This window comes from Sphingomonas sp. AP28 (assembly GCF_056680455.1).
The window spans coordinates 3,527,044-3,581,149 of sequence record NZ_CM155283.1 but is presented as its reverse complement, the minus strand read 5'-3'; the positions used below and the strand labels follow the sequence as shown (position 1 = coordinate 3,581,149).

Here is a 54,106-nt window from a genome sequence, read left to right as displayed (position 1 = left end):
AGTCGCTCGGTCTCGCGGCGTATCGCAGCATCTACCTGACGCCGGCGGTCCTGTTCGCGACCTTCGCCTTCACTGGCGACCGGGTTGCCGCGCACCGGTTTTTCGCGGTCTTCTGGCTGACCGCGGTCGGTACGCTGATCCTCTACACGTTCATGCCGGCGATCGGCCCGTTCTCGTACCTGTGGCACGGCGCCATCGCTTACATGCCCGAGAGCGAGCAATGGCAGCAGGGGCTGATCCCGGCGCTGCGCGATCACAGCGTGCGGATCGTCGACCTGGGGCATCTGCGCGGCATCGTTTCGGCACCAAGCTTCCATGCCGCCGCGGCCACGCTCTACATCAACGCAGCCTGGCGCCTGCCTCGGCTGCGCTGGCCGGTGATCGCAGTCAATGCGGCGATGCTGCTGTCGACGCCCGTCGAGGGAACGCACTACCTGATCGACATCCTGCTCGGCACGATCGTCGCGCTGGCGGCGATCGCGACGCTCAATCGCCTCATGCCGCGCAGTATCGTGCGCCGGACGAGCGCCAACCACGTTGCCGCGGCTCGCCTGCCTCGCTAGTCCACGGACCATGAAACTGATCATCGGCAACAAGGCCTATTCGTCCTGGTCGCTTCGCGGCTGGCTCGCCTGCAAACAATCGGGCCTTCCCTTCGAGGAGGTGGTCGTGCCGATGTACGATGCCGATTGGGAAAAGCGCCGCTCGGGCGACGAGTTCGCGCCGTCGTCGGGCAAGGTGCCGATCCTGTGGGACGGCGACGCGGTCGTGTGGGACAGCCTGGCGATCGTCGACTATCTCGCCGACAAGGTCGGTCGCGAGCGCTTCTGGCCGGAGGACAACGCCGCGCGCGCGATGGCACGATCGATGGCGGCCGAGATGCATTCGAGCTTTGCCGCGCTGCGTCGCAAGCACAGCATGAACGTCCGCCAGGTCTTCCCCGCCCGTACGCCAGACGACGACGTGCTCGCGGAATTGCAGCGGGTCATGGAGATCTGGGCGCAGGCTAGAGCGCGTTTCGGTGGCGGCGGCGACTTCCTGTTCGGGCAGTTCGGGGCGGCGGACATTATGTTTGCGCCGCTTGTGACGAGGATCGTCACGTACCAGCTGCCGATCGCGCGGTTTGCGGCGGGGTATATGCAGGCGATGTTCGAGCATCCGTTCATGCAGGACTGGATTGCGGCGGCGCAGGAAGAGGAATGGGTCCTGGAGCAGTTCGAGCAGCCGGTCCCCGCGACCGCATGATCGATCCCGTCGCGCTTACGCAGGCGCTGCTTCGCGCCGACAGCGTCACGCCCGCACGGGGTGCGGTGTTCGACGTTATGGAAGCGGCACTCGTCCCGCTCGGCTTCGCGGTCGACCGGTTCACGCTCGGCGAAGCGCCGGACGGCCCGGTCGAGAACCTGCTGGCCGTGCGCGGCGATGGGCCGAGGCATCTCGCCTTCGCAGGGCATGTCGACGTCGTACCCGCGGGGGAAGGCTGGACCGGGTCGCCCTGGTCCGGCGAGGTTCGCGGTGCCCTATTGTACGGACGCGGGGCGGTCGACATGAAGGGCGCGGTCGCCGCGTTCGTCGCGGCCGCGAGCCGGAGCGATGCCGGGCGCGACGGGGGGACGCTGTCGCTCCTCATCACCGGCGACGAGGAAGGACCCGCTACCTTCGGCACCGTCGCGTTGATGGAGCGGATGGCGGCACGGGGCATCGTGCCCGACCTGTGCCTGGTCGGCGAGCCGACCTCTACCGCGCGGCTCGGCGACATGGTCAAGATCGGGCGGCGCGGGTCGGTCAACATCTGGATCGAGGTGCCGGGGCGTCAGGGGCACGTCGCCTACCCGCATCTGGCCGACAATCCGATCCCGCGGCTGATCGCCATCCTTGCGGAGATCGAAGGCGTGGTGTTGGACGAGGGCACCGACTGGTTCCAGCCGTCGAACATCGAGGTCACCGACATTGCCGTCGGCAATCCTGCGCACAACGTCATTCCCGCCAAGGCGTCAGCGCGGCTCAGCATCCGGTTCAACGATCGGCACCGCGGGGCGGACCTGATCGAGCGTATCCGCGCAATCGCCGAGCGCCATGCGCCGGGCGTGGTGGTGACGGGCAAGGTCTCGGGCGAGGCGTTTCTCACCGAGCCGGGTGCGTTCTCGACGCTCGTGTCGGATGCTATCGCCGACGCGACCGGCATCACCCCGGAGCTTTCCACTACCGGCGGCACGTCCGATGCGCGTTTCCTGTCGAGGCTGTGCCCGGTGGTCGAGTTCGGGTTGATCAATGCGACGATGCACAAGGTCGACGAGGCGGTGGCGGTCGAGGATCTGCTGACGCTGACGGATATCTATGCCGACGTGATCAAGCGGGCGCTCGACTAGCCCCCCTCCCTGCAAGGGAGGGGTTCGGGGTGGGTGGGCCCGCTTGAGCCGCACCGTACGCAATCGCGGAAGCCGGCCCACCCCCTGCTCCTCCCTTCCAGAGAGGGGGGAAATAGATGTGCCGAAACATACTCGAACCCACAGACTGCCGGTCACCATAGCATATTAGACTGAGGTATTGATCGTCGGCGGCGGACCCCGCAATTTCGGCTTCAGAGCTGATCCCGGCCCCGCCTCAGGACGATGTAAAGCGCACCCTGCCCGCCGTGTCGCGGATGCGCGCCGCGGACTGCGGCGATCGAGTCGGCATGACGCGAGCCCGCCAGCCAGTCCGCGACCGCCGACCGGATCGCGCCCCGTGCGTGCGGGCGTTCGCTTTCGGGGCGGGGCGGTTTGCCAGTTACCAACAGCAAGACGCGGTCGCCGCGTGCGATCGCCCGGCCCAGGCCGACGTCGAGCAGGGCGTGGGCAGACGCCAGCGTGTGGCCATGCAGGTCGATCGAGCTGTCCGGACTCACCACGCCTCGCGTGAGCCTCTTGTCCCAGCCGCCATCGAGCGTGTTGGCGGTGATGGGCTTGGCCGCGGGACGAGCCACCACCGCCGGCTTCGCGCCTGGACGGCTCGCGAACGGCGTCACGACCGTACGGATCAGCGGCTTCACCTTGCCCCTCGGCGCAGGCGGTGCAGGTATAACCTTGCCGTTCGGACCGATCATCGGCTGGGGCGGAGGCGGCAGCGGCGGTGCGCGCTCCGGGATGCGAACCGCGACCGTACGCATCGGCCGGACGCTCGCCATCACGCGCGCCCAGAGTTGCGCCTCCTCGGGGGTGAGGGCGTCAGGGTTGAGGGGTCGGCCCGCCATCTTGCGCCCCATTCGCTAGACCGTTGAACCGCTGGCCGGTGAGGCGCTGGACCGTGCCGATCGGGAGCAGCAGGAACGCGGTACCGCGCCCCGCCATGCCGCCGGCCGTCGACTCGGCCGCGGGACCCGCGCCCCAGAACGTGTCGAACCGGTTGCTGCCCTTGATCGCGCCGCCGGTATCCTGCGCGATCCACAGGCCGCTGGCGTCCTGCCGGTCGAGCGACAGGAACACCGGCGCGCCGAGCGGCACGAACTTGACGTCCGCCGCTGCGCTGACCTGGCCGGTGACCGGCAGGCCCAGTGCGCCCAGCGGTGCCCCCTCGAGTTCGCGGAAGAACACGAAGCTCTTGTTCTCGCGCATGATCGCCTGCCCTTCGGCAGGATGCGCGTGGAGCCATGCGACGATCCCCTGCATCGAGGTCTGGCCCGGTTGGAGCAGCCCGCGCGACTTCATCAAGGCACCGATGCCGGTATAGTCACGACCGTTCTGCGTCGCGTAACCGATCCGCAGGATCTCGCCGTCGGGCAGCCGCAACCGCCCCGAACCCTGGATCTGGAGGAAGAACAATTCGACCGGATCGCGCGCCCAGGCGAGGATCGGCGCCCGGCCCGAGATCGCGCCCTGTTCGATCGCGGTGCGGTCGTAATAGGGCACGAGGTTGCTGCGATCGACGCGACCGCGAACCTTCTTACCCTTGAGACTGGTCGAGAACGCGCCGAGATCGACGTCGATCAGGTCGTTCGGACGGCCATAGATCGGCGCATAGCCGTCGCGACGGTCCAGCGATCCGGCAATCTCCGGCTCGTAATAGCCGGTCGCGAACGCCTTGCCGTCGCCGACCTGCACCGCCTCGAACCACTGGGCGAAGAAACTACGCGCATCGCCGCGACGAACCGAAGCCGCCGCCGCACAGGCCGGCTGCCAATCGGATCCACGGGTAAGGCCCGACGCATCGGTACGCCGGATGAGCGACGGGCAACTGGTAACGAACGCTGCCAGCGCCGACTGCGCCTGGCTCTCGTCGATCGGCAGGCTCGACACCGGTGGGCCAGCGGTAACGCCAGCCATCGCCGCGCTGGTGGGGGCCATCGGCGCGATGACCGGAACCGGCAGCAGCGGCACGGCGCCGACGATGCGGGCCGGCGTCTGGATCCCGCGAATGTTGGGCGACGCCCCGGTGTCGCGCGAAGGGTGCACGCGCACCGGTTCGTTCGAAGGCTCGCGGTCGGCGCTTTCGGCACGGTCGATCGGCACCGGTCCCGTGCGCGGCGGCTCGACACCGCCAACGCACGCGCTCAGCAACAGCGAAAGACCAAGTCCGCCGAGCCCCGCCCCCCGGAAACGCACCATCACGCCTCGTCGGTGTCGGCGAGCTTCCAGTTCGGATCGCTGCTCTTCAGCGTCCGTGCGAACGTCCAGACATCATGCGTCTCGACCGCGTCGGTGAGCGATCCGGCGAGGACATGGCCGTCACCGTCGCGTGTCACCGCGGCGATATCCGCATCGATCCGCACCGTGATACGGGATTCGCGACCCGAGACGGTGGCATCGGTGATGACGGCCCGCTCGATCGACACCAGCCGGTTGTCGAGCACTTCGCCTGCCGCGATCCGTGCTGCAATCGCCTCGGCGAAGGCGGCGCGGACGTCGTCCTCGGCGAGATAGCCAAGCTGTTCCTCGTCGCCCTTCCAGAACGCTTCGAGAACCATGCGATAGGCGGCCTGCGCCCCTTCCAGGAACTGGTTGACGTCGAACCCGGGCTCGGCGGCAACGATCGAACGCAAGCCGGCTTCCGCACGCGGTTCGATGTTGCGGTTCGCAACCTCGCGCGACTCCGGCGACGCATCGACCGTTCGCGGAACGGCGGCGAGCGCAGGACGGTCCTCGGCCGCGCGCGGCAAGGGCTGTTCATGCCCCGTCCGCTTGCCGAGCACGCTGTAGAGTCGCATCGCCAGAAAGCCTGCAACCATCGCGAGAAGAACTACGTAAAACAACCGTGCCTCCGATCTTCGGGCTAACATAGGCCAAAGCTGTGCTGATTCAAACCCGCGCCCGTTGAAACGCTGGGTCGGCGCTGCTACTCGCTGCGCCCTGACCGATAGGAACGCGCAGGCGTGCCACTTCGGTCCCGATTTCACGCTACTTCGCAAGGACACCACGAATGGACGATCAGGACAACGGCGTCACCGCGCCCGACCAGGCTTTCGCGAACGGCGAGGACACGATTCCCGCGGCCGGCCTGATCTCGCAATATGTGAAGGACCTGTCGTTCGAGAACCCGAACGCGCCCGCCGTCTACCAGAACCAGACCCCGCCGGCGATCGACGTGCAGTTCAACATCGGTGCGGCGCAGGTCGGCGACGAAGTGCACGAGGTCGTGCTGAAGATCGACGTCCGCGCCGAGAGCGAGGGGCAGGTCGCGTTCATCGTAGACCTTTCCTATGCGGGGCTGTTCGGGCTGCGCAACATTCCGGCCGAGCATGTTCAGCCGTTCCTGCTGGGCGAGGCCCCGCGCCTCCTGTTCCCGTTCGCCCGCCGCGTGCTGTCGGATGCGGTGCGTGACGGTGGCTTCCCGCCGCTGCTGCTCGAGCCGATCGACTTCTCGCAGCTGTACCTCCAGCAGTCCGAGCAGCAGGGTATCCAGCCCAACGTCGGCGATTTCGGCCAGGCCTGATCGAACCGGGGGCGGAGCGCGCTTAGATGAACCTCACCAAGGCGCTGGGATCGGTCGGCGGGCTGACGCTTGCCAGCCGGGTCCTGGGGCTGGTGCGCGACTCGCTGTTCGCGCGGTTCGTCGGCGCCGGGTTCGCATCGGACGCGTTCCTGATCGCGTTTCGCCTCCCCAACATGTTCCGCGCGCTTTTCGCGGAGGGCGCTTTCTCCGCTGCGTTCATCCCGATGTTCAACCGGAAGGTCGGCGACAAGGATGGCCGCGGGCTGCCCGACGGGATCGCGTTCGCCGAGGATGCGCTGTCGGTATTGCTGCCGACGCTGATCGTGATGACGGTGCTGTTCGAGATCGCCGCGTGGCCGATGACGTGGCTGCTGACCTTCGGGTTCAACGGCGCGAGCGCGGAGCGGTTCGACTATGTCGTCCACCTCTCGCGGATCATGCTGCCGTATCTGCCGCTGATCAGCCTCGTGTCGCTGCTCGGCGGCATCCTCAATTCGCTGCACAAATTCTGGATCAACGCGGCCGCGCCGATCCTGCTCAACGCGACGCTGATCGCGGCGTTGTTGCTGTTCCACGAGCACGACCCGCTGCTGACGTCGCGCAATCAGGGCATCGCCGTCACCGTATCGGGTGCGTTGCAGCTTCTCTGGCTGATCTACGCGTGCCGGGCATCGGGCGTGAAGCTTCGGCTGAAGCGCCCGCAACTCAATCCCGACGTGAAGAAGCTCATGGCGTTGATCTGGCCTGCCGCAGCCGGAGCCGGCGCGGTGCAGATCAACCTCGTCGTCTCGACCGCGCTTGCCGCGGCGCTGCTGCCGGCGGGCTCGGTCTCGTATATCTATTTTGCCGACCGGCTGAACCAGCTCCCCTTGGGCCTGATCGGGATCGGTCTCGGTACCGTCCTGCTGCCGACGATCTCGCGCCAGCTCGGGCGCGGCGAGGACGGCGAGGCGATGGCGACGCAGAACCGCGGGATGGAGCTCGCGCTGTTCCTGACGCTGCCCGCGACGGTCGCGCTGATCGTGTGCGGGGTGCCGATCGTCGGGGCGTTGTTCCAGCACGGCAAGTTCACGCTGGAGGATAGCGTGCTGACGGCGCAGGCGCTGGCGGCGTTCTCGATCGGGTTGCCGTCGTACATCCTCGTGAAAGTCCTCACGCCCGGCTATTACGCTCGCTCCGACACACGCACGCCGGTGCGGTATGCGACGATGTCGATGGTCGTGAACCTCGTCCTCAACCTCGCCTTCATCAAGCCGCTGGGGCATATGGGCCCGCCGCTCGCTACCGCGATCGCGAGCACGGTGAACGTCGCGATGCTGTACCGGACCCTCGTGCGGCGTGGGCATTTCACGCCGGACGCGCGGTTGCGGCGGCGGACGTGGCGGTTGCTGGCCGCCGCGCTGATCATGGGCGTGGTGATGTATTTTCTCAACGACCTGTTCCAGCCGTTCGTGACCGGGACCAGCGTCCAGCGCTGGGGGGCGATGCTGGTGCTGGTGACGACCGGCGGCGTGGTCTATGCGATCGCGACGTTGCTCACCGGTGCGTTCCGGCTGGGCGACATCTCCACGCTTCTGCGTCGTTCCAAATAAGGTAGTTCCTGTGCGCGTTGTCTCTGGCATCAAGCCGACCGGTAATCTCCACCTCGGCAATTACCTGGGGGCGGTGAAGCAGTGGGTGGCGCTGCAGGACGACGTCGCGGCGCAGGGCGGCGAGTCGATGTTCTTCATCGCCGATCTTCACGCGCCGACCGAATGGATCGCGCCGGCTGAGCTTTCATCGCACACGATCGAGGTCGCCGCGACGATGATCGCCGCGGGGATCGATCCGGCGAAGTCGATCCTGTTCAACCAGGCGCGCGTGCCCGCGCACAGCGAGATGGCGTGGCTGCTCAACACCGTCGCGCGCGTCGGCTGGCTCAATCGCATGACGCAGTTCAAGGACAAGGCGGGCAAGAACCGCGAGGGCGCGAGCGTCGGGTTGTACGACTATCCGGTCCTGATGGCGGCCGACGTGCTGCTCTACAACGCGACGCACGTGCCGGTGGGCGAGGACCAGAAGCAACATCTCGAATTGGCGCGCGACATCGCGACCAAGTTCAACGGCGACTACGGGGTGGACCTGTTCACGCTGCCCGCGCCGCTGATCAGCAAGGCGGCGCCGCGGATCATGAGCTTGCGCGATGCGTCGGCGAAGATGTCGAAGTCCAACCCGTCCGAGCAGTCGGTGGTCAAGCTGATCGACAGCGACGACACCATCGCCGACAAGTTCCGCAAGGCGAAGACCGATCCCGACGTGTTGCCCGCGACGGTCGAGGAACTGGGCGACCGCGCCGAGGCGCGCAACCTGCTGACGATCTACGCGGCGTTGGCGGATAGCGACGTGGCGACGGTACTCAGCGAGTTCGGCGGGAAAGGCTTCGGCGCGTTCAAGCCTGCGCTCGCGGACCTGGCCGTGGCTAAGCTAGGGCCGATCCGCGACGAGATGGTGCGATTGCTGGACGATCGCAGCGCGGTGACAGCGGTGTTGCAGGCGGGTGCGGAGAAGGCGCGTGTGTTGGCGGCACCGGTGTTGAAGCAGACACAGGACGCGATGGGGTTGCAGGTCTAAGGACCGCTTCCCCCCTCCCTGGAAGGGAGGGGTTGGGGGTGGGTCGGCTTCCGCAGTGTGGAACCGGTGTGGCTCAAACCGACCAACCCACCCCCTGCCCTCCCTTCCAGGGAGGGGGGCAGAACTCAGTATGGACATCAGCTTGTTCCCCCGCGAAGGCGGGGGTTCAGACTGGGCTCCCGGCTTCGCGGGAGACCATGAAAGCGTAGGCTGGCTTAGCCTTCCAGCTCGCGCATCAGCACGCGGACCGCGGCGTCGATATCCCGGTCCGAATCGCGCAGTTCCTCGATCTTGCGTACCGCATGGATCACCGTCGAGTGATCGCGGCCACCGAATTTGCGCCCGATCTCCGGCAGCGAGCGGGTCGTCAGCCGCTTCGCCAGATACATCGCGATCTGGCGCGGTCGTGCCACCGCCCGGGCGCGCCGCGCGGAAATCAGGTCGAGCGGCTTCAGTTCGAAATGCGCGGACACGAGCTTCTGGATCTCGTCGATCGTTACGCGCTTCTGCGCGCCGCGCAGCACCTCACCCAACGTCGCGACCGCGAAATCGAGGTCGATCGTGTCGCCCGTCAACTGCGCATACGCAACGACCCGGTTGAGCGCGCCTTCCAGCTCGCGAATGTTCGCGTGAATACGCGCCGCGAGCAGGTCGAGCACGTCGGTGGGCACGCGCATGTCGGGCAGGTCGACCAGCTTCCGGTCGAGGATCGTCCGGCGCAGCGTCAGGTCGGGTGCCTTGATGTCCGCGACGAGGCCGACCGACATGCGGCTGACGATCCGCGCCTCGACGCCTTCGAGCGCCTGCGGGCAGCGGTCGGCGGAGATCACCAGCCGCTTGCCCGCCGCCATGATCTCGTTGACCGTGTGGAAGAATTCTTCCTGCGTCGCGTCCTTGCCGGCGATGAACTGCAGATCGTCGATCAGCAGCAAATCGGCACCACGCAGCCGCTGCTTGAAGGCATGCGTATCGCGCGCGCGCATCGACGCGACGAAATCGTACATGAACCGCTCGGCGGACATGCACAGCACGACCGCGTGCGGGTTATGTTCGAGGAACGCGTGGCCGATCGCGTGCATGAGGTGGGTCTTGCCCTGCCCCGTGCCGCTGTGGAGGAACAGCGGGCTGAACCGGACCGGCCCCGGCTCGGCAAGCACCTTGGCTGCGTTGAACGCGACCTTGTTCGACGGATCGACGACGAAACGCGCGAAGGTGTAGCGTGGATCGAGTGGTGGCCGCTCGGCGGGCACGCCGACCGGCGCCATGGTCACGACGGGCGCCGGTGCCGGCTTCAGCGACGGATCGACACCGAACTTCATCGAAACCTGCGCGGGCTCGGCCGCCGGCTTGGCAGCGGGCCTGGGAGCAGGCTGGGCCTCGACCGGCAGCGGATCGGCCACGGGCCGGGGCGCAACGACGTTCGCCACCGGCTCGATCGCGAGCACGACGGGCGCGCGGCCCGGCGCCCTGGTCTCGATCTGGACGGTACGGACGTTGGGCAGGATCTGCTTGAATTCGAGCACCAGCCGGTCCGCATAATGATTGCGGACCCAGTTGGTCATGAACGCCGACGGCAATGCGAGCCTGATCGTGTCACGGTCCTCGCCGGGGATCAGCTCGATCGGCTTCAGCCACTGCTCGAACAACCGCGCGCCGGCCGACTCGCGCAAGGATGCACGAACGCGAGCCCAGGCCTTTTCGGCCTCGCTCGCATGCGTCACAGATCCTTGCCACTTCGTCACGCGCACACTTCTCCGACCCCGCGAGATTGCTCGCGCGGGTGATATAGTCCCGACAGAAAATGGTCCCCCTGACGACCCCAAGGGTCATCCGGCATCTTCGCCCTGTTTGTTGATGCAGCGGTGGAAACCACCGTCGCTGTGAGCCCCGTTATGAAGCGATCGACGATCCTAGCAAGGCCCCGACGCGTCACATTTTCGAAATAAAGCGGGTTGACTTGACCAAGCCGCGGAAATGCGTCGATATTTTTATAAGTCGCTGTCTTTACGCATTTTTTGCAATTTCCGCGATTGCGTGACGTGATTCTCGACCATACGAATCGTGGCGAATCCTAGGGTTATGCGGACTCCCCGCCGGTTCCCTTCGCAGACGCAAAAAACCCGCCGGGAAGGTCCCGACGGGTGATCAGCTTCGACAATGATCGGTCGCTTAGGCGAGCCCGGTCACGGCCTTGGTCAGACGCGCGAACTTGCGGCTCGCGGTGTTCTTGTGCAGCACGCCCTTGGCGACGCCACGCTGAAGCTCAGGCTGTGCGGCCGCGAGTGCGGTGGTCGCTGCGCCCTTGTCGCCCGAAGCCAGTGCGGCCTCGACCTTCTTGATGAAGGTACGGATACGGCCGACGCGGTTGCCGTTCACTTCCGCGCGACGGTCGTTGCGACGGATACGCTTTTTCGCCTGCGGCGTGTTCGCCATGAAGCCCTCTGGATGTTCGAATGAATAAAAAGGGGCGCCGGATTGCTCCTACGCCCTCTCGAAGCCGCGGCCCTACTCACTTTGCTCCCGTGCGTCAACCGAAACGGTCAACCGCGTTGGCACTTCGCGCACCAGAAGGTCGAGCGCCCGCCCTCGGTGCGGCGCTTGACGATAGCGCCGCATTCGCATGCCTCGCCCTCGCGACCATAGACGCGCCATTGCTTGGAGAAATAGCCGAGTTCGCCGTCCGGCCGCACGTAATCGCGGAGCGACGATCCGCCCGCCAGGATCGCGGCGGTCAGCACCGTCCGAATCGCCTCGACGAGTCGCTCGAGTCGAAACAGCGAGATCCGCCCCGCCGCGCGTGACGGCGCGATCTTCGCCATGTGCAGCGCCTCGCACACATAGATGTTGCCGAGCCCCGCGACGATTCGCTGGTCGAGCAGCATTGCCTTGATCGACGCCCCCCGCCCCTCGAGCGCTTCCAGCAGATACGGCGCGGTCAGGTCGGGCCCGAGCGGCTCCGGCCCCATGCTGAGGAAAGGCGGATAATGGGCGATATCGTCCGTCGCCCATAGATCGAGAAAGCCGAACCGCCGCGGATCGTTGAGCGCGACGGTCCGCCCCGCCGCCGTGCCGATCAGCAAATGATCGTGCGCGAGCAGTTCGCTCGGATCGACTCGCCAGCGTCCCGACATGCCGAGGTGGAACACCAAAGTATCGCCGCGATCGGTATCGATCAGCCCGTATTTGGCACGACGCCCCAGATGCGTGACGGTCGCGCCGGTCATTCGCTGGCGAAGGTCGACCGGGATGGCCTTGCGCAGGTCCGCACGGCGCGGCTCGACCGAGGTCAGGCGCTGGCCCTTCAACACGGGCTCCAGCCCGCGGACGGTGGTTTCGACTTCTGGTAATTCTGGCACGGTTTGCAGCTAGGTTGCGTTTGCTCGCGCCACAAGGCGCGGCTAGAGCGCAGGATATGAACGACTTGATCGCGCCCGCGCCCGCTTCGACGCCCGCTACCGTCTCCTTCGGCTATGAAGACATCCCTGCTACCGAGAAGACCGCTCGTGTCGGTGGCGTCTTCACTAACGTCGCGTCGAAATACGACCTGATGAACGATGCGATGTCGGGCGGCATGCACCGGCTGTGGAAAGACCGCTTCGTCCGCCGCGTGAAGCCGCGCGAAGGCGAGCAGATCCTCGACATGGCCGGCGGCACGGGTGACATCGCGTTCCGCATGGAGCCATCAGGCGCGTCGATCACGGTCGCCGACATCAACCCGCAGATGCTCGAAGTCGGCATGCAGCGCGCGCAGAAGCGCGGTCTGGACGGGCTGGTCTGGACCGAAGCCAATGCCGAGACGCTGACCTTCCCCGACAAGTTCTTCGACGCGTACACGATCGCGTTCGGCATCCGTAACGTGACGGACATCCCGAAGGCTCTCCGCGAGGCGCACCGCGTCCTGCGGCGTGGCGGGCGCTTTTATTGCCTCGAATTCTCGACGACGGTGTGGCCTGGGTTCGCCGAGGTGTACGATGCGTACTCGCACAAGATGGTCCCGAAGCTCGGCCAGCTTCTGGCACAGGACGCCGACAGCTATCGCTACCTGATCGAATCGATCCGTCGTTTCCCGGACATGCCCAAGTTCAAGGGCATGATCGCGGACGCCGGCTTCGTGCAGACGAAGGTCGAGCCGTTGCTGGGCGGCCTGGTCGCGATCCACAGCGGGTGGAAGATCTAGTGATCACGCGAAGGCGCGAAGTGGCGAAGAATGGTTCACGCGGAGACGCGGAGACGCGGAGAGTAAGTGGGCGCGAAGGCGCCAGGTCTTGCGCGCGTCAGCGCTTTGCTAGCCATTCGCCAATGGTGAAAAGCCGCTTCCGCGGCGAAGCCAAACACCCCCGCGCCTCTGCACCCCTGCGCGAACCAGTTCTTCCTTCTCTCCGCGTCTCCGCGTCTCCGCGTGAACCAATCTATCTTCGCGCGCCTTCGCGTGAACAAAACCCTTCGCAAGGCGCTCCGACCCAGTGACCGCCTCAACCACTCACATATGGCGACTCCTGAAATGGGGCCGTATCCTCGCCCGCCACGGCGCGCTGCGCGGGATCGAGCGCGACCCGAACACGCCAGCCCCCGTCCGTCGTCTCGCCCGGATAGCCCGGTTCGGCGCTCGCGTGCCCGCAGTGCCGCGCTACGCCGATGCGTTCCAGGCGATCGGACCCGCGGCGATCAAGCTCGGCCAGACGCTCGCCACTCGCCCCGATCTCGTCGGTGAAGACGCTGCGCACGATCTGCTGAGGCTCCAGGACCAGCTCTCCCCCGTCCCCTACGAGACGATCGAAGCGGCGATGCTGGCGAGCTTCGGCAAGCCGCTGGAGACGCTGTTCTCGCGGATCGAACCGATCCCGGTCGGCGCCGCGTCGATCGCGCAGGTCCACCGCGCGGTCACCACCGACGGCCGCCAGGTCGCCGTCAAGGTCCTGCGCCCCGGCGTCGAGGACGATTTCGCACGCGCGATCGACACGTACAGCTGGGCCGCAGCGCAACTCGAGGCGCTCAGCCCCGAGGCGATGCGCCTGCGCCCTCGCCTCACGATCGAGACGTTCAAGCGCTGGACGCTGCGCGAACTGAACTTCCGCCGCGAAGCCGCCTCGGCATCCGAACTCGCGGAAGGCATGACCGCAGAGGCCGATTTCGTCATCCCCGCGATCGACTGGGCGCGCTCGACCAACAAGGTCATGACGATCGAGTGGATCGACGGCATCAAGCTGTCCGACCGCTCGGCGCTCGTCGCAGCCGGCTACGACCTTCCCGCACTTGCCAACACGCTCGTCCGCGCGTTCCTTCGCCAGGCGATCGCCGATGGGTTCTTCCACGCCGACATGCACCAGGGCAACCTGTTCGCGCTGCCCGGCAATCGGATCGCCGCGATCGACTTCGGCATCATGGGCCGGATCGACCGGCGCGCGCGCGTCTGGCTCGCGGAGATCCTCTACGGGCTGATCACGGGTAATTATAAACGCGTCGCCGAGATCCATTTCGAGGCGGGCTACGTCCCCGCGCATCACGACGTCGCAGAATTCGCCACCGCGTTGCGTGCGGTCGGCGAGCCGATGCGGGGCCTGCCGGTCAAGGACATGTCGATCGGCATGATGCTCGACAGCCTGTTCTCGATCACGCGCGATTTCGACATGGTGACGCAGCCGCATCTGCTGCTGCTCCAGAAGACGATGGTGATGGTCGAGGGCGTGGCGACCAGCCTGAACCCCGACATCAACCTTTGGGAAGCTGCCGAGCCGTTCGTCCGCGACTGGATCCGCGGCGAGCTGGGACCCGAGGCGATGATCGCCGACCGCCTCATCGAGGATTTCCGCACGCTGACCCGGCTCCCCGAACTGGTCCGCCGGATCGAAGCGCATTACCCCGCCCCCGGTGGCGCACCACCGACGATGCCGCTGCGCGAGATCGAAGTGATCCGGATCGGTGGAGGGTGGCGTTACGGTCTGGTCGCGGTGCTCGCGGCGGCCGCCGGAGTCGTGACGACGCTGCTTCTTGGTTGAGGGCATGAAGACGCGCCGCGGCGCCCCGCTATGGACGACCGGCGCGACCCGGTTCGCGGGCATGCCGTCGGCGCAGGCTCGGATCGGTCTCGTGCTGTTCCTGTTGTTCCTGGCGGCGTGCCTCAGCGCGATCGCGTCGCCGGGCCCCCGGCCCAGCGTCGACTGGGATTCCGCCCCCCGCTCGGTCGCGATCGATGCCCCGCCACCCGGCCAGACCGACATGTTGCTGTACGAGACGATCGTCGCCGACATCCGCGGGGGATCCCCCTATTATGCCGCCGCCGCCGAGGCGCAACGGATGGGGCACTACCCGCTGAAGCCCTTCTTCGCGGTCCGCCTGCCCACCTTGGCGGTCGTCGAGGCGACGCTGCCCCCGCTGCTGGTCAGCCTGATGTTGCTCGCGTTGTGCATCGGCACGGTCCTCGCCTGGGTAGCGCGGCTTGGTCCGGAAACGGCGGGCGTCGTTCCGCTCGGCGCAATCGGGTTGCTCGTGATCGCGGGCCTGTACGTGAACCTCGATGCGAGGTTCGTCGTCTTCCACGAGGTATGGGCAGGGCCGTTGATCGCGCTGTCGCTGGCGTTGCGCCGTCCCTGTCGCTGGCTGCCCGCAGTCGCGTTCGGGCTGTCGGCGATGCTGATCCGCGAGACCGCCTTGCTGTACGTGGCGATCATGGCGGTCTTCGCCTGGGTCGAGGGGGAGCGCCGCGAGACGCTGGGCTGGCTCGGCGCGATCGGCGTGTTCGCGGTCGTCCTCGCGGCGCACGCCCATGCCGTCTCGCTGGTCGGCGGGCCGCTCGACCGCGTGTCGCAGGGGTGGAGCGGGCTCGAGGGATTCGGGTTCTACGTCAGGCTCGCAACCATCTCGTCGGGTCTCGACATCCTGCCGCAATGGCTCGCCTCGCTGGTGCTGGGCACGGCGCTGTTCGGCTGGCTGGCGTGGCGCGATGCGGTCGCGTCGCGCGCGCTGGTCGTGTTCGCCGCCTATGCCGCGCTGATCTCGCTGTTCGCCCGCAGCGACAATTTCTACTGGGCGCTGATGACCACGCCGGTACTGCTGGTCGGGTTGGTGTTCGCGGTCGACGGCCTGCGCGACCTGATCGCGGCGGCCCGCGATACGCGGCGCATTACGGTGACGCGCGTTATCCGCTAGGGTCGCGCCCATGAAACGCATCCTCCTGATCGTCGGTGGCGGGATCGCCGCCTACAAGGCCGCCGAACTGATCCGCCTGCTCAAGACGCGCGGGTACGCGGTGCGGTGCGTGATGACCGAGGCAGCGCATCATTTCGTCACGCCGATGACGCTCGCAGCACTCAGCGAGGACAAGGTCTACACGACGCTGTGGGACCTCAAGGACGAGGCCGAGATGGGCCATATCCAGCTCAGCCGCGAGGCCGACCTGATCGTCGTCGCGCCCGCCACCGCGGACCTGATGGCGCGGATGACGGCGGGGCTAGCGAACGACCTCGCGACGACGCTGCTGCTCGCGACCGATACGCCGGTGCTGGTCGCGCCGGCGATGAACGTCCGCATGTGGGGCCACGCCGCGACCGTCCGCAACGTGGCGCAGCTTCGTGCCGACGGCGTGACGGTGATGACGCCGGACGAGGGGATCATGGCGTGCGGGGAATATGGTCCGGGCCGCCTGCCCGAGCCGCCCGCGATCGTCGCGGCGATCGAAGCGCTGCTCGCCCCCGCCCCGCCGCAGCGGCTCGCTGGGCGCCACATCCTCGTCACCGCCGGGCCGACGCACGAGCCGATCGACCCGGTCCGCTACATCGCCAACCGCTCGTCGGGCAAACAGGGCTTCGCGATCGCCGCAGCGCTCGCACGGCTCGGCGCGCGCGTGACGCTGGTCGCGGGGCCGGTGACGCTGCCGACTCCGCAGGGCGTCGACCGGATCGATGTCGAGACCGCACGGGAGATGACGGATGCGGTGGGCCGCGCGCTACCCGCCGACGCGGCCGTCATGGTGGCCGCCGTCGCGGACTGGTACGTCGAGTCTTCCCAGCAGAAGATCAAGAAAGGCGACGCCACGCCGACGCTGACGCTTGCGGAAAATGCCGATATTCTCGCTACTTTGGCGCGCAGCCCGCATCGCCCTCGCCTGCTGGTCGGGTTCGCGGCGGAGACCGAGCGCGTGATCGAGCATGCCGTCGCCAAGCGCGTTCGCAAGGCCGCGGACTGGATCGTCGCCAACGACGTCTCGGGCGACGTGATGGGCGGCGCGGAGAATAGCGTCCATCTCGTCACCGAAACCGGCGTCGAAAGCTGGGAGTGCCTGCCCAAGGACGCGGTCGCCGCCCGACTGGCAAACCGCATCGCCGATGCGCTAGAAGCCACATCATGATCCGTATCGAACTGAAGCGCCTGCCGCACGGCGAGGGCCTGCCGTTGCCCGTCTATGCGACCGACGGTGCCGCCGGGATGGACGTCGTCGCGGCCGAAGCGCTGACGCTCGCCCCCGGCGCACGCGCCGCCGTCGCGACCGGCTTCGCGATCGCCATTCCGGCCGGCCACGAGGTCCAGGTCCGCCCCCGCTCCGGCCTCGCGCTGAAGCACGGGGTTACCTGCCTCAACACGCCCGGCACGATCGACAGCGACTATCGCGGCGAAGTGAAGGTGATCCTCGCCAATCTCGGCTGGGAGCCGTTCGCGATCGCGCGCGGCGACCGGATCGCGCAGCTTGTCCCCGCAGTCGTTCTCCGCGCGACGCTCGACGAAGTCGCGGCGCTCGACGACACCTCGCGCGGCGCGGGCGGCTTCGGATCGACCGGCCGATGATCGCCGCTCTCCTCCTCCTGCTTCAGGCCGCGGCGCCCCCGGTCCTGCTTCCCGCCGCGCAGACCACGCCGGTAGCCAGTACGCTGCCGCCGCAGGACTGGAGTGCGTTGCCGGTCCTGCGAATCCGTGGACGGGAGACCACGCTCGCCAACACCTCCGCCTACGTCCATGGCGAAGTCGTCGCCGGTCGCTGCGCGCACGTCGTCCGCACGACGCAGGGTTGGGCACTGACCGTCGACCTCGCCGTGCTGATCACGCCCGACGGCCGAGTCCGCCGGGTGACGCCGCGCGCGATCGACTGCCCGACGGTCGAGCAATACGCCGCCGGCGTAATCCTGGGCGCGCGCGATGCGATCGACGTCGTCGATGCGGACACCGACACCTGGTATCGCACCAGCCTGACGTTCGCCTGGGGCGCATGACCCTCTCCGACGACGAACTCACCCGGTACGCACGCCATATCGTCCTCAAGGAATTCGGTGGCACCGGACAGGCGCGGCTGAAGGCGGCGACCGTCGCGATCGTCGGCGCAGGCGGCATCGGCTCCCCCGCGATCCAATATCTCGGTGCGGCGGGTGTGGGCCGGCTGATCCTGATCGACGACGACAGCGTCGAGCCGTCGAATCTCCAGCGCCAGACGATCTTCACGACCGCGGATACCGGTATCGCCAAGGTCGACGCCGCTGCGGCCGCCATAAAGCGGATCAACCCGCACGTCGCGGTCGAGACCTACCGCGTGCGGATCGACGTTTCGAACGTGGCGGACCTGCTCGCGGGCGCCGATGTCGTGCTCGACGGCTGCGACAATTTCGCGACGCGGTTCTGCGTCGCCGATGCCGCACATGTCGCGAGAATCCCGCTCGTATCCGCCGCGGTCGGCCAGTTCGAGGGGCAGCTCGCCACCTATCGCGGATGGGAACCGGACAAGCCGTGCTACCGCTGCTTCGTCGGCGAAGATCCCGAGCGCGCCGAGACGAGTTGCGCCGAGGATGGCGTACTCGGCCCCGTCACTGGCGTGATCGGCAGCCTCGCCGCGCTCGAGGTGTTACGCGCGATTGCACCGTTCGGTGACGATCCCGCCGGCAAATTGCTGCTGATCGACCTGCTCGCACTCCGTTTTCGCACGATACGTCTCCCCAAGGATCCGGGATGCAAATCTTGCACTAAAAGCGAGGCTTCGCGGTAAGTTATCGGCAAGTTTAATTTGCACGCCCGTCGAAACTGTCTTGATAAGAAGTAGGGTCCGGTAAACTTCTTACAGTATTTCTTTTGCATTGCGGCAAATGACGCTACTGCTGCCCGCAAGGGGGACAGCATGTGCGTCCGACGATCTTATGAAGATGGAAATCGGCGTTTTCAGCCGGGCCATGTCGCCACCACGTGGCAAGCCCGCGAAAACTTGGCGGCCGAGCGCATCGTTGCTCAGAATTCGCGTGATTATTGGTATACTTACGATCGATACGGCATGCATCATTATCAGCTATCTCACGGCAGCTGGTTTGCGCGGCGTCTTCATCAAGGACACGACGTGGATCGTAATACTCGCGATGCTGATCCCGATTTTTATAGTTACCACACTCAATAACAGTAGCTATGCCCCTGTAAATCTTCGTGATCCCTTCCGATCAGTGGCGCGGGGATTGCAGGCTTACGCACTCGCGATATGCGCGGTCATCTTTATCGCCTTCAGCATCAAGGCCAGCACTGCATTTCCACGTCTTGTCGTCGCAACGGGTTCTGTCTTTTCCGTTCTTTCTCTGGCGCTTGGACGCTTCCTGTTCGTCCGCTACCTGCCCTCAATCATCGGCGGAAACCCATTCAGCGTCGTTCTGCTGCATGATCCGGGTCAACTCATCCCGCGAGGCGACTTCTCCATCGTCATTGCGTCGGATACCTATTTCGATCCCGATTACCATGATCCCGTCATGTATGACTGGCTCGCGAAGTCGCTGTCGGGTGCGGATCGGGTCATCGTCGCGTGCAGTCCCGAGCGTCGGCTCGCCTGGGCACAAGCGCTGAAGGGCGCGAATATCCAGAGTGAGATATTCATGCCCGAATTGAACGCGTTGGCACCCCTGGGAATCAGCGCGCACGGCGACACACCGACGGTTATCATCGCCAACGGGCCGCTGGTCCTGTTCGACCGTTTCGTAAAGCGAAGCTTCGACGTGCTGCTGGCCAGCTGTGCGCTGATAACGCTGATGCCCGTCTGGATACTCATCGCGCTCTCGGTGAAGCTCGACTCGCGCGGGCCGATCTTCTTCAGCCAGATCCGGATCGGTCGCAGCAACCAGATGTTCCGCCTGATGAAGTTTCGCAGCATGCGCGTCGACCACAGCGACGGTACAGGGGCGCGGTCGACATCGCGCGACGACGACCGGATCACGCGCGTCGGCAAATTCATCCGCAGCACCAGCATCGACGAACTGCCGCAGTTGCTGAACGTCCTGAGGGGCGACATGAGTATCGTCGGCCCGCGACCGCACGCACTCGGCTCGCGCGCCGCGGACAAATTATTCTGGGAAGTCGACCAGCGATACTGGCATCGCCATGCCGCCAAGCCCGGCCTGACCGGTCTCGCCCAGGTTCGCGGCTATCGCGGCGCGACGTTGTACGAGGACGATCTGCGCAACCGGCTCCAGGCGGATCTGGAGTATCTCGAGCATTGGTCGATCTGGCGCGACATCGAGATCATCCTACTGACCTTCCGCGTCCTGCTGCACCGGAACGCCTTCTGACGTTCCGGTAAGCGGGCCGCTCGCGTTGCTAGCTCAGCCTGCCAGCAGGTTCGTTGCGAAGGTGCGAATGCCGGGCCCGATGTCGTCGCGGGCCAGGGCGATCGCCAGATTGGCCTGGATATAACCGGCCTTGTCGCCGCAATCATAACGCTGGCCATCGAAGGTGAAGCCGTGGAACGGCTGGTTGCCGATCAACTGCGCCATCGCATCGGTGAGCTGAATCTCGCCGCCGGCACCCTTTTCCTGCGTCTCGAGGATCCGCATCACCTGGGGCTGGAGGATGTAGCGCCCCGGGATCATCAGGTTCGACGGCGCGGTGCCGCGCTTGGGCTTTTCGACGAGCGCCGTCACTTCGGTCAGCCGACCGTCGATCGCACCCGGTGAAATGATGCCGTATTTGTCGGTTTCCGAATCGGGCACTTCGAGCGCGCCGATCACGTTGCCGCCGACCTGGTTATAGGCCTCGACCATCTGCTTCATGAAGCCGGGCTTCCCGACCATCAGCTCGTCGGGGAGCAGGACCGCGAAAGGCTCGTCGCCGACGATCTCGCGCGCGCACCAGACCGCATGGCCCAGACCGAGCGGCTCCTGCTGGCGGACATAGACCGGCGAGCCGGGCTTCATCCGGATATTGCTGATCGCGTCCAGCGACTTGCCGCGCGACCGCATCGTATCCTCAAGCTCGTACGAGATGTCGAAATGATCCTCGAGCGCGCCCTTGTTGCGGCCCGTCACGAAGATGATCTGCTCGATCCCCGCCTCGAGCGCTTCCTCGACCGCATATTGGATCAGCGGCTTGTCGACGACGGTGAGCATTTCCTTCGGCATGGCCTTGGTGGCCGGCAGGAAGCGCGTACCCAGTCCTGCGACCGGAAACACGGCCTTGCGGAGTGGCTTTATGGTCATTCGATGCTCCCTTTGATCTCGCTGTGTCGTCTACCGGTCGGTACGCTCACGCGCAAATCGATGCAGTGAATTAGGGCGTCATTAAAGACGTTGGTCTAGAGCTGCATCATGTCCAAAGTTCTCGTCATCTTCGGCACGCGCCCCGAAGCGATCAAACTCTTTCCGGTGATCCGTGCGTTGGCCGCGATCCCCGGCCTGACCGTCCGCACCTGCGTCACGGCACAGCACCGCGGGCTGCTCGATCAGGTGCTGGCGATCGCCGGTCTCGTGCCGGATATCGATCTCGACCTGATGGAACCGGGACAGACGCTCGATCGCCTTACCGCGCGGCTGCTGATCGGGCTCGGCGAGGTCATGGATGCCGAGAAGCCCGATCTGGTCATCGTGCAGGGCGACACCGCGACCGCGATGACGGGGGCGCTCGCCGCCTATTACCGCAAGGTGCCGGTCGCGCACGTCGAGGCGGGGCTCCGGTCGGGCGACATCTACCATCCCTGGCCCGAGGAGGTGAACCGTCGCATCGTCGCGCCGATCGCGACGCTGCATTTCGCGCCGACCGACACCGCCGCGCAGGCGCTGCGGCGCGAGACGATCGCCGAGGACACGATCCACGTCACCGGCAACACCGTGATCGACGCGCTGCACTGGACCGCGGACCGCGTCGCGGCGGACCCGTCGCTCGCCGCCGGGCTCGACCCGATCGCCACGCGCTTCGCCGGCAAGCGGATCATCCTCGTCACGACGCATCGCCGCGAGAATTTCGGCGACGGCATGGCCGCGATCGCGCGGGCGATCGGGCGGATCGCGGAGCGCGACGACGTCGCGGTGCTGTTCCCGGTCCACCCGAACCCGAACGTCGTGTCGGTGATGGACGACATCCTCGGCACCCGCGCCAACGTCGCGCGGATCGAACCGCTCGATTACCCGCACTTCGTCCGCGCGCTCGGCATGGCGGATATCGTCCTCACCGATTCGGGCGGGGTGCAGGAGGAGGCGCCTGCACTCGGCAAGCCCGTACTCGTGATGCGCGAGACCACCGAGCGCCCGGAAGGCGTCGCGGCCGGCACCGCCAGGTTGATCGGCACCGACGAGGACCGCATCGTTTCCGAAATCTTCACTCTGCTCGACGACACGTCGCGCTACACCGCGATGGCCCGCGCCCATAACCCGTTCGGGGATGGCCATGCCGCCGCCAAAATCGCAAAGGTCGTTGCGCATGCTGTCGGACTCTAACCTCACCGTCGTCGTCCTGGGGCTCGGTTATATCGGCCTTCCCACCGCGGCGATCATCGCGCGGACGGGGGCGCAGGTGCTGGGCGTCGACGTCACCGAATCGGTCGTGGAGACGGTCAATTCGGGCCGCGTGCATATCGAGGAGGTCGATCTCGACGGGCTCGTCTCGGGCGTGGTCGCACGCGGCACGTTGCGCGCCTCGACCGCGATCGAGCCCGCCGACGTGTTCGTGATCGCGGTGCCCACCCCGTTCGATGCGGATCACGCGCCCAACATCCGCTACGTCCTCGACGCCGCGACGACGATCGCATCGGTGCTGAAGACGGGCGATACGATTATCCTCGAATCGACCTCGCCGGTCGGCACCACCGAGAAGGTCCGCGACCTGCTGGCAAGCTTGCGCCCCGACCTGCGCGTACCGGGCAAACCCGGCGACCAGGCGGATATCGCGATCGCCTATTGCCCGGAGCGGGTGCTACCGGGGCGCATCCTGGTCGAACTGATCGACAACGACCGCGTGATCGGCGGGATTACGCCGCGGTGCGCACGCAAAGCCCTGACCTTCTACCGCCGCTTCGTGCGCGGGGCGTGCGTGACCACGACTGCGCGGGCGGCGGAGATGACGAAGCTCACCGAGAACGCGTTTCGCGACGTCAACATCGCGTTCGCCAACGAATTGTCGCTGATCGCCGACACGATGGGCGTCGACGTGTGGGAGGTCATCCGCCTCGCCAACCGCCACCCGCGCGTCAACATCCTCCAGCCCGGTCCCGGCGTCGGCGGGCATTGCATCGCGGTCGATCCGTGGTTCCTGGTGCATGCCGCGCCCGAGCAGACGCCGCTCATCCGCACTGCACGCGAGGTCAACGACGGCAAGACCGACCACGTCATCGCGCAGGTCGCGGCGCTGGTGCAGGCGTCACCGGATGCGATCGTCGCGTGCCTGGGCCTCGCGTTCAAGGCGAACATCGACGACTTCCGCGAGAGCCCTGCCCTCAAGGTCGCCGAAGCGGTCGCGCGGCAGTTCGGCGACCGGGTGCGGATCGTCGAGCCCTATGCGCAAACCTTGCCGGCGGTGCTGGCGGATACCGGCGCGACGCTGATCGACGTCGATACCGCGATCGAGACGTGTTCGATCATGATCGTGCTGGTCGACCACGACGTCTTCAAGTCGATCCCGCTCGAGGAACGCGCCGACAAGGCTGTGCTCGACACGCGCGGCATCTGGCCGGACCAGCCGCGTGCGTCGCTGCCCGCGGTCAGCGCAGCGGCACGTTTCGAGTCGCAACGACTGGCGGGATGATCGGCCGCGTCGCGGTCGCGGCGATATCGCGCGCAGCGGCTTCGAGCGCCTCGGCGCGTGCCTTCGACGAGGCATGCGTGCGACTGCGGAACAGCCCGCCGTCGATCGCGCCGCCCTTGCTCCGCCAGAATTTCGGGGCCGACATCGGATCGTACCCGGCGTTGGCGAGCAGGTAGATGCCGAGCAGGTCCGCCTGGTCCTCGGTCTCGCGAATCAGGCGGCCGTTGCGCCCGAGTTCCGCCAGCAGACCGCGGTTGATCTTCGCCGCATCGAGCCGCGCACGATGACGCAGGATGTTGTGCGAGAGTTCGTGCGCGACGACGACCGCGATCTCCTCATCGGTATAGCCTTCGAAGAACCGCTCGCCGAGCTGCACGATCGCCCCGTCCGCGCTGGCATCCAGGCCGCTGCCCAGCAGGATCTCGAACCGCGACCGGCATCCGGTCACCGGCGTGATCGTGATCGGCAGGCGCTTGCCGTCGCGCAACACCGTCAGCCGCAGCGGCTTTCCCGCCGGCGCGTTGGTGATGACCGCCTCCGCCGCGTCGCGTGCCGCCGCGCTTTCGGGCGCATTGGCGGACGGCAGGCCGGGTTGCGGCCGATCGTCGATCGCCACGATCGAGTCGTTGGGCCGAACCCCCGCGCGATCCGCGGGACCGCCGGCAACAACTGCCTCGACGCCGATCGTCGATTCGAACCCGAACGTCGCCGTGGCACCCTTGCGCGCATCGGGACCATATTGCGTCAAGGCGTGGATCGGCATCCCGACCTGGGGCTGGAGCCGATCGCACAGCGCCGCGTTCGCCGTGGTCAGGCGGTAGGCGATCGTCGCCAGTCGCAGATCCGCGCTGCGCAACGTGTCGAAGAAAGCCGCCGATGGGGCCTCACCGCCGACCGGCATCGGCGGCGCAGCCATGACCCCGGCGGCCAGCGCGGCGGGCAAGACTGCAGGAACGACCGCAGGCACGACTGCAGTCACGGCCGCCGTCAGCATCAGGAACGGCACGAAGCGCGGGATCATCGACATGACCCCCTTTAGCCGCCGCGCGTCCGACCGTCATGCTGCATGACCGCACGCGCAGAGCGTTCTGCCGCGGCGATGCGTTGCGACCTGTGGCCGAACGTCCTATGCGACCGCATGCGCGCGGCAGCCCGGATCGTCCGTTCGATCAGGTCACGTACATCTTCCTCCCCACATCGATAGCAGCATGATTTCAAAGCTTTTCAAGTCCCGTAGCGTTGCCAAGACGATCCAACCGCAAATTCCGACAGGTCGCCGCGTCTATGCCGTCGGTGACATTCATGGCCGTGCCGATCTTCTCGACGAATTGATCGCCCTGATCGAAGCGGATGAGCGTGACCGCGGTGCAGCGGAAACGACTCTGATATTCCTCGGCGACATCGTCGATCGCGGACCTGCCTCGGCGGCGGTGATCGACCGGTTGCGGGGGCTCGCGCATGACCGGTCCGACGTCCGATTCCTGCTGGGCAATCACGAGGAAATCTTCCTGGGCGCGCTCGACGGCGAACCCAAGGCGCTCAGGTTGTTCTGCAGGATCGGCGGCCGAGAGACCGTGCTCAGCTACGGCATGGAGGCCGCGGAATACGAGCGCCTCGATTACGAGGAGCTCGTGCAGCGCCTCGAAGCACTGGTACCTGACGAACACCGCGAGTTCCTGCGCGCGTTCGAGGACATGATCGTGATCGGCGACTACGCGTTCGTCCATGCGGGCGTACGTCCCGATACGCCGCTCGACCTGCAGCGCACGTCCGACCTACGCTGGATTCGCGACCCGTTCCTCGATCACCGCTCGACGCTCGAAAAGACGATCGTCCACGGTCACACCATGACCGACGAAATCGAGCGACGCGGGCACCGAATCGGTATCGACACAGGCGCCTATACGTCGGGGCGCCTGACCGCCCTGGGCATGGAAGGCAGCGAAACCTGGTCGCTACAGACCGGCACCGCCATCGGACCGAAGACGAACTGACGCGTCCCACCGCGAATATCATGCGGTTTGCACGCGAACGCTTTCTTCGTGCAGCGCCTCCGCTATAGAGAAACAGCGGAAGTGTGTGTTGCACTGCCGCAACAGTGCGATTCTCTTCGCGTTGTTACAAAGGGCCTTAGTTGCGTTGGGTAAGGTTTTATGCCATTGCCTGCCGCGACGAGCACAAAGGGAGTTCATCATGCGTCTTGGGAAGTACATCCTGACCGCAGCAGCAGCCACGATGGCAGTTGCTCCGGCCATGGCAGCACCGGCAAATCTGTCGGTTGCACATTCGGTCCGTTCGGGTTCGGTTTCGGCTGACAAGAACGAGCTCGCTGGCGGCGGCATCATCGTTGCGGTTCTCGCAGCAGCTGCAGTTATCGCCGGTATCGTTATCGTTGCAGACAACGACGACGATTCGGACAGCAACTAAGTCTTACGACTTTAGTTCGAGAAATAGCGGTCTAAGGGCCGCTATTTTTTTGCCTGTTGTCCTGGAATGTGCAGGCCGGCGAGGTCCCAGGCGCTGCTCGCGGCAGCGCAGCGGACGCGATACAGCGCTGCTTATGATCCTTGTCCCGCCCCAGCCGTCGTTAACGACCGGCGTTCGGCATCTACACGTTGGAACTGGCTAATTAGCGACTCTTGCTCAGGACCGACGTAACCAGACGAACACCCTGCGGCGTGCGAGTTGCCTCTCAACAACCAACGCGACGCTTGATCTCCAGATCGAACGCGCACCCGAGCAACGGGCTTGGAGATCAGCCCGAACGCAAAACGCGCCCCGCAATGAAGCGAGGCGCATTGCAGATCCGATATTCAAGTGCGGCACGGGTTCACCCCATACCGCCGCCCCGCTTACTGCGAAGGCGGCGTCTGCGCGCCACCCGGCATGCCGCTCGGGGCACCACCCGGCATACCACCAGCAGCGCCGCGACCCATCTGGGCCTGTGCCTGCATCTGCTGCACCACGCTCTGCGGCAGGAAATCGAGCAGCTCGACGTCGAAGACCAGCGTCGAGTTTGCCGGAATCGGGCCGTTTGTCTTATCACCATATCCAAGCGAGGGCTTCACCCAGAACCGGTACTTCGAGCCCTTCGGCATCAGCTTGAGCCCCTCGGAGAAACCGGGAACCACGGCCGCCACGGGGAACGGCGTCGGCTGCTGCGACTTGTCGAAGGTTGTGCCGTTGAGCAGCTTGCCCTCGTAGTTCACCAGCGCGACGTCCGCGTCGGTCGGCTTGGCCGCGCCGGACTTGCCGGGCGCGATCACCTTGTACTGCAGGCCTGAGGCGGTGACGATCACGCCCCGCGCGCGGGCATTGCGAGCCAGGGGATCGTCACCCTGACGCGCGAGTGCAACTGCGGCGATCAGCGCGAGCGCGATACCGACCCAGAGGTAGACGAGGTAGCTGCGCTTGGTTGGCTGCAGCGGCACTGCGGTGACGGTCGACATCGGATAAGGCCCCGGTCATCTGGTCACGCCGGAGCGCCGCGCGTGCCGTTGAAAAGCAATTGGGGGTGCCGATCACGACACCCCCGGTTCACCGGCCCACCCGCTTGCCGGGCACGGCCGATCAAGTCTTAGCGTGCGCCGTCGCGCTCTGCGCGCTTGCGGTCCATCTTGCGCGAACGACGGATCGCCGCTGCACGCTCGCGCGCCCGCTTCTCGGACGGCTTCTCGTAATGCCGGCGCAGCTTCATCTCGCGATACACGCCCTCGCGCTGCAGCTTCTTCTTAAGCGCGCGAAGGGCCTGGTCGACGTTATTGTCGCGTACGATGATCTGCATAAATCCGTGAAGCTCCGGTCGAATAGATTTTTGCCGTCGCGAACAGGTCCGCGCCGCATGAACTGGGCCCCCTATCAGCGCAGCCCCCTTGTTTCAAGCCAAACCACCTGATCCAGCGAGTCCGGCCACGACGTCGACGCCTTTGCGAGACGGCACATGCAACGCTAAGAGCAGCCGCATGACCCGCATTCCCCTGACGCTATATAACAGCCTCTCGCGCCAACTCGAGACGTTCCAGCCGATCGATTCGACCGATGTCGGGCTCTACACCTGCGGGCCGACGGTCTATAATTACCAGCATATCGGCAACATGCGCGCGTTCCTGTTCGCCGACACGCTGGGCCGCGTGCTGCGATGGAAGGGGTGGCCGACGACCCACATCATCAACATCACCGATGTCGGGCACCTGACCTCCGACGCCGACGTCGGCGACGACAAGATGGAAAAGGCGGCCGCTGCGCAGGGGCGCTCGATCTGGGAGATCGCGGCCTATTATACCGACGTGTTCAAGCGCGACGTCGCGCGCCTCAACATCGTGCCGCCGGCGCGCTGGGCGGTGGCGACGGATCACATCGCCGAAATGATCGCGTTCGCCAAACAGATCGCACCGAAGCATTGCTACATGCTCGACAGCGGGCTGTATTTCGACGTGACGACCGTTCCCGATTACGGGCGCCTGGCGCGCGCCGCGACCGACGATGTCGAAAGCCGGATCGAGCCCGTCGCCGGCAAGCGCAACCCACAGGACTTCGCGATCTGGCGTACGTCCACGCCTGGCGAAAACCGCCAGATGGAATGGGATTCGCCCTGGGGTCGCGGGGCGCCCGGCTGGCACCTCGAATGCTCGGTGATGAGCAAGCATTATCTCGGCGCGCATTTCGACATCCACACCGGCGGGATCGATCACCGCGAGATCCACCATCCCAACGAGATCGCGCAGAACCAGGCGCATTGCGATTGCGCGGATACCGGCGCGAGCGTCTGGATGCACAACAACTTCCTGGTCGAGCGCGCCGGCAAGATGTCGAAGTCGACCGGCCAGTTCACGACGATGCAGACGATCGTCGATCGCGGCTTCCACCCCCTCGCCTACCGACTGATGTGCCTTCAGGCGCACTATCGCAGCGAGCTCGAATTCTCGTGGGAGAACCTTGCGGCGGCAGCGGTCCGGCTGAAGCGCCTGGTGCAGGCGATCGAGACGTTGCGCGCACGCGAACCCGGTGGCCCGTCGGGTAGCGCGCATGCCTATGCCGATCGGCTGGAGGAGGCGGTCTCGGACGACCTCGCCACGCCGCGCGCGTTGCCAATCCTCGACGAACTGCTCGCGGACAAGCGCGTCGCGCCTGCGGACCGTGTCGCTGCGCTGGACGATTTCGACGCGGTGCTGGGGCTGGATCTGGCCACGATCAACCGTGAGGACCTGCGCATCCGCCCGGTATCGGCGACGATCGACGAGGAGACGATCGCCGCGCGCCTTGCGGACCGCAGCGACGCGCGCGCGGCGAAGGACTTCGAGCGCTCGGACGCGATCCGCGACGAACTGGCGGCGGCCGGCGTCGAGGTGATGGACGGCGACTCGCTCGGCTGGGATTGGAAGATCGCGCTTTAGTACCGCGTGTATCGCGACAGGCTTTCGTGCCATTCAATCCTCCCCGCTAGGGGGAGGTGGCAGGCACAGCCTGACGGAGGGGGCGGTAAGCGATGATCGCGGTTTCGTGTCCTCCCCCTCCGTCGCTTTGCGTCACCTCCCCCTGGCGGGGAAGGATCAGCGAACGATCGCGCGTAACCATCCTCGCCGCCCTTCCACCCAACACAACTTGACATGCCCGGCCGCACGCCGATGCTCACGCCATGAAAGCCGTCCTCCCAGCCGCCGCCCGCCCGCTCCTCGAACCGCATCTTCCCGCGGATCTCGAAACCGCCTGGTTCGCCAAGCCGGACGAGGCGAACGCGATGATCGCCGACGCGGACATTGCCTGGGTCGACATGCAGCCGACCGAACTCGTCGCCGACGCGATCCGCCACGCCGGGCCAAACCTCAAATGGGTCTCGACGATCTATGCCGGGCTCGATGCGTTTCCGCTCGACGTCCTGCGCGACAGGGGCGCCACGCTGACCAATGGCGCCGGCATCAACGCCGTCGCGGTCGCGGAATATGCGGTGATGGCGGTGCTGGTCGCCGCCAAGCGCTTCGACACTGTCTTGCGAGCGCAGGACCGCCACGATTGGCTGAAGGATGCGCCCGGCAAGATCGAACTGGCGGGCACCAGGGCGCTGGTCATCGGCTATGGCACGATCGGCAAGATGATCGGCGACCGCCTGAGCGCGTTCGGCGTCGAGGTCACGGGGGTCACGCGCACCGGTCGCGATGGTACGATCACGCCCGACGCCTGGCGCGATCGGCTGGACGGGTGCGACTGGGTGATCCTGGCCGCGCCCTCGACCCATGCGACTCAGGCGATGATCGGCCGCGAGGAGTTGCAGCGGATGAAGCCATCCGCTTGGCTGATCAATATCGCGCGGGGCGACATGATCGACGACGATGCGCTGATCGCGGCGCTGACTGACGGGTCGATTGCCGGTGCGGTGCTCGATCCGACCAACCCGGAGCCCCTGCCCGCGGACCACCCGCTCTGGTCCGCGCCCAACGCGATCGTCACGATGCACCTGTCGGGCCGCAGCCAGACGACGATGTTCGCACGCGGGGCGGCACTGTTCCTCGAGAATCTCGCCGCGTTCCTCGCCGGTCGCCCGATGAGGAACGTCGCCGATCTCGACGCGGGCTACTGACCGATCTGGGTCGTCGCGATCGGTGCGGGCGGCCGGCTACGATTGTAGCTCTTGATCCCGCGACGCCGCAGTTTGTCGGCACGGCGACGCCGCGAATAGACGACCAGGATCGGTATGCCGACCAGGATTCCCGCGCCGATGATCGATAGCGCGATGATGATACGCATTGGCATGTCCATGGGGGGACAATGGCGATTGGACAGCGAAGACGCCATATATTTTTTAATCTAATGTGAATGGGATTATCCCTCACATCCGGTCGATCCAGCTTACGCAGCATTTCGCCGCCAGCGCCCAAGCTTTCCTTCGTTGCGCAAAAAGGCGTTTTCGCGCATTGCCATCGTCACAATTCACCAATCGGACGACATGATATGGCCGCGAACTGGGCCCCCGACAGCTGGACGCGTCACGAAGCACGACAGCTCCCCACCTATCCCGACGCCGCCGCGCTGACCGCCGCGACCGATCAGCTGGCCACGTTCCCGCCGCTCGTCTTCGCCGGCGAAGCCCGTAACCTGACCGCGTCGCTTGCCGAAGTCGCAGCCGGCAAGGCGTTCCTGCTCCAGGGTGGCGATTGCGCCGAGTCGTTCGCGGAGCACAGCGCGAACAACATCCGCGACACGTTCCGCGTCATCCTCCAGATGGCCGTGGTACTGACGTTCGCGTCGAAGCTCCCGGTCGTGAAGCTCGGTCGCATGGCGGGTCAGTTCGCCAAGCCGCGCTCGACCGACACCGAGACGATCGGCGGCGTCGAGCTGCCCTCGTACCGCGGCGACAACGTCAACGACATCGCCTTCACCGCGGAATCGCGCGCACCCGATCCGCAGCGGATGATCCGCGCCTATTCGCAGTCGGCGGCGACGCTCAACCTGCTGCGCGCGTTCGCACAGGGTGGATATGCGAACCTCCACCAAGTCCACCGCTGGACTCACGACTTCATGGGCCGCAGCCCGTGGTCGAAGAAATACGCCGAGACCGCGGACCGGATCGGCGAGGCGCTCGAGTTCATGGCCGCCTGCGGGATCGATCCCGAGACCGTGCCGCAGCTCGCGCAGACGCATTTCTACACCAGCCACGAGGCGCTGCTGCTCCAGTACGAGCAGGCGCTGACCCGGCAGGATTCGCTGACCGGCGACTGGTACGACACCAGCGCGCATTTCCTGTGGATCGGCGATCGTACCCGCTTCGAGGGCTCCAGCCACGTCGAATACCTTCGCGGTATCGGCAACCCGATCGGCATCAAGTGCGGGCCTAGCTTGGAGCCCGACGCGCTGCTGCGGATGCTCGACACGCTCAACCCCGGCCGCGTCCCCGGCCGGATGACGCTGATCACGCGCTACGGTTACGACAAGATCGAGGCGAACCTGCCCCGCCTCGTCCGTGCCGTCACGCGCGAGGGCCATCCGGTGGTGTGGAGCTGCGACCCGATGCATGGCAACGTCGTCAAGGCCGCTAACGGCTACAAGACGCGTCCGTTCGACCGCATCCTCGCCGAAGTCCGCGGCTTCTTCGCAGTCCACCGCGCGGAGGGCACGCATGCGGGCGGCATCCATGCCGAGATGACCGGCCAGAACGTGACCGAATGCACCGGCGGCGCGGTCGACGTGACCGAGCAGAGCCTCGCCGATCGCTACCACACCCACTGCGACCCGCGCCTCAACGCCAGCCAGAGCCTCGAGCTAGCCTTCCTGCTCGCCGAGATGCTCAACGAGGAAATGGCCGAGCGCAAGAAGGTCGCCGCCTGACGAACCAGCGGGCGTCACAGAAAAATCGGCAGGTGTCTTGACGCCTGCCACCCCATTCCGTAGACGCCCGCATCTGGTAACGGCCCCTTCGTCTAGCGGTTAGGACGACGCCCTCTCACGGCGTAAGCACGAGTTCGATTCTCGTAGGGGTCACCAGCCACCGCTTCCGTCCCACAGCGTGCGGTCCTATCATCTTCCAGTTTCGACAGGCTCCACGTCGGCGGTGATACCCGACCTTTGGACCCTAGAATTGGCGTAATCGCGTTCCGACCATCGGATCACAAGCCGCCGTCCAGACTGAAGCGGCTGAAAGGGCAGATCGTGGCGCCCGACTGCACGATCGAGGAAGAGCGTCCTGCTTCAGGTGACCCAATGTCGCGGCGCACCCGACGGTTCGTCGCATCGGTGTCGAGGATCATATCCGCGAGCCCATGATCGATGCCGCGGCACTGCGTGACGATCCCCACATGGTCGCGACCGAGGAACTGTTCGGGATCGTCCCCGCGTACCTCACTTGATCCATGCCGACGCGACTTAGCAAACTCATCGGGGAGATAGCGATCCCGCGCTACCGGTCCGACACGACGGCGCTGAGCAGTGGGACGCTTCTCGGCGACGCCCGCGCCTGGGGTTTAGATCTCGGTGTTCATTGGACCGCTGCATTCTCGCACTCTGTTTCGCCGTGGCCTTACGGTTCCCCCTGATGCGGCCGAGCCTGATAACTCCGTCCAGCGGCCCGTCAGCTTCAAGCCCCCCCTCCGCGACCCAAATTTCGTTGACGATCCCGTCTTGCGGAACCTTGACCAGCCCTGATCGATCATCGCTCGAAGCAGGACAGGATAGATCATGAGAGAACCGCTGAGCGCCGCCGCGCATGTCATTCAACTGGCGCTCACCCCGATTTTCCTGCTGACGGCGGTCGCCTCGCTGCTCAACGTCTTCGCCACCAGGCTTGGCCGCATCAGCGATCGGATCCACACGCTGCGCAAGGATGCCGGACATAATCGATACGAGATGCGGCGCCTGCAAACGCGGTCTCGGATATTGGATGCGGCGGTCATGCTGGCGGCTGCGGCGGGCGCGATGACGTGCTGCGCCGCCATCACCCTATTCTTCGGCGTGTTGCGCGACTCCGGGCACGCCGCGATCCTGTTCTTCTTTTTCGGCGGTGGGCTGTTATGCGCCGTCGCGGGCCTAGCCTGTTTCGTGACCGAGATAACGCTGGCCGGTCGAACACTACGCGACGTCGATACTCCCGACGGCAGGGACACATGACGCTGGTCATCCGGCCGATCGAGGGCGCGGAATACCTGGGTCGCTCTGACGTGATGGTTGCAAATCCTGTGGGAAACCGTGTTGCCGCTCGACTGGTCCGTGTGGTCGGCGAACGGGGCGATCAAGGCTGATCTCAGCAACATCGCCGACTGTCGTGCCGGCAGGACCATTGTTCGCCATTGGCAATTTGCCAAAGCCGACATCGGTAAGAAATGGCGCTGCCGCCTGCATGACGCTCATGCTAGAAGCGCGCATGCTCAGAAAAAGAATAAAGCGGCTTACCGATCGCGGTGATCGCGCGGCCGAACGCCTCGCCGCAATTGAAGACTCCATCAGACACCTCGCCGATGATGATCTGCTCGATCTGGCCGACATCTTCAAAGCCGAGCCTCGCACCCCGATCGGCGAGATTGCTTTCCTGGAAATGGCCCGGCGGGATATCCGGCTTTGACTGCAGCCATGCGCAAGATGTCCGTGATCGACGCGGTTCGCTAAAAAGCTGCAGCCGCCAAATGGACGAGGCGGGAACCGCTACCGCGGTCGTTTACCCGCGCGCTGATCGCCGACGCAGCTGGCGTCGCGCAGCCGATCTCCGCCCCGCCAAGCGTTCCGACGGTTCTCAAACCTCGGTGCGGACGCGATGCCGCGTACGTTGCCCGCCGCGATCGGCGCGCGTATTGCGCTCGGATGACCCGCACCCGCCCCTGGCGCAAAGTCCTGATCGCGCTGTTCGTCGCCGTCGTGGCATTTACCGGTTATCACGCGGTCCGCACCGTCAGCGATGCGATCTACTGGAACGCACACCGCGACGAGCCGATCGAACGCTGGATGACGGTTGGCTATGTTGCGCATTCCTACCATGTACCCCCGCACATCCTGCATCAGGCACTCAATCTTCGACCGGCCCCCGATCACCGTACGCTCGGCCGGATCGCGCGCGAGAGTGGGCGTTCGATGGAACAGGTCGAGGCCGCACTAACCTATGCGATCGTCCATGCGAGACCGCCGTTTCCGCCACCGGGCCCGCCGCCTCGGTCGTTTCAACCTGCGACGCCGCCCAAGTCGTGACCGACCAACTTCTTGAACTGCTAACCACCTACGGCCTACCCGCGCTGTTCGGTGCGATGGTGCTCGCCGCCGCGGGCATGCCGTTCCCGAGTTCGCTCACGCTGGTCGCGATGGGATCGTTCGTCGCGCAGGGCGAACTGGCGTTCTGGCCCGTGGTGTTCGCAGGCGCGACCGGCGCCGTCGTAGGCGACCAGATCGGCTATGCGTTTGGTCGCTATGGTGGACGCCCCCTGCTGGCAGCGGTGACCAAGCGGATCGGTGGCGCGGACAAGGTCGAAAAGGCCGAGGCCTATTCGCGCAAATGGGCGGGCTGGGGTATCTTCTTCAGCCGCTGGTTGATCGGACCGCTTGGACCGTGGATCAACGTCACCAGCGGATTGACCGAATATCCGTGGATGCGGTTCATCGCGCTCGACGTGGCAGGGGAATTCCTGTGGCTGCTTATCTACGTATCGCTCGGACGCATGTTCAGCGATCAGGTCCAGACCATCGCGAGCCTGCTGGGCAACCTGACCTGGGTCATCGTCGGGGTGTTGGTAGCCGGAATGCTCGGCTGGAAACTGTTCGCGACGTCGTCGACCGCCGAGACGATCCCCGACGAGGCGGTGGCGTCGGACGGACGGACGTCGACCAGTCCGTAATTTCGACTTCGAGATGCCGGGATCGAACGGGACCCCATGGTACCCAAAGCAAGCGCGAGCCGCGGCATCTGACGTCGTCGACATGGGAATTACCGTAACGTCATGCGAGATTTAGCGGGCAACTAGCAGGCCTAGAGTTTGGGTCAGCTCGAAGCCAAGTGACACCAGAACCGTCCGCCGTGACAACATTTCGAATCGACTGGCTCGATGAATTTGGGTAAGCTGGACAGATATAGTTGGGGAATATCAATGCCTTCAGCTCATTGTGTTTCCACGATCGATGGCGTCATCGTATCGGTGGATCAGAATTTCCTTCGGCTTATCGGACGCGCCGAACCTGACGTGGTCGGGAAGTCTTATCGAGAGTTTACCGACCCGCGGGACCTCGACCGAAGTTCCGGAATGTTACGCGCCTTGGTTGCAAAGGTACCGCCGGTTCGGCTTCAGAAGCGTTACGTCCGCCCAGACGGAACGGTCGTCCAAGCCAATGTCCTCACGACGCGGTTCGCGGATCCCGATCGCCTGATCAGCACATTGTACTGGTCCGATGCGAACAGGCCATTGCCGCCGGTCGCGCTCTGGGAAACGGCCCTCGGGATCCGGCATGTTCAGCACGTTCGCCGCGTCGAATTCGGCGCGGCGCTGTTCAGCGATGGCGTGGACGCCATTATCCTGGAACTCTACCTCGCCGAGGCGGAAGGGCGGATCGTCACAATAGCCGAATTGATGGAGCGGGGGCCGGTTCCCGATACAACCACACTCCGATGGATACGGCATCTCATCAACATCGGCATCGTGGAGGGCAAGTGCGAACCCGACGCCGACGTGAGCTTTACGAATGACGGGATCGCGAAAATGGAGCGTATGCTGGGTTCGATAGCGCATTTGCCCGATGCAGTCTCCAAGCTCAATTAAGGGCGTACGTGGTAAGTAAGAGCACTTCTACCCGAGAAAGAGCGACCGGCATCGCGTTTCCATGCGGTCATGAGCAGGCCGGCGTTCTTCTCGTAGATGTATCGAGACCGCGCCCGCGTCGCTCCTTCGCTACGCTGCGATACACAATGCGGCAGTCGCGGTTCCAGGTCGTCTGGTCAGCGCCTTTCGACCGACATTCGATTTTGAGCCGCTACCTGCCGAGATCGGCTCGTCACAAATCACAAACCGAAGCTCATTCGACGCTCCGCTACACCAAGCAGTTGCGTGAATGGGTAGGAGCGCGGCGCCAATCGTTGCCGCGCTACCTTGTAGTGTCGAGACCGACACGCGCGGCACTTCGCTGCAATGGTCGCCAATGTGCATCGCACCGAAATCGATATGGTCGACCAGCGATTGCAGGATCGGGGCCGGAAGCGGGCTGGAGATTACGAACTCGCCCGGATCGATCCAGGCGACGCCCCAGTTTATGATCGGTTCGATCTGTTTCGCCGCGCGCCTCACCCATCGATCGACGACCTCTACATATTCCGCAGTGACCGCGTCGAAGTCGACCAGAGAGCGGATCGCGCATCCCTCGTCGCGTAGCGTGGACAGTAGATCCAGCGTCGAGGGGCGAGGTTCGCTGGTCGGATAGAGCCAGCCGATCTCGTCCGCGCTTGCCATCGCGCCGCGCAGGATACGGCCTTCGACGATGATCCCCGCGCCGATCCCGTGGCCGAGCAGGATCACCACCGCGGTCGAACAGCGCCGGTGGCATTGCTGCTTCTCACCCTGAAACTCGGCGGCGGCGTCAGCGGGGCGCTGCTCGGGCGCGGCCTGTCGATCATCGGCTGGGACGCACCGACGACCTTCGCACCACAGGATCAACGGAACCTGCTTGCGATGGCTTGGATGGTGCCGCTGGTCGGCGCGCTCGTCTGCCTCGCCGCAGTCGGAGTGCCGAAAGGTCGGCCGGCCGCGGTTCGCAGGTTGGCGGCTTGGCAAAACGGTTGAAGCACCGTCGGACGAGTATCGAAGCGGCAGGGGCCGGACCCGGATCGGTGAGAACAGACCCTGCATTCGCCCGCAAGGCTTTCGAGCGGGCTCGGATCAAGACCTCGTCTGCACCATTTGTAGCAGGCGCCGGCCGCCCGCACGCCAGTAGGACAGCCGGCGGAGATCGAATTCTGGCAGCAAGCCTACAGGTTGCCCATCGCGACCAGGGTGTTGCGAACTGCCTCGTCCAGCGACGTGTGCGGTTCGCTGCCCAGTACGGTTTGGATGCGGCCATTCAGCAGTCGCACCGGGCGATCCCACAGATACTTCATTTCCAGGACCTCGCGGAGCATCGGCACGAATGGCGAGGCCAGTCGCATGATCCACCACGGCGTCTTGCGAACCGGCACCGCCGGATCGCCCAGCACGCGACAGATCGCGTCGGTCATCAGCGTACCCTGCGCATCCCATACCCCTTCCATGTGGAACGTCGCGAACGCGTCGAGACCGTCCTTGTCCAGCAATTGCACCATCGTTTCGGCGACGTCGGGCAGGTATGCCCATTGATGGCCGACCCCGCGGCGCCCTGGATAGCTGATCGCGGCGGGCCGTTTACCGGCAGGCACCAACTGCGCGAACCAGCTGCTCCCGGCACCCGGACCGAAGAAATCTCCGGCACGGACGATCAGGACGTGCCCGCCGCCGGTGTCGGCGAAGACCCTCAGCCGACGCTCCATCTCTACGCGGATCGCCCCTTTCCGCGTTCGGGGATGTTGCGGCGCGTCCTCCGCGATATCGGGAAAGGTATCGGGCCCATAATTATAGACCGTTCCCGGAAACAGGATCCTCGCGCCGTTCGCACCCGCCGCGGCGATCGTGTTGTCCAGCATCGGCAACACCAGCTTGTCCCAGTCGCGATATCCAGGCGGGTTCACCGCGTGGACGATCAAGGCCGCACCCCGAGCCGCAGCGGCAACGTCCTCTGCGACCATCGCATCCCCGGCGAGCCATTCGAAGCCATGCTTTTCCGTCACGCCCTGAGGCGCACGATGCAGCGCGCGAATATGCCACCCGCTGGATTTCAGCCGCCGTGCGACGTCACCACCGATGCCGCCCGTGGCGCCGAGTACCAATGCGATCCTGCGTTCCATGTCTCGTCTCCGGTGTGTGTGACGAAGAAATGCAGTGAATCCCGGCCAAACTAAATTGCCGAAATAGGGCGATCGGCTATACGTAAATCGATGAATACACCGAGTTGGGATCTTTATCGCACGTTCGACGCGGTGCTGCGGACCGGGTCGCTCTCGGGCGCGGCTCGCCTGCTCGGGCTGACCCAGCCCAGCATCTCGCGCCACATCGATGCACTGGAGCAGGCGATCGGGCGCGATCTGTTCGTCCGGACCCAGCGCGGCGTATCGCCGACCGCGGCCGCGCTCGAGCTGAAACCCTATGCGGCGTTGCTCGCGTCGACCTCTGCGGCGTTGTTGCGAACCGCTGAAGGCAGCGACGGCGTGATAGGCGGTACGGTCCGCATCAGCGCGAGCGAGGTCGTCAGCGCGGAACACCTCCCGGAGATCCTGGCACGGCTTCGGCAACGCCACCCGGCTCTTGCGTTCGAAATCTCGGCGTCGAACGCGGTCGACGACCTGCTGCAACGGCAGGCCGATGTCGCGATCCGCATGGTCCAACCCGTCCAGCAATCGCTCGTCATACGAAAAATGCCCTCCATACCGCTCGGCCTATACGCCCACGCCGACTATCTGGCGCGTCGCGGCGTTCCCGAGACGCTCCAAGATCTGGCCAACCACGACGTCATCGGGTTCGACACCGAGACCCCGGCGATCCGTGCCTTCGCCGAGCAATTCCCCGCCTTCAACCGTTCGTCCTTCGCATTGCGCGTGGACAGCGACCTGGCGCAGCTTGCAGCGATCCGGGCATGTTTCGGAATCGGCATCTGCCAGGTCCCGGTCGCTGCGCGGGACCGGAATCTCGTCCGCATATTGGCGGATTGCTTCGTGATCGACCTGAACGTCTGGATCGTGATGCACGAGGACCTGAGCAAAAGCCCACGTTGCCGAGCCGTGTTCGACGCCCTCGTCGCGGAGTTCAGCGCATTATAGTGACGGCGGCTGGCGGTGCGGAAAAGCATTTCCACTCCCGGACCGCTGGTCGCTGGCCGCGACGGGCGTCATACTAGCGGTAGCGGATAAGCCACGCGGTACGCCGATTGGTCTGCTTCGTCAGACAGGCGGGGAGGTTCAGGCGCTCGATCGTGCCGACGCCTTCGCCTTGGTCGAGCGGGCAGGCAGCGTCGCGCTGCTTGATCCAGGCACGCTGCGACGCTCGCAATGCGATGCGGCGCGCCGATGGCAACCGTTTCATGGTGGCGGCGTAGGTCCTGTTCAGTCGCCCATCGGCCCGCCGGTAGTCTGCAGCGAAACAGGCTGCCATCGCTGGGGTGATACCTTGTGCCGCGTCCCCGGTATTGAGGCAGCGGTCGAGATCGGACGAGGCGGCAAGAGTCAGGGCCAGCGCGAGGATCAGCATCGAGGGTCTCCTTTGCCTGTCCAACGTCGCAAACCCGGGTCGGTTCTACGGCCCCCGCGTTAATCGTCGATACGCCTACGCTGCGTATCGGCACGTGGCGGGATTGCGGTATCTGACGCACCACGGTTGGCAGTTTGGAGTTCGCGATGCGCGTTTTGGTAACAGGGCTGGGTGACATCGCGCACAAGGGCTATCTTCCGGTGCTGGCGGCCAACCCCGAACTGGAGATTCACCTGGCGACGCGCGACCAGCAGGTTCTCCGTGACGCCGGACGATCGTTCCGCGTGACTCACCTCCATGCCAGCCTCGAGCACGCTTTGGCGGCGGCGACCTTCGACGCCGCCTTCGTCCACGCGGCGACCAGCGCGCATCCAGCGCTCGTCCGAATCCTATTGGAGCGGCGCGTCGCCACCTTCGTCGACAAGCCACTCGCCGACAATCTCCTGGAAGCCCAGCAGCTCGTCGCGCTCGCCGAACGGCAGGCAACGCTGCTGACGGTCGGGTTCAACCGCCGTTTCGCTCCGGACTATGCGGCGCTTCGTGGTGCGGGCACGAGCTTGATCGTCATGGAAAAGCATCGTCACCGACAGGCCGACATCCCGCGCAAGGTCGTGTTCGACGACTTCATCCATGTCGCCGACACGCTGCGATTCCTCGCCCCTGCCCCCGTGCTTCGCCGCACCATCGAAACCCATGTCGAGCATGGGCTGCTCAAGGTGGTGACGCTGATGCTGGCAGGCGACGACTATACTGCCATCGGCACGATGCAACGGGATAGCGGACTGGATGAAGAACGACTGGACGTGATCGGGAACGGTGTACGGCAATCCGTGCGGAACATGTCGGACCTGGTGCGCTCGGCAGGCATGGAATGCCATCAGCGGCGTGGCGACTGGACCTCCGTTGGACGTCAGCGTGGTTTCGCGGCGATGTGTGCGGATTTTCTGACGGCAGTGCGCGACGGACGCGCCACTCAGGCTGAGGACATTCTGGCGACGCACGCGCTCTGCGAAGCCATTACCGTCCATGCCGATGCGCAAACGTCTATCTGACGAACGGTTTTATTGCTTTCTCAGTTGCTTGGACAGTATTCAGGGTTTCACAATCGGTGACACTTAAACTTTACCCGCTCGTCGACCATTCAAGATCATGATTAAATTCGTTTCGTGTGAGTATCTTACGCAGGACTGATCGATACCTCATTATTAGGCCGATCCGGACATGTAACATACATCAGGAACTCGCTCCACGAAGAAGCGTTGATGCCGCGCAGCCGCAACGGTTGTTCCATGAGAAGAGTGACTTATGATTAAAACATTTATTCTTGGCGCGTCTGCCGTCGCCATGACTGCCCTGCCAGTCGCGGCAAGCGCGGCACCTGTCGCCAACTCGGCACAGTCCCTCTCGGTCGCGTCGCCGGTTCGTGCGGGCACCTCGGCGAAGAAGGCGAGCAATCTCACGGGCGTCAGCATCGTTCCGCTGCTGATCGGCGTCGGCATCGTCGCTGGCGTGACGTACTTGATCGTCGACCACGAGGACGACAACGACTCCGACAGCAACTAAGTGAAATGGGTCGGGTAATACCGGCCCATTTTTCTTATGCCGCAATGGCCGGGTTTACATGGCGATAGAGGTTGCCGCCAAACCAAGCATGACGCGACACGACGCGCTGCCGCTACAAGCGCCATCAGCAGGTCCCACCTGTCGGTTACCAATGGTCCCGTTACTTAATCGGTAAGACGTCTGACGAGGAAGTCTACGAATACCCGCACGCGCGCCGGCGTATTCGTTCCACCGACGAACACCGCGTGGATTTGCTCGACATCGCCCGGGTTAAAGTCCTCAAGCAAGGGAATCAGCCGTCCTGCGGCCACGTCGTCGACGACGCTGAACGCGCCGACACGCGCGATCCCCACGGCGGCACACGCTAATTGGCCGAGCGTCTCGCCGTTGTTCGCCTCGATGTTCCCTTTCACCGACAACGCGACGTCCCGCCCGTCGCGGCGGAACGGCCACACCGGTTCGACGCGGCGGAAGTTGAAGTTCAGGCAATTATGCGCGTGCAGGTCTTCCGGGACCATTGGCGTCCCGCACCGCGCGAGATAGTCGGGCGCAGCGACGATCACCCGTCCGCTTTCGCCCAGTTTGCGCGCGGTCAGCAGGCTGTCGGCCAGCGGACCGAACCGCACCGCGACGTCCGCCTGCCCGCCCGCGACATCGACGAGCGTATCGGTCAGCGCGAAGTCGACCAGGATATGCCGGTACAGCCGCGCGAACTCGCCCAGCAACGGCACGATGCACAACCGCCCGTGAGACAACGAGGCGCTGATCCGCAGCCGTCCACGCGGTGCGCCCTGATCGGCGATCTGTTGCTCCGCGTCGTCCAGGTCGGCGAGGATCCGCCGCGCGGTTTGCAGATAGACCTGCCCCTCGACGGTCAGCGTCAGGGCCCGCGTCGAGCGTAGCAGCAACCGCACGCCAAGCCGTGTTTCGATCCGGTCGATCGACCGCGCCACCGCCGATGGCGTCAGCCCCAGCGCGCGCCCAGCCCCCGAGAAACTGCCCTCGCGCATCACCGTCGCGAAGACCTCCAGCGCACGGGCCCGGTCGGCGCCTATCCCGATCTTTGCGTCCACGTCACAAATCCTTCGCTGTCGCATCGTCTAATAAGGCATCGCCGTACCGTCCATCTATGCAGCAACGCGAACACTGGGGATACGCACATGGACTATCGGCAATTGGGATCATCGGGCTTGCGCGTTCCCGTCCTGCGTTTCGGCACCGCGACCTTCGGTGGCACGGGGCCGCTGTTCGGTGCGTGGGGACGCAGCGACGAAGCCGAAGCACGGCGGCTGGTCGATGTCTGCCTGGAAGCGGGCGTGACATTGTTCGACACCGCCGACGTCTATTCCAACGGCGCCTCGGAGTCCGTGCTCGGCGCGGCGATCAAGGGGCGGCGCGACCGGGTGTTGATCTCGACCAAGACCGGCCTGCCGATGGGTGACGGCCCGCAGGACTGGGGCGCGTCGCGGTCGCGGCTGATCCGCGCGGTCGAGGTTTCGTTGCGGCGGTTAGGGACCGATTACATCGACCTGCTCCAGCTTCACGCCTTCGATGCCTCGACCCCGACGGAGGAGGTGATGCGCACGCTCGACATGCTGATCGCTGCGGGCAAGGTCCGCTATGCGGGCGTGTCCAACTATCCCGGCTGGCAGCTCATGAAGGCGCAAGCCATCGCCGACCGCAACGGCTCGCCGCGGCTGGTCGCGCACCAGGTCTATTACTCGCTGATCGGTCGCGCGTACGAGGCGGACCTGATGCCGGTCGGCGCGGACCAGGGAGTCGGCGCGCTGGTATGGAGCCCGCTTGGCTGGGGTCGCCTGACCGGCAAGATCGGGCGCGACCGGCCGGTCCCCGCGGGCAGCCGCCTGCACGACACCGAACAGTTCGCACCGCCGGTCGAGGCCGAGCACCTCTACCGCGTGATCGACGCGCTCGAGGCGATCGCGGCGGAAACGGGCAAGACCGTGCCGCAAGTCGCGATCAACTGGCTGTTGCGCCGCCCGACCGTGTCGTCCGTGATCATCGGCGCACGCAACGAAGCCCAGTTGCGCGACAATCTGGGGGCCGTCGGCTGGGAACTGACGGCCGCACAGGTCGCTGTGCTCGACGAGGCCAGCGACGTGCTGCCACCCTACCCCCATACGCCCTATCGCCAGCAAGAGGGTTTCGCCCGGCTGAACCCTGCGCTGGTCTGAGGAACGACATCATGAAGCTCAATCCCGGCCTGCTGGCCCTCGCCGTCGGCGCGTTCGGCATCGGCGTGACCGAATTCGCGCCGATGGGGCTGCTTCCCGTCATCGCGACCGATCTCGGCGTGTCGATCCCGACCGCGGGATTGCTGATCAGCGCCTATGCGCTTGGCGTCGTGATCGGTGCGCCGTTGATGACGTTGACCACTGGGCGGGTGCCGCGGCGGACGTTGCTGATCGCACTTGCCGGTATCTTCACCATCGGCAACCTGCTCGCGGCGGTATCGACCGGCTACGGCATGCTGATGGCCGCGCGGATCCTGACCTCGTTCAACCACGGCGCGTTCTTCGGCGTCGGGTCGATCGTCGCGGCCAGCCTCGTGCCGGCGGAACGACGCGCGGGCGCGGTGGCGGCGATGTTCATGGGACTGACGATCGCGAACGTCGTCGGCGTGCCGCTCGCGACCTGGGCAGGCGACCATCTCGGCTGGCGCGCGTCGTTCTGGGGCATATCGGCACTCGGCGTGGCGACGATGGCGGCGCTGCGGCTGACGCTGCCGACTTTGCCTGCGCCCGAGGGTAGCGATGCGATGGCGGAACTGCGTGTGCTGACACGGGGCCCCGTGCTGGGCGCGCTTGGCCTGACCGTGGTGGGCGCGAGCGCGATGTTCACCGTGTTCACCTACATCACGCCGATCTTGCGCGAAGTGACCCACGCCTCGCTCGGCTACATTACCGCGATGCTGGTGACCTACGGCCTGGGGCTGACGCTCGGCAACTGGCTCGGCGGCCGTTTCGCGGATCGCTCGGTCGACCGGACGTTGATCGTCACGCTCGCCTCCCTGACGGCAATCCTGATAGTCTTCGCACTGCTAATGCCATTCAAGATTCCGACCGCGATCCTCATCTTCCTCTGGGGTATTGCGAGTTTCGCGCTCGTTCCGCCGCTGCAGATCCGCGTGATGCACGCCGCGGCGGACGCGCCCAACCTCGCATCCGCCATGAACATCGGTGCGTTCAACCTGGGCAATGCGATCGGCGCAGCGGTCGGCGGCGGCGTGATCGCGACAGGGTTCGGGTATCCGGCGGTGGCGATGGCGGGTGCCGTCTCGTCAGCGCTTGGCCTCGTCGCGGTGATCGTCAACGTTCGCCGGAATACCGTACGCGATCAACGCCATCCAGCTTCGGCGAGTCCGGTCGAGGTTATGTAGAAGCCGACCCCTGATCGATGGGGACCGAACGCGCATCGCCTGCGTTGTACGGCCGCTATCATCAGGAGACGCACCATGAACCCGACCGGCAACACTATCCTCATCACCGGCGGCGGGTCGGGTATCGGCGCCGCGCTGGCGCAGCGTCTCCACGATGCGGGCAACGCGGTAATCGTTGCCGGCCGACGTCAGGAAGCGCTCGACGAGGCGATCGCAGGGCGGGAGAACATGAGTGCGATCACGCTCGACATCGACGACCCCGCCGCGATCGAGGACTTTGCCAAGCGCGTCGTCGCTGAACATCCTGCGCTCAACGTACTCGTCAACAATGCCGGCATCATGAAGCTGGAGGACGCCGCGACCCGCCGTGATCTGACCGATGCGGAGGCGACGATCGTCACCAATCTGCTGGGTCCGATCCGACTGACCAACGCGCTGGTCGATCATCTTGCAGCGAAATCCGGCGGCACGATCGTCAACCTCACCTCCGGACTGGCCTTTGTGCCGCTGACCGCCGCGCCGACCTATTCGGCGACCAAGGCGGCGATCCATTCCTATACCGTAAGCCTGCGCCGGGTGCTGGACGGCAAGGTCGAGGTGATCGAGATCGCCCCCCCCGGCGTGCAGACCGGCCTGACCCCCGGGCAGGAAACGCGGCCCGGCTACATGCCGCTCGAGGCGTTTGCGGATGAGGTCATGACGCTCTGGACGCAGCAGCCGACGCCTAACGAGATACTCGTCGAACGTGTTCGGCCGTTGCGCAATGCCGAAGCCGATCATCGCTTTCCGGAAGCCGTCGTGCAGTTGAACGAGATGGCCGAACGCGCGCGCCGCGGGGGCTGATCGCTGGTGCCTCGACGTACGAAACGTCGAGGCACCACCCGCCTTTTCTGCTAACTATTCTCAATAGCCTTGATCTGCCTGTCGCGAGCCGATAGGCGGATGCCTGTGAACGCCTCCCAAACTTCCCCGTCGCCCGCGACGATCGCCAAGCGCAAACGCAAGTGGCGAAGCTGGTGGCTCAAGCAATTGCACAGCTGGCACTGGATCAGCGCGGCGGTGTCGCTGACCGCTATGCTGTTGTTCGCGATCACCGGGATCACACTAAATCATGCCGCCACGATCGGCGCGACCCCGGTGGTGGTGGACACCGGCGGCACCCTGCCGCGGCCGCTCCTGCACATGCTGCGCGCGCCGCATGCCGCGGACGCGCCGCTGCCCGTCCCCGTCGCCAAGGCGGTCGTTGCGGCGGTCGGGCTCGACCCCGCGGGCAAGTCGGTCGAATGGTCCGACGCCGACGCCTATGTGGCGCTGCCCCGCCCCGGCGGCGACGCGTGGATCAGCATCGAACGCGCGACCGGCAAGATCACCGCCGAGACGACCGACCGCGGCTGGATCTCGTACCTGAACGACCTGCACAAGGGTCGCAACGCGGGCGCGGCGTGGTTCTGGTTCATCGACGTCTTCGCTGGCGCGTGCATCCTGTTCACGCTCACCGGGCTCCTGCTGCTGCAACTCCACGCGCGGCACCGGCCCTTGACCTGGCCGATCGTCGCGGCCGGGCTCGCGCTGCCCGTCCTGCTTGCCATCCTGTTCGTCCATTGAGGGGTCCTGCCATGCGTCCTACCGCGTTCCTGCTGCTCGGCGGGGCGATCACCGCGCCCGTCCTGTCGTCGCCAGCCGTCGCGGCGCCGCCCGGCACCGTGACGATCACGCTGCCCCGGCTGACCGTCGCCGAATATCACAAGCCCTATGTCGCGGTGTGGCTGGAGCCGGTCGGGGGCGGTACCCCGCGCACGCTGGCGGTCTGGTACGACCTCAAGAAGCGCGGCAACGATCCCGGTACCAAGTGGCTCGCGGACCTGCGCGCGTGGTGGCGCAAGGGCGGCCGCAGCATGACGATGCCCGCCGATGGCATCAGCGGCGCGACCCGCGCACCGGGCCAGTACACCATCCCCCTGCCCACCGACCTCAAGCCCGGCCAGTATGTCCTCAACGTCGAGGCTGCGCGCGAGACCGGTGGTCGCGAACTCGTCTCCGTACCGCTTACCGCCGGAGCCCGCACCACGGGCAAGACCGAGCTCGGCGCCGTCGCCATCTCCGCCCGCTAAGGATCACAGCATGAAGCCTTTCGTTGCACGCCTGATGGCCGCCGCCGCGCTGTTGTCGATCCCCGCCGCACTGTCGGCGCACCGCATGTGGCTATTGCCATCGGCCACCGTGTTCTCGGGGACCGACGGCTGGGTGACGGTCGACGCCGCCGTCTCGAACGACCTGTTCTTCTTCGATCACCAGCCGCTCCGCCTCGACGGCATGAAGGTCTGGCAGCCCGACGGTAGCGAAGGCACGCTGCAGAACGGCGCGACCGGCCGCTATCGCTCGGTGTTCGACGTGCAGCTCGACAAGCCGGGCACGTGGAAGATCGGTACGCAGATGTCCGCGGTCATGGGCAGCTTCAAGGTCGACGGCGTCGAGAAGCGTCTCGGCGGTCGTCGCGGTCCGCCGCAGCCCAACGCCCCCGCCCCGCTGACCGTCGCCGACATCCCCGCCAACGCGACCGACGTGAAGGTGACCGAGGTTTCGGGCCGCAACGAGATCTTCGTGACCGCGGGCGCGCCGACCACCACCGTGTTCAAGACGACCGGCAAGGGCCTCGAGTTCGCGCCGATCACCCATCCCGACGAACTGGTCGCAGGCGAAACCGCCAAGTTCCGCTTCCTGGTCGACGGCAAGCCCGCCGCAGGGCTGAAGGTCACGGTGATCCCGGGCGGCAAGCGCTATCGCAACGACGAGGGTGCACGCGAACTGACCACCGGCGCGGACGGCGTGCTCAGCGTCGACTGGCCGAGCGCCGGGATGTACTGGCTCAACGCGACGCTGACCGATGCCAAGGCGACGACGCCGCGCGCGACCGAGCGGCGGATGAGTTATGTCACGACGCTGGAAGTGCTGACGCCGTGAACGCCTGCGGATACTAACGCCGTGAGGATCGCGCTGCCACCGACGATCGACGCTGCGGCGTTCGCAGCGCGCGATGCCGGGGCGGCCGTGTTCGATCTCGTCGGCGAGACGATGGGGACGCGCTGGAGTGTTCGCCTGTCCGCCCCGGTCGGGACCGACGTCGCGCCGGTCCACACGGCGATCGTCGCGCGGCTGGCGGAGCTGGTCGCGGAGATGAGCCACTGGGCACCGGAGTCGCTCCTGTCGCGGTTCAACAGGTCGCCGGCCGGGACCTGGACCATTCTTCCGCCGGACTTCGCGCATGTCATGGCGCGCGGGCTGGCGATCGCGCGAACGACGCACGGCGCGTTCGATCCCGCGATCGGGGCCCTGGTCGATGCCTGGGGGTTCGGGCCGGCCGGCACTGCCGCGCGCGCCAGCGAGGCCGACTTGCACGTAGCGCGCACGCGGTCGGGCTGGTCGCGGCTGGCGTTCGCGCTACCCGGCGCGTATCTTCGGCAACCCGGCGGCGTCGCGCTCAACCTGTCGGAGATCGCCAAGGGCCATGCCGTCGACGCGGTCGCCGACCTGTTGCACGACGCCGGTATTGCCAATGCGCTGGTCGAGATCGGCGGCGAACTGGTCGGGCGCGGGATCCGGCCCGACGGCGATCCCTGGTGGGTGGACCTCGAAAGTCCGCCCGGCCTGACGCTTCCCCTGCTCAGGATCGCGTTGCACGGCCAGGCGGTGGCGACCTCCGGCAACTATCGCCGCGGCGCGCACACGCTCGATCCGCGCACCGGGCGGCCGATCAAGACCGGTATCGTTTCCGCCAGCGTGATCCACCGGACTGCGCTGGATGCGGACGCCTGGGCGACTGCGCTGACCGTGCTCGGCGTGGGCGATGGCGTCGAACTCGCGCGGCATCACGGGATCGCCGCACGTCTGGTCACCGACATCGACGGCGCCGCCCAAGAATACCTGACACCCGCACTCGTCGCGATGATCGCGGACTGACGCCCTGCAGGCGAAGCGTCTCCGCCGTTTTTCTCGCGACGGCGGGGCCGCAGACTGGGCGCCCGCCTTCGTGCCAGACCGCCAGGCCATGAACCGCGTTGGATCGTGCGTGCCACATGCCTTAAAACGTCAAGGCTGCTCCACGCCATGACGCTACCCGATCCCGCCCTCGCGCGTTAGCAACGCCGATGACCGACGCGCTTCCCCCCACCATGCCCGCCGCCATTCCCGCCGCGACGCTCGTCATTGTCCGCGACACGCCTGCCGCCGGTCCCGAACTGCTGATGGTCGAGCGTGCCAAGGCGATGGCGTTTGCGGGCGGCGCGCTCGTGTTTCCGGGTGGCCGGGTCGATCCCGGCGATCACGCGCTGGCGGCGGTCCTGGGCGCGCCCGACGACGACACGGCCGCGCGCATCGCCGCGATCCGCGAGACCATCGAGGAAGCCGGACTCCCCGTCGGCCTGTCGCCGATGCCGTCCCCGACCGCGTTCGAGACGCTGCGGGCCGCGCTCCACGACGGGACAGCGTTAGGTGAGGCGCTGGCGGAGGCGGGCGCCGGCCTCGACCTCGACGCGCTCACTTATTTCGCACGCTGGCGACCGGCGCACGCGCACGCGCGGATCTTCGACACGCGCTTTTATCTCGCGCGTTTGCCGGCGGATGCGCCCGAGCCGGTGGTCGACGCGACCGAGAACGTCCGCCTGTTCTGGGCAACCGCGACCGGGGTGCTGGCGGAGGCCGATGCAGGCCGCGCGACGATCATCTTCCCGACGCGCCGCAATCTTGAGCGGCTGGCATCGTTCGCGGATTTCGACGCGGCGGTGGCGGATGCACGCGCGCATCCGGTGCGGACCGTGACACCGTGGACGGACGTGCGCGACGGGGTCGAGCATCTCTGCATCCCGGACGATCTCGGCTATCCGGTGACGTCGGAGCCGATGTCGGACGCGGTGCGCGGCTGACATGCGCGCATTGCGGCTGACGATCCGGACACTGGTCGGGCTCGCCATAAGCCTTTCGATCGGGATTATGCTGTGGGCGAGTTTGCGCGGGCGACCGCAGGATTTGCCCTGGACGCCACTCGACCTCGGTGCGCCGGTCGGCATGGCCACCGGCCGCAAGCTCACCGCGCTGACCGAGGATTTCCCGCAATGCCGTGCACTGCTCGACCGTGCGGGGGTGCGGTACGCGGTGTTGCCGCCGCGCAAGGGCGAGGGGCAATGTGGCTATGCCGACGGCATCCGGCTGGCGAACGACGGCGCGCGGAAGATCGCCTTTTCGCCCGCAGGCCTGGGCGTCGCCTGCCCGGTGGCGGCGGCGCTGTCGCTGTGGGAGTGGGACGTGGTCCAGCCCGCGGCGATCAGGCATTTCGGCGCGCGGGTCGCGAGTATCGATCACTTCGGGAGCTATAGTTGCCGCAGGATCTACGGCCGCGATGCCGGCAACTGGAGCGAACATTCCACAGCCGACGCGGTCGACGTCGCCGGCTTCCGCCTGACCGATGGTACGCGGGTTACCGTCGCGCGGGATTGGAAGGGGGACGATGCGAAGTCCGCCTTCCTCCGCGAGGTGCGCGACGGCGCCTGCACGCTCTTCGCGACGACCTTGTCCCCGGACTATAATGCGGCGCACGCCGATCACCTGCATCTGGATCAGGCGGATCGCGGTTCTATGGGGTGGCGGGCGTGTCGGTGAGGTGGTGCGCATACGCTCACGTCCGTTCGTGCTGAGCGACGTCGAAGCACCTGCGCGCCGGGGCCAACTCTTCGACTTCGCTCATGGCGAACGGAGAAGTGGTACGGGTGGGGGAGAATAGGGGCGAACGAGCAGGCGAGCGGGGAGCGGGCGAGTCCATCATCCGCGTCTGCTCGCCAGCGCTTCCGGACGGCACCACCCCGGCGGAGGCCGAAGCCCAATTGGGGGACGCCGATGACGTGGGTAGCGCGCCGTTACCACGACCTCACCAATTGGGCCCCGGCCTTCGCTGGGGTGGTGGGGATTATAGGCCATTTATCCTTCGATGACCGAGCAGCCGGACGTTCCTTCCTCCCCCTTGGGGAAGAGAATCACGCGCCTTAGTTCGCCAGCGTCGTCCCGGAGTCCACCTTCTCAACCCAATAGGGAAAGAACGCCGGCTGCCGGTTGGACCAGCCCGACGCCGTCGCCGCCGCCTCGCTGATCGACTGGAGCAGCTTGCGCCGCAGTTCGGGATGCAGATGCGGGAGCGCAGCGGCAGCACAGAATGCCGATGGCAGCCACGGCCGGACCTCCGCCCCGAGCAACCGCTCGTACAGGAACCGCAGCGCCGAGAAACTCGTCAGCCGTCCCTGCCCCAGATCGAATGCTACCAGGGTCATCAGCGGTGCCAGGAACGGCTCGATCGCGTGGAGGCCGCTGTCGTCCGGCACCATCGCGCGCAGGTCGGGGAGCGTGTTGTAGAGCCTCGCCTGCGCCCGGATGCTCGCCGCCTCGACCACGTCGCGCGACCAGCGCTGCATCGCATCCTCGCGGTCCAGGCCGACGTCGAGCGAGCGCCGGATATACCGCTGCGTCGAACTCGGAAAAGCCGCGAATTCCTTCATCTCGGCGAGGGTCATCGTTCCCTGTGCCGGTTTCATTCTGGAAGCCATGTCGTCACCCCGCTCTCGTCAAGGAACCGGCAGACTCTGCGCTCGGATGGTTAACAACGACCCTATCGCGCGTCATCTTTCCGTAACACCAAGCGACCATGAATGCTGTTACGCTGCAACAAGACTGCGACGAAGCGAACGAAACTAAGCGATTTGATCGTCTTGCGAGGCGTTTGGGCAACAAAAAAGCGCCGGTCGCTGCCGACCGACGCCCGTTCGTTGAGCAGATGCGAGGGTTACGCCTGCTTTTCGCGCAGCGCCCGCTCGGCATCCTCGTCATAGCCCGACGACTTCGCCGGCTCGGTACCAGACCCCGGCTGCGTCGCCGAAATCGGATCGCTGCCGTCCATCGACTCGTCGAGCCCGTTGTCGAGCCGTGCGTCGGCGCTGTCGGGATTCTTCTGCAGGCGCTTGCCGATCGACTTGTCCTGGCCCGCTTCCTGGCGTGGATCGCGACCCGAGCTCTTGCCCTCGGCATCCTTGTCGTCGGGCGCTACGGACAGGCTATCCAGCGCGCTCTTGTCTATGTCGGTCATTGCGACGTCCCTTTTTAATCTTGGCGATGACCAACGGTCGAAGTGGCGGTGCGTTCCGCTACCTGCGCTCCTCCCTGGAAGGGAGGGGTCGGGGGTGGGTTGGCCCGCTTTGGTCGAAAGCCAGCCAACGCGGAACCCGACCCACCCCCTGCCTCTCCCTTTCAGGGAGGGGAGAACAACCTTCAATCGAGCGGCGTCACCTTCACCGTCTGCTCCCACAGATACGCCTGCCCGAACACCGTCATGAACGCGATATCGGTCGCATCGCGCCCGACGCAAACCCGCGCGATATCGCTGCACGTTGCCATCTTCGTCGCATCGATCAACCGCCAGTCGCCTGCCAGCCACAGCTCCGCGACCGCATGGAAGTCGGGCGGATCGACGCCCGGCGCATAGGCCGATACGCACCGCGCCGGGATTCCTCCCGCCCGCGCGAGCGATACCAGCAGATGCGAATAATCGCGGCATACACCCGACCGTGAGGCGAACGTATCGAGCGCGGTCGTCTCTCCGCTGCTCGATCCACAGCGATAGTCGAGCGACTGGTACACCCACTCGGTCAGCGCAGCCGCGAGCGGTCCGCCTTCCAGCCCGCCGAACTCGCGCGCGACGAAGCCCTCGAAGCGGTCCGAGGGACAATAGCGGCTCGGCATAAGATACGGGGTCAGTTCGCCCGCGAGCATCCGCGGCGGCGTCGCCGGATACAGCTCGAGCTGCACCCGCTCGCGCGACACCGCGACGATCGCCTTATACTCGGCCGTGAACCGCCCATGCCCGCGCGACCAGCAACGCTGGCCGATCCCGTCCTCGCCGCGCACCGCCCGGATCGGACTATCGGACCACAAGGTGAGGGACTCGGACTCGATCGTCTGGTCGGCCATCGCCGCCGCCTCGATCTGGAGGAGCACGTCGGCGTCCCCCGTGATCCCGTAATCCAGACGCACGTCGATCGAGAGCCGCATTGCGCGTCCCATTCCTGTCCCGAGGCCAAAAGAAAAGGGCCCGGCGGTGTCCCGCCGAGCCCTGCGTTCGTCACACCCTTAGCGGGAGTTAGTTGCGGCTGCTACCAAACAGACGCAGCACGAACATGAACATGTTGATGAAATCGAGGTACAGGCTCAGCGCCGACATGATGACGACCTTGCCGACCATGTCCGTGCCAGCAACCTGCGCGTACAGGCTCTTGGTACGCTGCGTGTCGTAGGCGGTGAGGCCCGCGAACAACAGCACACCTACGCCGCTGATGACCAGCTGCATGACGCCCGACTGCAGGAACATGTTGATCAGGCTCGCGACCAGCAGGCCGACGACACCGATGATCAGGAACGTCCCGAACGCCGACAGGTCGCGCTTGGTGGTGTAGCCGTACAGGCTGAGACCAGCGAAACCGGCTGCGGTGGCGAAGAACGCACCCGCGATCGACGTGCCGCTATAGACCAGGAAGATGGTCGACATCGACAGGCCCATCAGGACGGCAAAGCCCCAGAAAAGCATCTGCATCGTTGCCGTCGACATGCGGTTCTGGCCGAAGCTCAAGCCGAACACGATCGCGAGCGGCGAGAACATGATGACGTACTTCAGAATGCCGCCGTTGACGAACACCTGCGCGGCGGGCGATTCGTTGCCGCCCATCGCGAACAGCATCGCAACGACGCCGGTCAGCAGGACTGCCGAGCCCATATAGTTATATACGGACAGCATGTACGACCGAAGACCAGCATCATAGGCCTCGGTACGCTGGCCCGTGGCCGCCGTTCCGAACGGCGTGGCGCGGGGCCGGGGGTCAGACCAATTAGCCATGGTGAAATCAGCTCCTTCATCCGGCCTCGTGCCGGTTACTGTGAATATCGTCTCTTGCAGGACGCTTTTCAAGCTGAGTGGTTGCATCGGCGCCCCGGTTCGCGGTTAACCTGCCGCAATCCATGATCCGTCTTTTCGTCGCCCTTCGCCCGCCGCCGGCTATCCGTCAGAGCTTGCTCGACATAATGGAGGGCGTGCCGTCGGCGCGTTGGCAGGACGAGGACAAGTTGCACGTCACGCTGCGCTTCATCGGCGACGTCGAGCGGCCGGTCGCGGAGGACGTCGCGGTCGCGCTGAGCCAGGTCGTCGCGTCCGCGCCGAGCGTATCGCTGACCGGAGTCGGGCGATTCGCGAAGCGCGGGCGGACCGATACGCTGTGGGCCGGCCTGACGCCGCACGATGCGCTGGCGGCGCTGCATCGCAAGGTCGACCAGGCCTGCGTCCGTGCCGGCCTTCCGCCCGAGCACCGCGCGTACCTGCCGCACGTCACGGTCGCGCGGCTGGCGCGATCGGCCGGGGTCGGGTTCGCGATCGACGAATGGCTGGCGACGCATGCCGCGCTGTCGAGCGCGCCCTTCCCGCTACCCCATCTCGTACTGTACCAGAGCCATCTCGGCCGCGACGGCGCGACGTACGAACCGGTCGCCCGCTGGGCGCTCGATACCGGGCGTGGCGACACCGGGGGTGGAACCTGAGCCACGGCGAGGGGTTCGCCAAAGGATCAACAGGGAGAGACACTATGCGGATTGCGACACTGGCACTGCTCGGCGCGGCGACGATCGGGCTGACCGCCTGCGAGAAGACCGGCATGGATACGGGCACGCCGATGGCCGGCGGACAGCGCGTGACCGCGATGCTCCAGACCGCGACGGGCACCGACGTCGGCCGCGCTACCGCCACCGAAGTCGCGGGCGGGCTCCGCTTCACGCTCGACGCCAAGGCGATGCCCCCCGGCACGCACGGCGCGCACATCCACATGGTCGG

61 protein-coding genes and 1 tRNA gene (2 of these 62 running past the window's edge) are annotated in these 54,106 nt (G+C 65.8%); 42 read left to right on the top strand and 20 right to left on the bottom strand.

The annotated features are described in order from the left end of the window. The 3 genes in view from AC1MH0_RS16485 to dapE are tightly spaced (at most 10 nt apart) and all read left to right on the top strand, a layout consistent with a single transcriptional unit that may run on beyond the window. On the top strand, nt 1-563 hold the 3' portion of the coding sequence (locus AC1MH0_RS16485) for a phosphatase PAP2 family protein (RefSeq protein WP_480963657.1). 451 nt of this gene lie to the left of the window's left edge; the window shows 563 of its 1,014 coding nt (coding positions 452-1,014); the start codon falls outside the window, past its left edge; its stop codon occupies nt 561-563. 10 nt (nt 564-573) lie between these two features. Continuing rightward, a complete protein-coding gene (locus tag AC1MH0_RS16480) occupies nt 574-1,245 on the top strand; it encodes a glutathione S-transferase (RefSeq protein ID WP_480963656.1) in 672 nt (223 codons plus the stop codon). After that, nucleotides 1,242-2,369, top strand: coding sequence for a succinyl-diaminopimelate desuccinylase (gene dapE, locus AC1MH0_RS16475; protein WP_480963655.1), 1,128 nt, complete (start codon nt 1,242-1,244; stop codon nt 2,367-2,369). The genes AC1MH0_RS16480 and dapE overlap by 4 nt, the downstream gene beginning before the upstream one ends. A 212-nt stretch (nt 2,370-2,581) precedes the next feature. Here dapE and AC1MH0_RS16470 read toward each other — a convergent pair whose 3' ends face one another. Genes AC1MH0_RS16470 through AC1MH0_RS16460 form a run of 3 tightly spaced genes read right to left on the bottom strand, consistent with a single transcriptional unit; the run spans nt 2,582 to nt 5,227 of the window. Continuing rightward, the gene (locus AC1MH0_RS16470) at nt 2,582-3,166 is read right to left on the bottom strand and encodes a Smr/MutS family protein (protein ID WP_480965773.1); all 585 of its coding nucleotides are present in this window, start codon (nt 3,164-3,166) and stop codon (nt 2,582-2,584) included. Nucleotides 3,167-3,206: 40 nt separating this feature from the next. After that, a complete protein-coding gene (gene mltA, locus AC1MH0_RS16465; RefSeq protein WP_480965772.1) occupies nt 3,207-4,580 on the bottom strand; it encodes a murein transglycosylase A in 1,374 nt (457 codons plus the stop codon). 2 nt (nt 4,581-4,582) lie between these two features. Next, the gene (locus AC1MH0_RS16460; RefSeq protein WP_480963654.1) at nt 4,583-5,227 is read right to left on the bottom strand and encodes a Tim44/TimA family putative adaptor protein; all 645 of its coding nucleotides are present in this window, start codon (nt 5,225-5,227) and stop codon (nt 4,583-4,585) included. A gap of 167 nt (nt 5,228-5,394) precedes the next feature. On the opposite strand from AC1MH0_RS16460, the gene secB reads away from it, so the two are divergent. From secB to trpS, 3 genes are read left to right on the top strand one after another with little or no spacing between them, the layout of a single operon-like run. Then, nucleotides 5,395-5,907, top strand: a complete 513-nt coding sequence (gene secB, locus AC1MH0_RS16455; RefSeq protein ID WP_480963653.1) for a protein-export chaperone SecB — start codon at nt 5,395-5,397, stop codon at nt 5,905-5,907. Between the two features lie 26 nt (nt 5,908-5,933). Further along, nucleotides 5,934-7,499: a murein biosynthesis integral membrane protein MurJ gene (gene murJ, locus AC1MH0_RS16450; RefSeq protein WP_480963652.1), complete on the top strand. Its 1,566-nt coding sequence runs from the start codon at nt 5,934-5,936 to the stop codon at nt 7,497-7,499. A 10-nt stretch (nt 7,500-7,509) separates the two neighbouring features. Beyond that, on the top strand, nt 7,510-8,517 hold the full coding sequence (trpS, locus tag AC1MH0_RS16445; RefSeq protein ID WP_480963651.1) for a tryptophan--tRNA ligase: 1,008 nt from the start codon (nt 7,510-7,512) through the stop codon (nt 8,515-8,517). Between the two features lie 215 nt (nt 8,518-8,732). On the opposite strand, the gene dnaA is transcribed toward trpS, so the two are convergent. From dnaA to mutM, 3 genes are all read right to left on the bottom strand, one after another. After that, nucleotides 8,733-10,259 carry a chromosomal replication initiator protein DnaA gene (dnaA, locus tag AC1MH0_RS16440; RefSeq protein WP_480963650.1) on the bottom strand — a complete coding sequence of 509 codons (1,527 nt, stop codon included), beginning with the start codon at nt 10,257-10,259 and terminating at the stop codon, nt 8,733-8,735. A 427-nt stretch (nt 10,260-10,686) separates the two neighbouring features. Beyond that, the gene (rpsT, locus tag AC1MH0_RS16435; protein WP_031394736.1) at nt 10,687-10,950 is read right to left on the bottom strand and encodes a 30S ribosomal protein S20; all 264 of its coding nucleotides are present in this window, start codon (nt 10,948-10,950) and stop codon (nt 10,687-10,689) included. A 107-nt stretch (nt 10,951-11,057) separates the two neighbouring features. Beyond that, the gene (gene mutM, locus AC1MH0_RS16430) at nt 11,058-11,873 is read right to left on the bottom strand and encodes a bifunctional DNA-formamidopyrimidine glycosylase/DNA-(apurinic or apyrimidinic site) lyase (RefSeq protein WP_480963649.1); all 816 of its coding nucleotides are present in this window, start codon (nt 11,871-11,873) and stop codon (nt 11,058-11,060) included. 56 nt (nt 11,874-11,929) lie between these two features. Between mutM and AC1MH0_RS16425 the strand changes: the two genes are divergently transcribed. The 8 genes from AC1MH0_RS16425 to AC1MH0_RS16390 all read left to right on the top strand — a co-directional run bounded on the left by AC1MH0_RS16425 (nt 11,930) and on the right by AC1MH0_RS16390 (nt 20,033). Beyond that, nucleotides 11,930-12,694, top strand: coding sequence for a class I SAM-dependent methyltransferase (locus AC1MH0_RS16425; RefSeq protein WP_480963648.1), 765 nt, complete (start codon nt 11,930-11,932; stop codon nt 12,692-12,694). A 286-nt stretch (nt 12,695-12,980) separates the two neighbouring features. Then, nucleotides 12,981-14,513 (top strand): 2-polyprenylphenol 6-hydroxylase, encoded by a 1,533-nt coding sequence (gene ubiB / locus AC1MH0_RS16420; protein WP_480963647.1) that lies wholly within the window; start codon nt 12,981-12,983, stop codon nt 14,511-14,513. Nucleotides 14,514-14,517: 4 nt separating this feature from the next. Continuing rightward, nucleotides 14,518-15,663 (top strand): glycosyltransferase family protein, encoded by a 1,146-nt coding sequence (locus AC1MH0_RS16415; RefSeq protein ID WP_480963646.1) that lies wholly within the window; start codon nt 14,518-14,520, stop codon nt 15,661-15,663. A 10-nt stretch (nt 15,664-15,673) separates the two neighbouring features. Beyond that, complete coding sequence (coaBC, locus tag AC1MH0_RS16410; RefSeq protein WP_480963645.1) at nt 15,674-16,861, top strand: bifunctional phosphopantothenoylcysteine decarboxylase/phosphopantothenate--cysteine ligase CoaBC; 1,188 nt, start codon at nt 15,674-15,676, stop codon at nt 16,859-16,861. Further along, nucleotides 16,858-17,295, top strand: coding sequence for a dUTP diphosphatase (gene dut, locus AC1MH0_RS16405; protein WP_480963644.1), 438 nt, complete (start codon nt 16,858-16,860; stop codon nt 17,293-17,295). The genes coaBC and dut overlap by 4 nt, the downstream gene beginning before the upstream one ends. Continuing rightward, nucleotides 17,292-17,717, top strand: a complete 426-nt coding sequence (locus AC1MH0_RS16400) for a hypothetical protein (RefSeq protein ID WP_480963643.1) — start codon at nt 17,292-17,294, stop codon at nt 17,715-17,717. The genes dut and AC1MH0_RS16400 overlap by 4 nt, the downstream gene beginning before the upstream one ends. After that, the gene (locus AC1MH0_RS16395) at nt 17,714-18,481 is read left to right on the top strand and encodes a HesA/MoeB/ThiF family protein (protein WP_480963642.1); all 768 of its coding nucleotides are present in this window, start codon (nt 17,714-17,716) and stop codon (nt 18,479-18,481) included. Before AC1MH0_RS16400 ends, AC1MH0_RS16395 begins: the two co-directional genes overlap by 4 nt. Nucleotides 18,482-18,629: 148 nt before the next feature. After that, complete coding sequence (locus AC1MH0_RS16390; RefSeq protein ID WP_480963641.1) at nt 18,630-20,033, top strand: sugar transferase; 1,404 nt, start codon at nt 18,630-18,632, stop codon at nt 20,031-20,033. A gap of 33 nt (nt 20,034-20,066) precedes the next feature. Here the strand turns inward: AC1MH0_RS16390 and galU are convergent, their stop codons facing one another. Continuing rightward, on the bottom strand, nt 20,067-20,939 hold the full coding sequence (galU, locus tag AC1MH0_RS16385; protein ID WP_480963640.1) for a UTP--glucose-1-phosphate uridylyltransferase GalU: 873 nt from the start codon (nt 20,937-20,939) through the stop codon (nt 20,067-20,069). A gap of 108 nt (nt 20,940-21,047) precedes the next feature. Here galU and wecB point away from each other — a divergent pair, with 108 nt between their 5' ends. Both wecB and wecC read left to right on the top strand, forming a co-directional pair. Then, nucleotides 21,048-22,172 carry a non-hydrolyzing UDP-N-acetylglucosamine 2-epimerase gene (wecB, locus tag AC1MH0_RS16380; protein WP_480963639.1) on the top strand — a complete coding sequence of 375 codons (1,125 nt, stop codon included), beginning with the start codon at nt 21,048-21,050 and terminating at the stop codon, nt 22,170-22,172. Then, a complete protein-coding gene (gene wecC / locus AC1MH0_RS16375; RefSeq protein ID WP_480963638.1) occupies nt 22,156-23,475 on the top strand; it encodes a UDP-N-acetyl-D-mannosamine dehydrogenase in 1,320 nt (439 codons plus the stop codon). Before wecB ends, wecC begins: the two co-directional genes overlap by 17 nt. Here the strand turns inward: wecC and AC1MH0_RS16370 are convergent. Further along, the gene (locus AC1MH0_RS16370) at nt 23,432-24,496 is read right to left on the bottom strand and encodes a PDZ domain-containing protein (protein WP_480963637.1); all 1,065 of its coding nucleotides are present in this window, start codon (nt 24,494-24,496) and stop codon (nt 23,432-23,434) included. The two genes, wecC and AC1MH0_RS16370, sit on opposite strands and share 44 nt — an antisense overlap. A 187-nt stretch (nt 24,497-24,683) precedes the next feature. On the opposite strand from AC1MH0_RS16370, the gene AC1MH0_RS16365 reads away from it, so the two are divergent. Then, complete coding sequence (locus AC1MH0_RS16365; RefSeq protein ID WP_480963636.1) at nt 24,684-25,469, top strand: metallophosphoesterase family protein; 786 nt, start codon at nt 24,684-24,686, stop codon at nt 25,467-25,469. A 199-nt stretch (nt 25,470-25,668) separates the two neighbouring features. Further along, nucleotides 25,669-25,902 (top strand): hypothetical protein, encoded by a 234-nt coding sequence (locus AC1MH0_RS16360; protein ID WP_480963635.1) that lies wholly within the window; start codon nt 25,669-25,671, stop codon nt 25,900-25,902. A 425-nt stretch (nt 25,903-26,327) separates the two neighbouring features. On the opposite strand, the gene AC1MH0_RS16355 is transcribed toward AC1MH0_RS16360, so the two are convergent. Continuing rightward, nucleotides 26,328-26,924, bottom strand: coding sequence for an FKBP-type peptidyl-prolyl cis-trans isomerase (locus AC1MH0_RS16355; protein ID WP_480963634.1), 597 nt, complete (start codon nt 26,922-26,924; stop codon nt 26,328-26,330). Between the two features lie 128 nt (nt 26,925-27,052). Next, nucleotides 27,053-27,259: a 30S ribosomal protein S21 gene (gene rpsU / locus AC1MH0_RS16350; protein WP_056411089.1), complete on the bottom strand. Its 207-nt coding sequence runs from the start codon at nt 27,257-27,259 to the stop codon at nt 27,053-27,055. 178 nt (nt 27,260-27,437) lie between these two features. Here rpsU and cysS point away from each other — a divergent pair, with 178 nt between their 5' ends. After that, nucleotides 27,438-28,868, top strand: coding sequence for a cysteine--tRNA ligase (cysS, locus tag AC1MH0_RS16345; protein WP_480963633.1), 1,431 nt, complete (start codon nt 27,438-27,440; stop codon nt 28,866-28,868). A gap of 242 nt (nt 28,869-29,110) precedes the next feature. Then, complete coding sequence (locus AC1MH0_RS16340; RefSeq protein WP_480963632.1) at nt 29,111-30,049, top strand: D-2-hydroxyacid dehydrogenase; 939 nt, start codon at nt 29,111-29,113, stop codon at nt 30,047-30,049. On the opposite strand, the gene AC1MH0_RS16335 is transcribed toward AC1MH0_RS16340, so the two are convergent. After that, complete coding sequence (locus AC1MH0_RS16335) at nt 30,043-30,216, bottom strand: hypothetical protein (RefSeq protein WP_480963631.1); 174 nt, start codon at nt 30,214-30,216, stop codon at nt 30,043-30,045. The two genes, AC1MH0_RS16340 and AC1MH0_RS16335, sit on opposite strands and share 7 nt — an antisense overlap. A gap of 204 nt (nt 30,217-30,420) precedes the next feature. Here AC1MH0_RS16335 and AC1MH0_RS16330 point away from each other — a divergent pair, with 204 nt between their 5' ends. Both AC1MH0_RS16330 and AC1MH0_RS16325 read left to right on the top strand, forming a co-directional pair. Then, nucleotides 30,421-31,794, top strand: coding sequence for a class II 3-deoxy-7-phosphoheptulonate synthase (locus AC1MH0_RS16330; RefSeq protein WP_056486578.1), 1,374 nt, complete (start codon nt 30,421-30,423; stop codon nt 31,792-31,794). An 81-nt stretch (nt 31,795-31,875) separates the two neighbouring features. Next, nucleotides 31,876-31,950, top strand: a tRNA-Glu gene (locus AC1MH0_RS16325). Nucleotides 31,951-32,072: 122 nt separating this feature from the next. On the opposite strand, the gene AC1MH0_RS16320 is transcribed toward AC1MH0_RS16325, so the two are convergent. Next, nucleotides 32,073-32,261 carry a hypothetical protein gene (locus AC1MH0_RS16320; protein ID WP_480963630.1) on the bottom strand — a complete coding sequence of 63 codons (189 nt, stop codon included), beginning with the start codon at nt 32,259-32,261 and terminating at the stop codon, nt 32,073-32,075. Between the two features lie 379 nt (nt 32,262-32,640). Between AC1MH0_RS16320 and AC1MH0_RS16315 the strand changes: the two genes are divergently transcribed. The 5 genes from AC1MH0_RS16315 to AC1MH0_RS16295 all read left to right on the top strand — a co-directional run bounded on the left by AC1MH0_RS16315 (nt 32,641) and on the right by AC1MH0_RS16295 (nt 35,693). Then, nucleotides 32,641-33,069: a DUF2721 domain-containing protein gene (locus AC1MH0_RS16315; RefSeq protein WP_480963629.1), complete on the top strand. Its 429-nt coding sequence runs from the start codon at nt 32,641-32,643 to the stop codon at nt 33,067-33,069. Nucleotides 33,070-33,298: 229 nt separating this feature from the next. After that, entirely contained in the window at nt 33,299-33,520 is a 222-nt protein-coding gene (locus AC1MH0_RS16310; protein WP_480963628.1) for a hypothetical protein, read from the top strand. 236 nt (nt 33,521-33,756) lie between these two features. After that, entirely contained in the window at nt 33,757-34,137 is a 381-nt protein-coding gene (locus AC1MH0_RS16305; RefSeq protein ID WP_480963627.1) for a hypothetical protein, read from the top strand. After that, complete coding sequence (locus AC1MH0_RS16300; protein WP_480963626.1) at nt 34,134-34,778, top strand: DedA family protein; 645 nt, start codon at nt 34,134-34,136, stop codon at nt 34,776-34,778. The genes AC1MH0_RS16305 and AC1MH0_RS16300 overlap by 4 nt, the downstream gene beginning before the upstream one ends. A 207-nt stretch (nt 34,779-34,985) precedes the next feature. Continuing rightward, on the top strand, nt 34,986-35,693 hold the full coding sequence (locus AC1MH0_RS16295) for a PAS domain-containing protein (RefSeq protein WP_480963625.1): 708 nt from the start codon (nt 34,986-34,988) through the stop codon (nt 35,691-35,693). Between the two features lie 129 nt (nt 35,694-35,822). Here the strand turns inward: AC1MH0_RS16295 and AC1MH0_RS16290 are convergent, their stop codons facing one another. Then, nucleotides 35,823-36,446, bottom strand: a complete 624-nt coding sequence (locus tag AC1MH0_RS16290; RefSeq protein WP_480963624.1) for a hypothetical protein — start codon at nt 36,444-36,446, stop codon at nt 35,823-35,825. A gap of 24 nt (nt 36,447-36,470) precedes the next feature. Between AC1MH0_RS16290 and AC1MH0_RS16285 the strand changes: the two genes are divergently transcribed. After that, nucleotides 36,471-36,707, top strand: a complete 237-nt coding sequence (locus AC1MH0_RS16285; protein WP_480963623.1) for a hypothetical protein — start codon at nt 36,471-36,473, stop codon at nt 36,705-36,707. Between the two features lie 185 nt (nt 36,708-36,892). Here AC1MH0_RS16285 and AC1MH0_RS16280 read toward each other — a convergent pair whose 3' ends face one another. Next, the gene (locus tag AC1MH0_RS16280) at nt 36,893-37,840 is read right to left on the bottom strand and encodes an NAD-dependent epimerase/dehydratase family protein (protein WP_480963622.1); all 948 of its coding nucleotides are present in this window, start codon (nt 37,838-37,840) and stop codon (nt 36,893-36,895) included. Between the two features lie 90 nt (nt 37,841-37,930). On the opposite strand from AC1MH0_RS16280, the gene AC1MH0_RS16275 reads away from it, so the two are divergent. Beyond that, the gene (locus AC1MH0_RS16275) at nt 37,931-38,809 is read left to right on the top strand and encodes a LysR family transcriptional regulator (protein ID WP_480963621.1); all 879 of its coding nucleotides are present in this window, start codon (nt 37,931-37,933) and stop codon (nt 38,807-38,809) included. Nucleotides 38,810-38,882: 73 nt separating this feature from the next. Here AC1MH0_RS16275 and AC1MH0_RS16270 read toward each other — a convergent pair whose 3' ends face one another. After that, nucleotides 38,883-39,236, bottom strand: coding sequence for a lysozyme inhibitor LprI family protein (locus tag AC1MH0_RS16270; protein WP_480963620.1), 354 nt, complete (start codon nt 39,234-39,236; stop codon nt 38,883-38,885). Nucleotides 39,237-39,382: 146 nt separating this feature from the next. Here AC1MH0_RS16270 and AC1MH0_RS16265 point away from each other — a divergent pair, with 146 nt between their 5' ends. Further along, complete coding sequence (locus tag AC1MH0_RS16265) at nt 39,383-40,288, top strand: Gfo/Idh/MocA family oxidoreductase (protein ID WP_480963619.1); 906 nt, start codon at nt 39,383-39,385, stop codon at nt 40,286-40,288. Nucleotides 40,289-40,580: 292 nt separating this feature from the next. Further along, the gene (locus AC1MH0_RS16260; RefSeq protein ID WP_480963618.1) at nt 40,581-40,799 is read left to right on the top strand and encodes a hypothetical protein; all 219 of its coding nucleotides are present in this window, start codon (nt 40,581-40,583) and stop codon (nt 40,797-40,799) included. 164 nt (nt 40,800-40,963) lie between these two features. On the opposite strand, the gene AC1MH0_RS16255 is transcribed toward AC1MH0_RS16260, so the two are convergent. Further along, nucleotides 40,964-41,872, bottom strand: coding sequence for a LysR family transcriptional regulator (locus AC1MH0_RS16255; protein ID WP_480963617.1), 909 nt, complete (start codon nt 41,870-41,872; stop codon nt 40,964-40,966). 87 nt (nt 41,873-41,959) lie between these two features. Between AC1MH0_RS16255 and AC1MH0_RS16250 the strand changes: the two genes are divergently transcribed. The 9 genes from AC1MH0_RS16250 to AC1MH0_RS16210 all read left to right on the top strand — a co-directional run bounded on the left by AC1MH0_RS16250 (nt 41,960) and on the right by AC1MH0_RS16210 (nt 49,851). Then, nucleotides 41,960-42,994 (top strand): aldo/keto reductase, encoded by a 1,035-nt coding sequence (locus AC1MH0_RS16250; RefSeq protein WP_480963616.1) that lies wholly within the window; start codon nt 41,960-41,962, stop codon nt 42,992-42,994. An 11-nt stretch (nt 42,995-43,005) separates the two neighbouring features. After that, nucleotides 43,006-44,199: an MFS transporter gene (locus tag AC1MH0_RS16245; RefSeq protein ID WP_480963615.1), complete on the top strand. Its 1,194-nt coding sequence runs from the start codon at nt 43,006-43,008 to the stop codon at nt 44,197-44,199. Nucleotides 44,200-44,274: 75 nt separating this feature from the next. After that, a complete protein-coding gene (locus AC1MH0_RS16240) occupies nt 44,275-45,042 on the top strand; it encodes an SDR family oxidoreductase (protein ID WP_480963614.1) in 768 nt (255 codons plus the stop codon). 99 nt (nt 45,043-45,141) lie between these two features. Beyond that, a complete protein-coding gene (locus AC1MH0_RS16235) occupies nt 45,142-45,804 on the top strand; it encodes a PepSY-associated TM helix domain-containing protein (RefSeq protein ID WP_480963613.1) in 663 nt (220 codons plus the stop codon). Between the two features lie 11 nt (nt 45,805-45,815). Continuing rightward, entirely contained in the window at nt 45,816-46,310 is a 495-nt protein-coding gene (locus AC1MH0_RS16230) for a DUF2271 domain-containing protein (protein ID WP_480963612.1), read from the top strand. 10 nt (nt 46,311-46,320) lie between these two features. Then, entirely contained in the window at nt 46,321-47,160 is an 840-nt protein-coding gene (locus AC1MH0_RS16225; protein ID WP_480963611.1) for a DUF4198 domain-containing protein, read from the top strand. Between the two features lie 21 nt (nt 47,161-47,181). After that, nucleotides 47,182-48,156, top strand: a complete 975-nt coding sequence (locus AC1MH0_RS16220) for an FAD:protein FMN transferase (protein WP_480963610.1) — start codon at nt 47,182-47,184, stop codon at nt 48,154-48,156. 188 nt (nt 48,157-48,344) lie between these two features. Next, on the top strand, nt 48,345-49,118 hold the full coding sequence (locus tag AC1MH0_RS16215) for an NUDIX hydrolase (protein ID WP_480963609.1): 774 nt from the start codon (nt 48,345-48,347) through the stop codon (nt 49,116-49,118). A 1-nt stretch (nt 49,119) separates the two neighbouring features. Then, nucleotides 49,120-49,851, top strand: coding sequence for an extensin-like domain-containing protein (locus AC1MH0_RS16210; RefSeq protein WP_480963608.1), 732 nt, complete (start codon nt 49,120-49,122; stop codon nt 49,849-49,851). Nucleotides 49,852-50,231: 380 nt separating this feature from the next. Here AC1MH0_RS16210 and AC1MH0_RS16205 read toward each other — a convergent pair whose 3' ends face one another. The 4 genes from AC1MH0_RS16205 to AC1MH0_RS16190 all read right to left on the bottom strand — a co-directional run bounded on the left by AC1MH0_RS16205 (nt 50,232) and on the right by AC1MH0_RS16190 (nt 53,122). Beyond that, nucleotides 50,232-50,786 (bottom strand): hypothetical protein, encoded by a 555-nt coding sequence (locus tag AC1MH0_RS16205; protein WP_480963607.1) that lies wholly within the window; start codon nt 50,784-50,786, stop codon nt 50,232-50,234. Between the two features lie 236 nt (nt 50,787-51,022). After that, on the bottom strand, nt 51,023-51,322 hold the full coding sequence (locus AC1MH0_RS16200) for a hypothetical protein (RefSeq protein ID WP_056051272.1): 300 nt from the start codon (nt 51,320-51,322) through the stop codon (nt 51,023-51,025). A gap of 182 nt (nt 51,323-51,504) precedes the next feature. Then, nucleotides 51,505-52,284, bottom strand: a complete 780-nt coding sequence (locus AC1MH0_RS16195; RefSeq protein ID WP_480963606.1) for a transglutaminase-like domain-containing protein — start codon at nt 52,282-52,284, stop codon at nt 51,505-51,507. An 88-nt stretch (nt 52,285-52,372) separates the two neighbouring features. Next, entirely contained in the window at nt 52,373-53,122 is a 750-nt protein-coding gene (locus AC1MH0_RS16190) for a Bax inhibitor-1/YccA family protein (RefSeq protein ID WP_480963605.1), read from the bottom strand. 122 nt (nt 53,123-53,244) lie between these two features. On the opposite strand from AC1MH0_RS16190, the gene thpR reads away from it, so the two are divergent. Continuing rightward, a complete protein-coding gene (thpR, locus tag AC1MH0_RS16185) occupies nt 53,245-53,817 on the top strand; it encodes an RNA 2',3'-cyclic phosphodiesterase (protein ID WP_480963604.1) in 573 nt (190 codons plus the stop codon). Nucleotides 53,818-53,861: 44 nt separating this feature from the next. Next, nucleotides 53,862-54,106, top strand: the 5' end (the start) of a protein-coding gene (locus AC1MH0_RS16180; protein WP_480963603.1) for a superoxide dismutase family protein. The gene runs 292 nt beyond the window's last position; only the first 245 of its 537 coding nucleotides appear in the window; the start codon lies at nt 53,862-53,864; the stop codon falls past the right edge of the window.

Excerpts from the sequence above, each read along its gene's own strand:
- AC1MH0_RS16480 (WP_480963656.1), top strand. The coding sequence starts at position 574 with ATGAAACTGATCATCGGCAACAAGGCCTATTCGTCCTGGTCGCTTCGC.
- dapE (WP_480963655.1), top strand. The coding sequence starts at position 1,242 with ATGATCGATCCCGTCGCGCTTACGCAGGCGCTGCTTCGCGCCGACAGC.
- AC1MH0_RS16470 (WP_480965773.1), bottom strand. The coding sequence starts at position 3,166 with ATGGCGAGCGTCCGGCCGATGCGTACGGTCGCGGTTCGCATCCCGGAG.
- secB (WP_480963653.1), top strand. The coding sequence starts at position 5,395 with ATGGACGATCAGGACAACGGCGTCACCGCGCCCGACCAGGCTTTCGCG.
- murJ (WP_480963652.1), top strand. The coding sequence starts at position 5,934 with ATGAACCTCACCAAGGCGCTGGGATCGGTCGGCGGGCTGACGCTTGCC.
- rpsT (WP_031394736.1), bottom strand. The coding sequence starts at position 10,950 with ATGGCGAACACGCCGCAGGCGAAAAAGCGTATCCGTCGCAACGACCGT.
- AC1MH0_RS16425 (WP_480963648.1), top strand. The coding sequence starts at position 11,930 with ATGAACGACTTGATCGCGCCCGCGCCCGCTTCGACGCCCGCTACCGTC.
- AC1MH0_RS16415 (WP_480963646.1), top strand. The coding sequence starts at position 14,518 with ATGAAGACGCGCCGCGGCGCCCCGCTATGGACGACCGGCGCGACCCGG.
- coaBC (WP_480963645.1), top strand. The coding sequence starts at position 15,674 with ATGAAACGCATCCTCCTGATCGTCGGTGGCGGGATCGCCGCCTACAAG.
- dut (WP_480963644.1), top strand. The coding sequence starts at position 16,858 with ATGATCCGTATCGAACTGAAGCGCCTGCCGCACGGCGAGGGCCTGCCG.
- AC1MH0_RS16400 (WP_480963643.1), top strand. The coding sequence starts at position 17,292 with ATGATCGCCGCTCTCCTCCTCCTGCTTCAGGCCGCGGCGCCCCCGGTC.
- AC1MH0_RS16395 (WP_480963642.1), top strand. The coding sequence starts at position 17,714 with ATGACCCTCTCCGACGACGAACTCACCCGGTACGCACGCCATATCGTC.
- AC1MH0_RS16390 (WP_480963641.1), top strand. The coding sequence starts at position 18,630 with ATGAAGATGGAAATCGGCGTTTTCAGCCGGGCCATGTCGCCACCACGT.
- galU (WP_480963640.1), bottom strand. The coding sequence starts at position 20,939 with ATGACCATAAAGCCACTCCGCAAGGCCGTGTTTCCGGTCGCAGGACTG.
- wecB (WP_480963639.1), top strand. The coding sequence starts at position 21,048 with ATGTCCAAAGTTCTCGTCATCTTCGGCACGCGCCCCGAAGCGATCAAA.
- wecC (WP_480963638.1), top strand. The coding sequence starts at position 22,156 with ATGCTGTCGGACTCTAACCTCACCGTCGTCGTCCTGGGGCTCGGTTAT.
- AC1MH0_RS16370 (WP_480963637.1), bottom strand. The coding sequence starts at position 24,496 with ATGATCCCGCGCTTCGTGCCGTTCCTGATGCTGACGGCGGCCGTGACT.
- AC1MH0_RS16365 (WP_480963636.1), top strand. The coding sequence starts at position 24,684 with ATGATTTCAAAGCTTTTCAAGTCCCGTAGCGTTGCCAAGACGATCCAA.
- AC1MH0_RS16360 (WP_480963635.1), top strand. The coding sequence starts at position 25,669 with ATGCGTCTTGGGAAGTACATCCTGACCGCAGCAGCAGCCACGATGGCA.
- AC1MH0_RS16355 (WP_480963634.1), bottom strand. The coding sequence starts at position 26,924 with ATGTCGACCGTCACCGCAGTGCCGCTGCAGCCAACCAAGCGCAGCTAC.
- rpsU (WP_056411089.1), bottom strand. The coding sequence starts at position 27,259 with ATGCAGATCATCGTACGCGACAATAACGTCGACCAGGCCCTTCGCGCG.
- cysS (WP_480963633.1), top strand. The coding sequence starts at position 27,438 with ATGACCCGCATTCCCCTGACGCTATATAACAGCCTCTCGCGCCAACTC.
- AC1MH0_RS16340 (WP_480963632.1), top strand. The coding sequence starts at position 29,111 with ATGAAAGCCGTCCTCCCAGCCGCCGCCCGCCCGCTCCTCGAACCGCAT.
- AC1MH0_RS16335 (WP_480963631.1), bottom strand. The coding sequence starts at position 30,216 with ATGCGTATCATCATCGCGCTATCGATCATCGGCGCGGGAATCCTGGTC.
- AC1MH0_RS16330 (WP_056486578.1), top strand. The coding sequence starts at position 30,421 with ATGGCCGCGAACTGGGCCCCCGACAGCTGGACGCGTCACGAAGCACGA.
- AC1MH0_RS16315 (WP_480963629.1), top strand. The coding sequence starts at position 32,641 with ATGAGAGAACCGCTGAGCGCCGCCGCGCATGTCATTCAACTGGCGCTC.
- AC1MH0_RS16310 (WP_480963628.1), top strand. The coding sequence starts at position 33,299 with ATGACGCTCATGCTAGAAGCGCGCATGCTCAGAAAAAGAATAAAGCGG.
- AC1MH0_RS16305 (WP_480963627.1), top strand. The coding sequence starts at position 33,757 with ATGACCCGCACCCGCCCCTGGCGCAAAGTCCTGATCGCGCTGTTCGTC.
- AC1MH0_RS16295 (WP_480963625.1), top strand. The coding sequence starts at position 34,986 with ATGAATTTGGGTAAGCTGGACAGATATAGTTGGGGAATATCAATGCCT.
- AC1MH0_RS16280 (WP_480963622.1), bottom strand. The coding sequence starts at position 37,840 with ATGGAACGCAGGATCGCATTGGTACTCGGCGCCACGGGCGGCATCGGT.
- AC1MH0_RS16275 (WP_480963621.1), top strand. The coding sequence starts at position 37,931 with ATGAATACACCGAGTTGGGATCTTTATCGCACGTTCGACGCGGTGCTG.
- AC1MH0_RS16270 (WP_480963620.1), bottom strand. The coding sequence starts at position 39,236 with ATGCTGATCCTCGCGCTGGCCCTGACTCTTGCCGCCTCGTCCGATCTC.
- AC1MH0_RS16265 (WP_480963619.1), top strand. The coding sequence starts at position 39,383 with ATGCGCGTTTTGGTAACAGGGCTGGGTGACATCGCGCACAAGGGCTAT.
- AC1MH0_RS16260 (WP_480963618.1), top strand. The coding sequence starts at position 40,581 with ATGACTGCCCTGCCAGTCGCGGCAAGCGCGGCACCTGTCGCCAACTCG.
- AC1MH0_RS16250 (WP_480963616.1), top strand. The coding sequence starts at position 41,960 with ATGGACTATCGGCAATTGGGATCATCGGGCTTGCGCGTTCCCGTCCTG.
- AC1MH0_RS16245 (WP_480963615.1), top strand. The coding sequence starts at position 43,006 with ATGAAGCTCAATCCCGGCCTGCTGGCCCTCGCCGTCGGCGCGTTCGGC.
- AC1MH0_RS16240 (WP_480963614.1), top strand. The coding sequence starts at position 44,275 with ATGAACCCGACCGGCAACACTATCCTCATCACCGGCGGCGGGTCGGGT.
- AC1MH0_RS16235 (WP_480963613.1), top strand. The coding sequence starts at position 45,142 with ATGCCTGTGAACGCCTCCCAAACTTCCCCGTCGCCCGCGACGATCGCC.
- AC1MH0_RS16230 (WP_480963612.1), top strand. The coding sequence starts at position 45,816 with ATGCGTCCTACCGCGTTCCTGCTGCTCGGCGGGGCGATCACCGCGCCC.
- AC1MH0_RS16225 (WP_480963611.1), top strand. The coding sequence starts at position 46,321 with ATGAAGCCTTTCGTTGCACGCCTGATGGCCGCCGCCGCGCTGTTGTCG.
- AC1MH0_RS16215 (WP_480963609.1), top strand. The coding sequence starts at position 48,345 with ATGACCGACGCGCTTCCCCCCACCATGCCCGCCGCCATTCCCGCCGCG.
- AC1MH0_RS16210 (WP_480963608.1), top strand. The coding sequence starts at position 49,120 with ATGCGCGCATTGCGGCTGACGATCCGGACACTGGTCGGGCTCGCCATA.
- AC1MH0_RS16205 (WP_480963607.1), bottom strand. The coding sequence starts at position 50,786 with ATGGCTTCCAGAATGAAACCGGCACAGGGAACGATGACCCTCGCCGAG.
- AC1MH0_RS16200 (WP_056051272.1), bottom strand. The coding sequence starts at position 51,322 with ATGACCGACATAGACAAGAGCGCGCTGGATAGCCTGTCCGTAGCGCCC.
- AC1MH0_RS16195 (WP_480963606.1), bottom strand. The coding sequence starts at position 52,284 with ATGCGGCTCTCGATCGACGTGCGTCTGGATTACGGGATCACGGGGGAC.
- AC1MH0_RS16190 (WP_480963605.1), bottom strand. The coding sequence starts at position 53,122 with ATGGCTAATTGGTCTGACCCCCGGCCCCGCGCCACGCCGTTCGGAACG.
- thpR (WP_480963604.1), top strand. The coding sequence starts at position 53,245 with ATGATCCGTCTTTTCGTCGCCCTTCGCCCGCCGCCGGCTATCCGTCAG.